The organism is Pseudomonas syringae group sp. J254-4 (assembly GCF_032586855.1).
Classification (GTDB): domain Bacteria; phylum Pseudomonadota; class Gammaproteobacteria; order Pseudomonadales; family Pseudomonadaceae; genus Aquipseudomonas; species Aquipseudomonas amygdali.
In genome coordinates this window covers 337,564-395,234 of the sequence record NZ_JAWHOO010000002.1, presented here as the reverse complement: position 1 = coordinate 395,234, position 57,671 = coordinate 337,564, and the positions used below count along the sequence as shown (strand labels likewise).

General features: G+C 59.8%; 33 protein-coding genes. 15 read left to right on the top strand and 18 right to left on the bottom strand.

The genetic code is table 11. The annotated features are described in order from the left end of the window. Window positions 1–216 precede the first annotated feature (216 nt). Window positions 217–6,315: a membrane-targeted effector domain-containing toxin gene (locus RYB09_RS04870; RefSeq protein ID WP_316887601.1), complete on the top strand. Its 6,099-nt coding sequence runs from the start codon at window positions 217–219 to the stop codon at window positions 6,313–6,315. Window positions 6,316–6,325: 10 nt separating this feature from the next. Here the strand turns inward: RYB09_RS04870 and RYB09_RS04865 are convergent, their stop codons facing one another. The 8 genes from RYB09_RS04865 to glnE form a co-directional block, all read right to left on the bottom strand. After that, window positions 6,326–7,771, bottom strand: coding sequence for a lipopolysaccharide kinase InaA family protein (locus RYB09_RS04865; protein WP_058407712.1), 1,446 nt, complete (start codon window positions 7,769–7,771; stop codon window positions 6,326–6,328). After that, window positions 7,771–8,550 (bottom strand): lipopolysaccharide kinase InaA family protein, encoded by a 780-nt coding sequence (locus tag RYB09_RS04860; protein ID WP_058399878.1) that lies wholly within the window; start codon window positions 8,548–8,550, stop codon window positions 7,771–7,773. The genes RYB09_RS04865 and RYB09_RS04860 overlap by 1 nt, the downstream gene beginning before the upstream one ends. Beyond that, on the bottom strand, window positions 8,547–9,281 hold the full coding sequence (locus tag RYB09_RS04855) for a lipopolysaccharide kinase InaA family protein (RefSeq protein ID WP_058407713.1): 735 nt from the start codon (window positions 9,279–9,281) through the stop codon (window positions 8,547–8,549). Before RYB09_RS04855 ends, RYB09_RS04860 begins: the two co-directional genes overlap by 4 nt. Next, window positions 9,281–10,087: a lipopolysaccharide core heptose(I) kinase RfaP gene (gene rfaP / locus RYB09_RS04850; RefSeq protein WP_058399876.1), complete on the bottom strand. Its 807-nt coding sequence runs from the start codon at window positions 10,085–10,087 to the stop codon at window positions 9,281–9,283. Before rfaP ends, RYB09_RS04855 begins: the two co-directional genes overlap by 1 nt. After that, window positions 10,087–11,208 (bottom strand): glycosyltransferase family 4 protein, encoded by a 1,122-nt coding sequence (locus RYB09_RS04845; RefSeq protein ID WP_058399875.1) that lies wholly within the window; start codon window positions 11,206–11,208, stop codon window positions 10,087–10,089. The genes rfaP and RYB09_RS04845 overlap by 1 nt, the downstream gene beginning before the upstream one ends. After that, the gene (gene waaC / locus RYB09_RS04840; protein WP_122280664.1) at window positions 11,208–12,272 is read right to left on the bottom strand and encodes a lipopolysaccharide heptosyltransferase I; all 1,065 of its coding nucleotides are present in this window, start codon (window positions 12,270–12,272) and stop codon (window positions 11,208–11,210) included. Before waaC ends, RYB09_RS04845 begins: the two co-directional genes overlap by 1 nt. A 2-nt stretch (window positions 12,273–12,274) precedes the next feature. Beyond that, window positions 12,275–13,309 (bottom strand): lipopolysaccharide heptosyltransferase II, encoded by a 1,035-nt coding sequence (gene waaF / locus RYB09_RS04835; protein ID WP_122280663.1) that lies wholly within the window; start codon window positions 13,307–13,309, stop codon window positions 12,275–12,277. A 129-nt stretch (window positions 13,310–13,438) separates the two neighbouring features. Next, entirely contained in the window at window positions 13,439–16,396 is a 2,958-nt protein-coding gene (gene glnE / locus RYB09_RS04830; protein ID WP_316887600.1) for a bifunctional [glutamate--ammonia ligase]-adenylyl-L-tyrosine phosphorylase/[glutamate--ammonia-ligase] adenylyltransferase, read from the bottom strand. Window positions 16,397–16,780: 384 nt separating this feature from the next. Here glnE and aceE point away from each other — a divergent pair, with 384 nt between their 5' ends. The 5 genes from aceE (at window position 16,781) to yccS (ending at window position 26,586) form a co-directional block, all read left to right on the top strand. Further along, on the top strand, window positions 16,781–19,426 hold the full coding sequence (aceE, locus tag RYB09_RS04825; protein ID WP_058399871.1) for a pyruvate dehydrogenase (acetyl-transferring), homodimeric type: 2,646 nt from the start codon (window positions 16,781–16,783) through the stop codon (window positions 19,424–19,426). A gap of 142 nt (window positions 19,427–19,568) precedes the next feature. After that, on the top strand, window positions 19,569–21,215 hold the full coding sequence (aceF, locus tag RYB09_RS04820; RefSeq protein ID WP_058407715.1) for a dihydrolipoyllysine-residue acetyltransferase: 1,647 nt from the start codon (window positions 19,569–19,571) through the stop codon (window positions 21,213–21,215). Between the two features lie 301 nt (window positions 21,216–21,516). After that, a complete protein-coding gene (gene dbpA, locus RYB09_RS04815) occupies window positions 21,517–22,896 on the top strand; it encodes an ATP-dependent RNA helicase DbpA (RefSeq protein ID WP_122259381.1) in 1,380 nt (459 codons plus the stop codon). 176 nt (window positions 22,897–23,072) lie between these two features. Next, a complete protein-coding gene (locus RYB09_RS04810; protein WP_058407716.1) occupies window positions 23,073–24,251 on the top strand; it encodes an NAD(P)/FAD-dependent oxidoreductase in 1,179 nt (392 codons plus the stop codon). Between the two features lie 136 nt (window positions 24,252–24,387). Next, window positions 24,388–26,586 carry a YccS family putative transporter gene (yccS, locus tag RYB09_RS04805; protein ID WP_058407717.1) on the top strand — a complete coding sequence of 733 codons (2,199 nt, stop codon included), beginning with the start codon at window positions 24,388–24,390 and terminating at the stop codon, window positions 26,584–26,586. On the opposite strand, the gene RYB09_RS04800 is transcribed toward yccS, so the two are convergent. Continuing rightward, window positions 26,549–27,304 (bottom strand): substrate-binding periplasmic protein, encoded by a 756-nt coding sequence (locus tag RYB09_RS04800; RefSeq protein ID WP_058399867.1) that lies wholly within the window; start codon window positions 27,302–27,304, stop codon window positions 26,549–26,551. The two genes, yccS and RYB09_RS04800, sit on opposite strands and share 38 nt — an antisense overlap. 227 nt (window positions 27,305–27,531) lie before the next feature. Between RYB09_RS04800 and RYB09_RS04795 the strand changes: the two genes are divergently transcribed. Beyond that, the gene (locus RYB09_RS04795; RefSeq protein WP_002551760.1) at window positions 27,532–27,990 is read left to right on the top strand and encodes a GNAT family N-acetyltransferase; all 459 of its coding nucleotides are present in this window, start codon (window positions 27,532–27,534) and stop codon (window positions 27,988–27,990) included. A 61-nt stretch (window positions 27,991–28,051) separates the two neighbouring features. Next, entirely contained in the window at window positions 28,052–28,348 is a 297-nt protein-coding gene (locus RYB09_RS04790) for a helix-turn-helix domain-containing protein (protein ID WP_002551759.1), read from the top strand. 14 nt (window positions 28,349–28,362) lie between these two features. Here the strand turns inward: RYB09_RS04790 and RYB09_RS04785 are convergent, their stop codons facing one another. Further along, a complete protein-coding gene (locus RYB09_RS04785; RefSeq protein ID WP_058399866.1) occupies window positions 28,363–28,887 on the bottom strand; it encodes a M48 family metallopeptidase in 525 nt (174 codons plus the stop codon). 33 nt (window positions 28,888–28,920) lie between these two features. Further along, window positions 28,921–31,059, bottom strand: coding sequence for an EAL domain-containing protein (locus RYB09_RS04780; protein WP_058399865.1), 2,139 nt, complete (start codon window positions 31,057–31,059; stop codon window positions 28,921–28,923). Between the two features lie 314 nt (window positions 31,060–31,373). On the opposite strand from RYB09_RS04780, the gene RYB09_RS04775 reads away from it, so the two are divergent. Continuing rightward, window positions 31,374–32,045 carry a polysaccharide lyase family 7 protein gene (locus RYB09_RS04775; RefSeq protein ID WP_058407720.1) on the top strand — a complete coding sequence of 224 codons (672 nt, stop codon included), beginning with the start codon at window positions 31,374–31,376 and terminating at the stop codon, window positions 32,043–32,045. Between the two features lie 96 nt (window positions 32,046–32,141). Here the strand turns inward: RYB09_RS04775 and putP are convergent, their stop codons facing one another. Then, a complete protein-coding gene (putP, locus tag RYB09_RS04770; protein ID WP_058399863.1) occupies window positions 32,142–33,629 on the bottom strand; it encodes a sodium/proline symporter PutP in 1,488 nt (495 codons plus the stop codon). 448 nt (window positions 33,630–34,077) lie between these two features. On the opposite strand from putP, the gene putA reads away from it, so the two are divergent. Together putA and RYB09_RS04760 are read left to right on the top strand one after the other, a co-directional pair. Next, window positions 34,078–38,031 carry a trifunctional transcriptional regulator/proline dehydrogenase/L-glutamate gamma-semialdehyde dehydrogenase gene (gene putA, locus RYB09_RS04765; protein ID WP_316887599.1) on the top strand — a complete coding sequence of 1,318 codons (3,954 nt, stop codon included), beginning with the start codon at window positions 34,078–34,080 and terminating at the stop codon, window positions 38,029–38,031. A gap of 226 nt (window positions 38,032–38,257) precedes the next feature. Further along, complete coding sequence (locus RYB09_RS04760) at window positions 38,258–40,060, top strand: acyl-CoA dehydrogenase (RefSeq protein ID WP_316887598.1); 1,803 nt, start codon at window positions 38,258–38,260, stop codon at window positions 40,058–40,060. Between the two features lie 21 nt (window positions 40,061–40,081). On the opposite strand, the gene RYB09_RS04755 is transcribed toward RYB09_RS04760, so the two are convergent. Then, window positions 40,082–42,700 (bottom strand): dermonecrotic toxin domain-containing protein, encoded by a 2,619-nt coding sequence (locus RYB09_RS04755; protein WP_316887597.1) that lies wholly within the window; start codon window positions 42,698–42,700, stop codon window positions 40,082–40,084. 511 nt (window positions 42,701–43,211) lie between these two features. Here RYB09_RS04755 and RYB09_RS04750 point away from each other — a divergent pair. Next, a complete protein-coding gene (locus tag RYB09_RS04750; RefSeq protein WP_230017385.1) occupies window positions 43,212–44,954 on the top strand; it encodes a potassium/proton antiporter in 1,743 nt (580 codons plus the stop codon). 38 nt (window positions 44,955–44,992) lie between these two features. Then, window positions 44,993–48,382, top strand: a complete 3,390-nt coding sequence (gene mscK, locus RYB09_RS04745; RefSeq protein WP_316887618.1) for a mechanosensitive channel MscK — start codon at window positions 44,993–44,995, stop codon at window positions 48,380–48,382. 69 nt (window positions 48,383–48,451) lie between these two features. Here mscK and RYB09_RS04740 read toward each other — a convergent pair whose 3' ends face one another. Genes RYB09_RS04740 through RYB09_RS04720 form a run of 5 tightly spaced genes read right to left on the bottom strand, consistent with a single transcriptional unit; the run spans window position 48,452 to window position 54,608 of the window. Continuing rightward, on the bottom strand, window positions 48,452–50,185 hold the full coding sequence (locus RYB09_RS04740) for an acetyl/propionyl/methylcrotonyl-CoA carboxylase subunit alpha (RefSeq protein WP_316887596.1): 1,734 nt from the start codon (window positions 50,183–50,185) through the stop codon (window positions 48,452–48,454). Beyond that, complete coding sequence (locus RYB09_RS04735) at window positions 50,182–51,786, bottom strand: 5-oxoprolinase/urea amidolyase family protein (RefSeq protein WP_316887595.1); 1,605 nt, start codon at window positions 51,784–51,786, stop codon at window positions 50,182–50,184. Before RYB09_RS04735 ends, RYB09_RS04740 begins: the two co-directional genes overlap by 4 nt. 9 nt (window positions 51,787–51,795) lie before the next feature. Continuing rightward, the gene (locus RYB09_RS04730; protein ID WP_058399855.1) at window positions 51,796–52,593 is read right to left on the bottom strand and encodes a putative hydro-lyase; all 798 of its coding nucleotides are present in this window, start codon (window positions 52,591–52,593) and stop codon (window positions 51,796–51,798) included. A 2-nt stretch (window positions 52,594–52,595) separates the two neighbouring features. Then, window positions 52,596–53,360, bottom strand: a complete 765-nt coding sequence (locus RYB09_RS04725; protein WP_002551748.1) for a LamB/YcsF family protein — start codon at window positions 53,358–53,360, stop codon at window positions 52,596–52,598. 15 nt (window positions 53,361–53,375) lie between these two features. Continuing rightward, window positions 53,376–54,608 (bottom strand): NRAMP family divalent metal transporter, encoded by a 1,233-nt coding sequence (locus RYB09_RS04720; RefSeq protein WP_058399854.1) that lies wholly within the window; start codon window positions 54,606–54,608, stop codon window positions 53,376–53,378. A gap of 253 nt (window positions 54,609–54,861) precedes the next feature. On the opposite strand from RYB09_RS04720, the gene RYB09_RS04715 reads away from it, so the two are divergent. Together RYB09_RS04715 and selO are read left to right on the top strand one after the other, a co-directional pair. Continuing rightward, on the top strand, window positions 54,862–55,527 hold the full coding sequence (locus RYB09_RS04715) for a GntR family transcriptional regulator (protein ID WP_080395112.1): 666 nt from the start codon (window positions 54,862–54,864) through the stop codon (window positions 55,525–55,527). A gap of 138 nt (window positions 55,528–55,665) precedes the next feature. After that, window positions 55,666–57,129: a protein adenylyltransferase SelO gene (gene selO, locus RYB09_RS04710; protein WP_058407728.1), complete on the top strand. Its 1,464-nt coding sequence runs from the start codon at window positions 55,666–55,668 to the stop codon at window positions 57,127–57,129. Window positions 57,130–57,671 lie beyond the last annotated feature (542 nt).

Here is a 57,671-nt window from a genome sequence, read left to right as displayed (position 1 = left end):
GGGCGGGATTATAACGTAATGACCAAGGATTGGCTCGACGCGCTGAAATGTCATCGGGGATGCCCGCCAGACGGCGTAGGAAACATCTCTTTCTCAGCATCAATAACTATCTACGACTTGACGCCTGTTGCTTCTGATTAATTGAGGCCCATCGTCGCCGGCCCGAAGGCCGTCGCTCAAACCTCAGCGCCTGAAGTGCGCAATGGAACGCCTGTCATGACACAAACACTGCCCCCTTTGGCTGTAACGCCTACACCACTGACACCTGTCGATACCTGGCCTGCCGCCTCTGCCGCACTGAAAAGGCTCGATGAACTGCGCACCCTTCTGGCCATCGAGCTTAAGGCCCAGCCTGGCCCGGGCGAAGCGCTGTTGACTGCGCTTGGCGGTTCCGACGAGTCTGAACGGGAGCTGGAAATATTCAGCCTGTTGCAACAGACCGATGACTACTGGACAGACCCTGGGAAAAACGCTGAAAGCCGCCGCGACCGGCTTGTACCGGCCTTGCAGCGAGCCTTGCGTGATGAAGCCAGCGTCAGGATTCACGAGCGTGATCTGGAGAGTGGCTACCTGGCCTGCCTGCCGGACTCGCCCGATCAGCCGCAAAGCCCGGCGCTCACTTACGCCTCGCTGCATGTGCAATTGCACGATGACGAACACGTCGAAATGGCCGGCGTGCTGGCGATATCCCAGGAACAGGGACGCACGCTGCTGATGTTGCCCGGGCTGGGCATCATGGGCTTTGCCACGCAGGCGCTGATGCTCGCAACCCTGGCGCGCTGGCTCAATACAGCGACGTTGCAGGATGCTCTCCTGAACACGATGGAAAAGCGTCATCAAGACCAGCTCTTCAAGATCAGCCAGGACGCCGACCTGTACCTTGAGCCGTTCACGGCTGAAGACCTGCAATTACAGCCGGTCACCACCCCCCCCTTCGGGCATGCCCTGGATCGTCTGCTGAACAAGCAACGCAATGACATTCGCCATGCGTGCGAACGACCTGACAGTGAAGACCGGGTAACACGTCAGGCGCTGATTCAGGCAGCCATCGACATGCGCGGTCTGCTCGGCCCCGCCTGCATGCTCGAACTGCGCGAACTGACCAACAGGCAACGTCAGTATCATCGAAACCTGCCGGACTGGATAAAGATTACCAGCGAGGCCGACCTGCAGACCTACGCCAGGCATCTGCAACACTACGATGAGGCACATGCCGCGATGCTCAGCGTACTGGGCAGCGCGGCCTCTCCAGAACATTTTGCCGAAGCCCGTTTGCGCACCCGGCTGGCCGATGACCTGGGCCATGACCTGGACCCGCGCGCATTGACCATCGACACGCGTCGCACGCTGCCATCCACGAGCGAGACCTACCGCGTGACATGCTCACTGGTCGAGCTGGCACTCTATGGCCTGCACCCGGACGACGAGAGTGCAGGCTCGGACTTTCTCGATCACACCGTTATCACTCTTGATGGCAAACCGCTTGATGCAGCCTGCTCGGCATTGAATCCAGCTTACCTTGCCGGAGTGATCGATGAGCTCGATCTGCGGGCGGAGTTTGGCGAGTTTCAACGCAAGGCTTACCAGCAAGAGCACAACCGGCAAATGCTCTGCGCACTGGCGCGAACCCGACTGACCGCGCAGGGTTGGGCGGCGAAGATGCAGGGGCATATCCAGCCCGGTGATTTCGCCATGGTCGCGGCACTGACCGGCCCGGCAGCGCGCGCATCCGATCCAGCATTGCGTGTACAACAGATCAAACTCAACAACCGCAACGTGATGGCCAGATTGCTGGTGTTTCGCAAGCAGGATGCCGAGGGGCGTACGCAGCGGCTGATCATGGTTGCCACCGATGCACCCGGGCAGCAGCACTTCAAAGCCTTCGACACTGAAACCCAACTGCTGCACGAGGTGGTCGGCTGGACTGCTTCGCCATCAATGATCAACTACCTGCTCGATCAGGTGGAAGTGGATGCCCGTGCGGCACTGGCAGAGCAACTGACGGCACTGGCACTCAAACCCCAGCCTTCGAAAGACTTCATTCAGTTTATTGATCATGCGGACTGCGAGTCGGCCTTGCGCCGCTTTACCGACGAACAGACCCGCATATTGCTTTCCGAACAGGCCAGGCATACGCCGGACTGGTACCTGCGCGCCAGTCGCGCCCAGCGCCGGGAACTGCTGGCCCTTGAACAGGCCATTGGCGGAGCGCTCGACAACTATCAGGCGCAGCCACACACAGGAGTCAAGCCATTCCAGGATTACGTACACCAACGTGCCAGCCAGCAAATCGGCAAGCTGCTGAACGTACCAGCCGGCACGGTAGACCCCGACCTGATCGTAATTACCACCGAGCGCGAAACACTGACCTACACCGACATGCTGCTCAATGGCTATGACGACAGCATTGACCCCTTGCGTGCTTCCGCAGCAACCAGCGCGACGTTCAGCGGCCCGGAAGGCATCGACGTGAGCGCGCTGTCAGCTGCTGCCGTTGCAGGTTCGGTGCGCGGTCAGTGGCTGGCGGACGAGTACATTGCCTTGATCAGAAACACCCTGCTGAACAGCGAAAGCGAAGGCTATGCCTACCGTCGCCAGTTCAGCGTGATGATCACGCAACTGCAGATGCAGGCAGCGGCATTGCGCAGCGTGCTGAAAGGTCATATCGAAGCAGCGCACTATGCGTGGTTGAAACAATCTCTGGATAACGCCCACCTTGACGACACCGCCTCCCGCGAGCGATATCCCCTCTACCCGCTGCAAGTGCATGTGGACAAACCGTTTATCGCCTCGGGGCTGACCGGCGTCGATCAACTGGTCATCCCCAGCACACTGCTCACCCACGTCGAAACCGTGCAGGGCTGCCTGGTGATCCTGCCGACACAGACTCGCCATGCTGCGCTGCTCTACACGCCGCAGGCGCCTGACGGTATCGAGTTTCGTCTGTTCAGCGACTTTGTGCGCTCGCTCGTTAGCGAAGGCATGATCGATTACTACAAGGATCGCTGCCGGATCAAGGCGCGCCGAACCTTGTCGTTCTTGCTCCGCGACATGCAGCAGGGTAAGGCCAACAAATCTCCGGTCATTCCCAAGGCATTCATTTCAGACTTCGCCGACACCTGTTTCAACAGGCCGCTGGAGCGCAGGTTGCGTGATGTGGAAGAGACCACCACCGGCCGCAACGACATGCTCGTCCGGCTGATCTGGGTCAGCGTCGAGATAATTGCTACCGCCTTGACCCTGCCGTTCCCACCGGCAAGCTTTGCGGTTGGCAGCCTGCTTTCATTGCATGACAGCGGGCAGGCAGTTGCCGCCTTGACTGAAGGCGACCAGCAACGCGCTGCAACATACATGCTCTCGGCACTCTTCAACGGCATCGGCGCAGGCAGCGACTTGTTGGTTGGCATTAAAGGCTTCGGCGGCGTATTGCATCAGCTTGAGCATGGTCATCAATCACCACCGGTCCTCCGCTCGTTCCAGCGCCAGTCCTCGCTGCCGCGTTACGAGGACCTGTACCCGGTTGAACTGCAGGAGCAGGTTTTTCTGATCGGCAAGCCCAACGCCCATGGTCACGCCGCAGTTTTCCATGCACCCCACGTCGCCTCGGCGCCCCCGATGGCAACCGGTCAGTTCGCCCTGAGAGAAGCCGCTGGTGCCTGGCAGCCGCTCCTGCCACCGCCCAACGCCGTGGCGCGCGTGCCTTCAGGGTTGCGCACCGAACTGGCAGTCGACGTTTCGCTGGATAACGTGCCACGTATCACCGACGGCCACGCGAAAGGCGTGTACGCACTCAACGGAAAAAATTACATCAGGTTGTCAGATCACACCTTTCAGGTTCAATACGATGCGCATCTGCGCTGCTGGCAGATCATCGATCCGGCCAATCCATTCGCATTCTTCGGCAAACAGCCGGTTCGCCTGAATGAACAGGGCCAGTGGCTGGTCGTCGACCGGCGCTTGCGCGGCGGCGGGCTGGACGGTCCGGGGAGCTATAGGCCACTGCCTGAAGATGCCGCCGCAGGCTCGCTCAACACGTTGATCGACTATGAGATGCCAAGCACCATGAGAGCGCATCTGGACATCGTTATCCGCAAGGAAGTCTTCGACCCGACCGGCGCAGGTCTGGAAGCCTACTTCGAGACCTATTTCACGGAAGTACGTCAGACCTTTACAGCGTTTCGGGAAAAGCTCTACCAGGACGCTCAGGCATTTTTTGCCCGATTCTCTGCGCCGCCCAGGCCAGCACTTCCCGCTTATGGCCTGCCCGGCAAGGTCGAGACACTCATCGAGCACATCTTCACGCACAGCAACGGGCTGGTTTTCAGCGAGGCCCCCAGGTCGGTAGCCAGCAAGCGTCTGCTCCTGCTCAACATGCCATTGCTGGCAGAGCAGCGTGTCGAGGTCCTGTACATCGAACACCTGCTGACCGACAAACACCTGCGCAAACTGGCCAGGTATCGCCAGTTGGGCAAAAAGAGTCGCTCTGGCTCTCATGAGCTCAAGTACTACCTGCACGACGTCAATCGCGGCGCCTTGAACAACTCGAGCAGCGAATACGACTACTACCACCTGATCAAGGAAGCCCACCGTCACGGCATCGAAGTGCGCCCGTTCAGCTCGTCGATAAGCTACCCGTTTTTCGGCCATTCGGTGCTGGCCGCCGCTGATGATCCGGCAGCGGCCAGCAAAATGAGCAACTTCTTCGGGCACAGGCTCATCAGCCAAGACATCGCACCGGGCTCTTCCAAACGCTGGGTCGCGCTGCTCGACCAGAAACTTGCCACGACGCATGATCAGGTGCCCGGCATTGCCGAGATGCAAGGAGTCGTCAGTGTGCATGTTCAGGACATACCGGCAGGACGCCCGACCCGCATAAGTGAAGGTACCGACGGGTCGCATCAAAACACGCCGACTCGCTGTAACTTCACCATCGCGTTTGCCGACCCTGCGCTGCCGGGCGTTCCGCTGCCCCCCGCCACCCCTGTGGATGACATGCTGATCCGAGAGCTGAGGGGCTCCGTTGCCGAGGGCGAGCATTGGGCGGGCCAGTACGGGTTTGTCCACGGCGAAAACACTACCTGGCTACGCGTACCACCCGAAGAGTGGACTGCCGACAGCCCGATGACAGCGATCCAGCAATCCTTGGCCGACGCGACCTATGAGATGCCGCTTGATACCAGAACGACGCTTCATACATTGGCGAACTTCGAAAGGAAAGGGCTCGACATGGAGTATTTCTTTGAAGACACAAAACTCGACACTGTTCGCAACACGTTCGCCCAGCGCCGCAAAAATCTGCAAAAGGACGCCGCCACGATCAGATCAGCCCAACTGCCACCTCGCCCGACATTGCCAGCCATCGAGCCACAGACGAGCACGGCGGGGCTGCTTGAAACCCTGTACCGTCACACGGAAGGCATCGTTATCGGCGAGTCGCATTTTTCTGTTTCGAGCAAAAAACTGATCATCGACAACCTGCCATTGCTGGCGCGGCAAAACGTCAAGACGTTGTACATGGAGCACCTGCTGACCGACCTGCATCAGGCGGACCTGGATCGTTTCTTCGAAACCGGGCAGATGAGCAAAACGTTGCTGCATGACCTGAAAATCCTGGACCGTGGGCATCACACCGATCCGGACAAGGTCTACAACTTCGAACAACTGATCATCAAGGCGCGGCAGTACGGCCTGGAGGTCCGCGCTATCGACTGCGCAAGCAGCTATCACCTCAAAGGCATCGCCAGGGAAGAGTCCATCACCCGCCAGCAGATGATGAATTACTTTGCGTCGCGCACAATCCGCAGGCATCAGGACGTGATGGGTTCCCACAAATGGATCGCGCTGGTGGGCAACAGCCATTCCAATACCTACCAGGGCGTGGTACCCGGTATTGCAGAACTGCAAGGAGGAATCGGTCTGCGGGTTATTGATGTGGCACCAGGCAAATCGACCGGCGTAGTACCGGATCCGGGAGAGCTTGTTACGGGAGGCATAACCAATGAACAGGTCTACATCAAGGGCGATTACCGAGTGGCCATGGAAGTGTCGCGCCCAGAGTCAGCCAGACTCTTGAGCATTGACCAACGCCTCTTCAAGCCGGGAATGTTTCTGGTGCAACAGGGCGAAGGCGATTTGCAGACCATCGTCCATCGCGCTCGTGACACATGGATTCATCGCACACCGGTGCAGCGCAATGCCGAGGGCAAACTGTATCTGGAGCGTGTGCGTTGGCCGCGTATCCATCTCAAACCCTTCGACGACATGGACGCGCTGGTGACGGCCCTCGAGGCGATGAACCTCACCCGCATTGCCTGAGAGGCCAGGCTCAGTCTGGCGTGATCTTCGGCAGGCGCTGCTCCAGTATCTGGTGCAGCGCACTCTGCACCGGCCAGTTGCGCATAAACCGCGCCCGGTCACGCGCGTAGGCTGCTGCAAAGGACGATTGAGAACTGTGCTGCTGCATGGCATCCAGGTCGATCATCGCCCAGCGATCGGTGTGCCAGAACAGGTTATGCCCCTTGAAATCACCATGACTGATACGCGCCTGGATAAGCTGTGCGAACAGCGTGTCCAGCGCCAGCAGTTCGGCCTCTGGTGCATCACCGGTTGCCACATGGGGAGCGAAGCGCTCGATGATGTCCGGTCCCTCGATAAACTCGGTCACCAGCCAGGCTTTGCTGCGCAAGCCGAGAAAACGCTTTTCCTGAACTGCCAGCGGTTTTGGTGTGGCGATGCCGAGAAACATCAGGCGGTTACCTTCGCGCCATGAATGCCAGGCCCGGCTGGGACGCCAGAAGCGCTTGAGCCAGTGACTGAAATTCTTGATGTTGTAACGCTTGATGACCAGCGTACGACCACTGATTTCGACACGGCCTACACTCGCAGCGCCACCGGTCTTGTACAGATGGCCCTTGTCGAGCAGGGCATCAGCCTGATCAAGTACCGGCAGCATCGCGACCTCCTCCTCGCGACGAACAGCACGGAACACCGAAGCGCTGTCCTCGACGCTGAACAGACTGCAATCGCGCACGGTCTTGCTCATGAAGTCCTTGAGCCGCCAGCTGCGAACCTTGTCGATCTGCTTTTGCAGCGCCTCCATCGGCAAACCATGCTCGGCGTTGCTCAGCAGGTAATGCACCAGCAACTCTTCAGTGAAGGGCTCGAAAGACCTGGGCAACTGGGCAAAGAACACACCGAGGTTTTCCAGCACCTTTTGCCGGGACAACGGTGTGCCGGCCTGCTCGGCGCGAATACCGGCACCATCAATCAAGTACAACTGCCCGTTGTGGCGCAGCAGGTTGTCGAGGTGCAAATCTTCCTGCCACAAGCCTTTGGCGTGTTGCCGGGCGATGGCGCTCAGCGCCTCGCCGAGCACGGCTTGCTGCTCATCCGCCAAGGGTGGCAGGTCCTGGACAGTATTCCAGGCATCGCCCAGGCTTGACGCCTGCTCCAGAAACTCGAACAGCAGCCAGCCACCCTCACCATCCTGCAAACCGTCGGCCAGCAGCAGCGGTGTGGTCAGCCCCTGTTCGGCAAGCAGGCGCACCCCGGCCAGTTCACGCTGAAAGTGTCGGGCCGCCTTGTCGCCCACCAGCAGTTTTGCCAGCACCGTTCGGCCTCGCCAGACACCTGCACCGACGTAGCGCTGCCCCGGCAATACACGCAGCAGGGTCAGCAATTGCAGTTCAGCCGAACCGGCAGCATCGGCCAGCGTCAGGCTCATCGGCAACTCGGGGGTACGTCCAGCGGTCTTGAGTTCAGACAAACGCATCAACGGGTCTCTTTATCATCGCGGTGTTGAAGGTCTCGTTTGTGAGCGCCGCGCTTGCCCAGACGCGCATTCCAGGCGTCGACCAGCAGGCTATTCGGCGTGGCTTGCAGATAAGCCGCCAACAGCTCGCGCCGATCGGCCTCATTCCACATCGGCGCGCGGCGCAGCAGCGGTTCGAGGTCGCGGGCAAGGTCACGCTTGCCGAAGATCACCGGACGGGTTTTCTCCAGGTCGATCAATTGCGCCTGGTAGCCCTTTCCCACCGCCTGCAGAAAAATATGCTTGGGATAAAAGCAGCCATGAACCTGTCCGGCACCGTGCAGCGTGCGCGCCAACTGGCCGCAGGCGTGAAGTACCGCCAGACGCTGGACGCTCTCCATCTGGTTCCACTGCTGCAACAGTTCGTCAAGATCGGTCCAGCCGTCCAGCGCACGCGTCATGAGGATCGCCCGGTATTCCCCGTCGACCTTGCGCTCGCCATAAAACACCGCTTGCAGCGCTGGAATGCCCAGTTTGCGGTAGCGACTGATGTTACGAAACTCACGAGAGAAGGACGGCTCGCCAAACGGATGATGCAACGTGTGGGTCAGGTAATTGCTCTGGCGCTTGAGGTAAAACCCCTGACCTTCCAGGTCGAGACGGAACACACTGCTCCAGCCGCCGCGCCCGGTATTGGGCTCGTCGACCGCATCAAGCCTGATGTTCCAAAGCGATTCAAAATCAGCCAGGTTGTGACGCGCCAGTAACGGCTGGTCAGCACTGGCAATAAAAACGCTCATTCACGGCCCTCGAAAAAGCTGACGATATGTCGAATACGTTTCTTGTCGGAGGCGTTCAACCGCGTTCGCTGACGGTACTGCAGGTAGAAGCGCAGACGCTGGGTAGCTGACAAGTGATACTTGGCGACCTTGTCCAGGCACGCCAGATCCTTGGTGATCCGATAGCGCAGCATGAAGCTCCACCAGAATGCGCCGTTGGGGCAATCGATGAAAAACAGCTTGCCTTCGTCATCGACCAACAGGTTGCGCCATTTCAAATCATTATGTGTGAAATGGTTGTCGTGCATGGTCCGGGTACAGGCAGCCAACTGGCGGCTGACAGCGTCGACCCAGTGCCGGTCGGTCAGTCGCGGATCCTTGCGTTGTGCCAGCGCAGACAAGTCTTCGGTATTGGGCAAGCCGCGAGTGATCAGTGCGCCGCGATCATACGCTGCGCCGTTGCGCTCCAGCCCCCAGGCCACCACCTCTGCCGTGGGAATGCCCCATTTGGCAAAGCGCTTGAGGTTCTGCCACTCGGACTTGACCCTGGGCTTGCCGATGTAACGGCGCAGGCCTTTGCCCGCTCCTACGTAGCGTTTGACGTAGTAGTAAACCCCGGCGCGCTCGACGCGAATGACGTCGGACAGCGGGTCGCGGGTCAACTGCTGGCCCTGCAAGGCAAACACGGCATCCAGACTGCCGAAATCCTGCTGCAGAAAAGCGTACTCGGGCTCAAGCTTCCAGCCCGCCATCAGAGCGCATCCCCGTAGCGCACTTTGCGCTGATACAGCTTGTCGGCCTTCTTCTCCAGCCAGCTCAGCAGCGCTGCTTCCTTGCGCAGTATTTCGCGCAGCGGTTTCTGAAAATAACCCTTGAGGAAACGCAGCTTGTCGCGGCGGGTCAGGCCGATGTCCAGCGCTGAAAAATACAGCGCGGCCAGGTCCTTGTTGCGCCAGCGCGGCGTGATCGCACGGCGGGTCTGAGCACGGTGCAGGTCGATGACCGACAATCTGAAATTGTCAGCGGTGACCGGCGTATCGGTGTGCAGCAGAAAATGACAGATGTAACAGTCGCGATGGTTCACGCCGGCGCGGTGCATCATGCCGACCAAGCGGGCAACTTCGGCGATAAACGCTCTTTTCAGACGAGGCTCGGGCGGCTGGGTGCGCCAGTTGAGGCTTACGTCTTCCAGGCTGGTAGTCGGGGCCAGCTCTTCAGTGACAATAAACGAATGCTGCGCGGCAGGGTTGCTGCCACGTTCACCATAAGCCACAGCCGTCATGGTCGGCACGCCGACTTCATGCAGGCGCTCGATGGCGTCCCATTCCTTGCCCGCGCCCAGCACTGGCAACTTGGCAGTTGCCAGATTCTTGGCGATTTCGCCCCAGCCAATGCCACGGTGGATCTTGACGAAGTAGCCACGCCCGTTGACCTCGGTGCGCAGCGTGCGGCGTCCTTCCAGCTCGCGGTAGACCTCGCCGCTCAGGCCCTCGACCTCGACGAACGCATCGCGTCCGGCCCACAGGCTCTTGAACGGTTCAGCCAGGAACAGCTTCATCAATAGTGCTCCGCCAGAATCACATCCGCAGCGTGTTGCGGCATGCTGTAAAGGTCCGCTGTATCAGCAAAGGCCAGGCCATTGCGCCCCCATGCGCTGCGTGCGCCATCATCCTTAAGCATGTCCGACAGGTAGCGATTGAGTTGCGCCTGATCGAACGGCTCGTCCAGCACCCGCCCGCAGTCAGCTTCGGCTATGTAATGGGCGTAGCCGCAGACCGCGCTGACCAGGACCGGCAAACCGGCAACCAGCGCTTCGAGCAGCACGGTCCCGGTGTTTTCGTTGTAGGCCGGATGAATCAGCAGGTCGGCGCCCAGCAGAAAACGCGGAATATCGCTGCGCCCTTTCATGAAGGTCACCTGCTCGCCCAGGCCGAGCGCCGCGCTCTGCAATTGGAATACTTTGGGGTCGTCCTGACCGATTACAAACAGCCGCGTGCGTTTCTTGAGCTCGGCAGGCAAGGCTGCCAGCGCCTTCAGGCTGCGATCGACGCCCTTTGTCTTGAAACCGGAGCCGATCTGCACCAATAACAGGTCATTGTCGGCAAGCCCGAATTCCTTGCGAAAGCCTGCACGAATCTCAGGTGCGTCCGGCGGTGCGCGGCGATCCTGGGAAATGCCCGGTGGCAGCAAGTGAAAGCGCGACGGCGGGGTGTCGTAATGCTTGATGAACAGCGGCTGCTGCACTTCGGAAATCATCAACACCTGAGTTTTCGAGTCTTTAGCAAACACCGCGCGCTCGTAGTCAGCAAAGTGGCGATAACGGCCCCACTTGCGATACAGCGGGCTGCGCAGATTCTGCGCCTTGTCCTCGAAGCAGCCGTCGGCGGCGTAATACACATCCAGACCGGGCATCTTGTTGAAACCGATCAGGCGGTCCACCGGGCGCCTGGCCAGGTCTGCCTCCATCCACGCAGTAAGCTTTTCGTTGCGTCGATGGTTGAAGAACGCCTTGACCGGCGCTACCAGCACTTCAAAACCGGGCGGCACATCGCCTTCCCAGATCAGGGTGTAGACGCGGATCTGGTGGCCGCGCTGTTGGCACTCCAGCGCAATGCGCATGAAGTCGCGTTGCAGGCCGCCAAACGGAAAGTATTTGTAGAGTACAAAAGCCAGTTGCATCAGCCAGGTTCCTTTGCCAGCAACAGCGCGCCCAGTTGGCTCGCTACTCGCTCGGGATTCAAGCGAGTGAAGCACATCGGCCACTCGCGTTTAAGGTCGAACCGGCGCTGATCATCGGCGCTCGGTTGGTACGTGCATTTCTTTTGCAGGCACGGCGTGCAGCCCGGATAGTCGCTGGCCAGATGCACCTGCGACTTGCCGTAGGCCCCGGTCAGGCCCGGATTGGTCGGGCCAAACAGGGAAATGGTCGGCACATCCAGTGCAGCGGCCAGGTGCCCGATGCCGGTGTCTACCGCGACGCACGCCTGTGCGCTGGCCAATACCCGCGCTACACCTGCCAGATTCAGCTTGGGCAGCACGTGTGCGCTGTCCAGACCGTCGGCAATGCGCTCGGCGCGTGCCTTTTCTGCCGGGTTGCCCCATGGCAACTGCACCTGCAGGCCACGAGCGGCCATCAGTTCGGCCAGTTGTCGCCAGTACAGCTCGGGCCAGTGCTTGGTGTCCCAGGTCGTGCCATGCAGGAACAGCACGAACGGGGCCTGCAACGTGTCATCAAGAGTCGCCAAGGGCTTGAGGCCGTAGTCGCCCATGCCGGACGGCTGTGGATAACCCAATGCCTGAGCGAACAACTGACGAAGCCGCTCGACCGCATGCTGCCCGCGTGGCACTGCAAAAGCGTGGTCATAAAAGCGACTGGCGACCGATTCACGTGCCGAGTCGCGGTCCAGTCCTGCCACCGGCGCATCGATATAACGCGTCAGCCAGGCACTTTTGAACAGGCCCTGAGCGTCAATCACCAGATCATAGTGCTGTTCGCGCACCTGCTGCTTGAAGCGCCGCCACTCCCCCGACCTGAACGTCTGCCAGAGGTGCTTGCGCCAGCGGCGGATCGCCACCGGGATCACCTTGTCGACCGCCGGGTGCCAAGCGGGAATTTCGGCGAAACCCTCTTCCACTACCCAGTCGAAGCGGATGCCGGGCAGCGCTCGCTGCGCATCGGTCAGTGCGGGCAAGGCATGGATAACATCGCCCAGCGAAGAAGTCTTGATCAGCAGTACCCGCAAAATCAGGCAACCTCCACCGGCGTACTGCTCAGGCGGCTCAGCGCCTGAATCACGGCGTCCGGCTCAAGCAGACGCATGCAGTTGTAATGGCCGAAACGGCAGGTGCGCTCAAAGCACGGGCTGCACTCGATGCCCAGACGCACCACTTCCACTGCGTCGGCCAGCGGTGGCGTGAAGCCCGGCGAGGTCGAACCGTAGACGGCCACCAGCGGGCGATTCAGCGCTGCGGCCACGTGCATCAGGCCGGAATCGTTGGACACCACCGCGTCGGCACACGAGAGCAGGTCGATGGCCTCAGCCAGCGAGGTTTCACCACTGAGGTTGACGGACTCCTCGCGCAGGCCGGGAATCAACTCCTGGCGAATACTCTCGCCGACCGGGTGATCCTTTTTCGAACCGAACAGCCAGACCTGCCAGCCTTCACGAATGCTGGCGTCAGCGACTTGTGCGTAATGCTCGGCAGGCCAGCGCTTGGATTCGCCGAACTCGGCACCAGGGCATAGCGCCAGCACCGGACGGTCGAGGGTCAGGCCGAACTTGCTCAACGCCGCATCGCGAGTCGCGGTGTCGATGCGCAGGCTGGGCTTGGGATAAGGACGCGGCAACTCGGTGCTCTTGTCGAATGCCAGGGCCATGAAACGCTCGATCATCAGCGGATAGCGCTGTTTGTCGAGGGTGCGCACGTCATTGAGCAGGCCGTAGCGGAATTCGCCACGCCAGCCGGTACGTTTCGGTATACCAGCGAAAAACGGCACCAGCGCGGATTTCAGCGAATTGGGCAGCAGGATAGCCTGATCGTATTGGCCAGCCAGGGACTTGCCGATCCGGCGACGGGTCGCCAGCTCCAGGGCACCGTGCCCCAGCGGAAAACTGAGCGCAGCGCGAACCTCCGGCATGCGCTCCAGTATCGGACGGCTCCATTCAGGGGCCAGCACGTCGATTTCGCACTCGGGATGACGCTGTTTCAGACACTGGAACAGCGTTTGTGCCATCACCATGTCACCGACCCAGCTAGGCCCAACGATCAGAATTTTCATGTTCTATCCAGAAACGACCAGAAACGATCAGGGAGGCCGATCAGACTGCGTGACATTCCCACACAACCTGTCGCCTCCCTGTCATAGCTTTATATAGTGTTGCAGCGGAATATGGCGTTGCCGCGCGGCTCAGCTCAACCCCATCTGCGTCCAGATCCGCATCACCTCACGCCGCTGGGCATGAAACTGATCGCCGCTGACCACACCCGCCTGCTTCTGCAAAGCCTGACGGTGCGCAGCCGAGCGATACGCCTTGTAGGCTTCGCGTAACAGGCTGGCGTCCGTGTCAGGCAACAGTCCGGCGTCCTCAAGCCCTTCGAGAATCCGGATGTTGTCGGTGTATTGCAGCAGCGCGGGATGCTCTCTGGACCACGCCAAGGCGGCGTATTGCACCATAAATTCGATATCGACGATACCTCCGGCGTCCTGCTTGAGGTCGAACGGCACCGACGCCTCGAAGGCATTGGCCGCCCTTCCGGCTGCTGTCACGCGGGTGCCGAGGTTGTCACGCATCTTGCCGCGCATCTCGCTGACCTCTGCGCGCAGCTTGCCCAGATCACGCTCGCGCCCCAGCACATCGGCACGGACTTTTTCGAACTGCTCGCCAACATCACGACTGCCGGTCATCACTCGCGCACGTACCAGCGCCTGATGTTCCCAGGTCCAGGCTTCATTGGCCTGATAACGGGCGAAGGCCCCCAGCGAACTGACCAGCAACCCGGACGCACCCGACGGCCGCAGGCGCATGTCGACGTCATACAGCTGACCGGAGTTGGTTTGCGTGGTCAGCAAATGGATGACCCGCTGCCCCAGCCGGGTGAAAAACTGCGCACTGTCGATCGGTTTGGCGCCGTCGGTCTCGGCTTGCAGATCGCCATCATGAATGAACACCAGATCCAGATCGGAGCCGTGGCCCAATTCGATACCGCCAACCTTGCCATAACCGACAATCACGAAACCTGGGTCGCACAACGTGCCGTCCGGGCGCGAGGGCGTGCCGTGGCGAGCCACGCTGTAGCGCCACGCCAGCGCCAGCACCTGGTCCAGAATGGCCTCGGCCAGCCAGGTCAGGTAATCACTGACTTTCATCAATGGCAGACTGCCAGATATCTCGGACGCCGCAACCCGCAGGCTGTGGGCCAGCTTGAAATGCCGCAGGGCTTCCATCTGCTGCTCGAGGTCGTCCTCCGGGATACGAATCAGCCGCTCACGCAGCTCGGCCGCCAGCTCTGGTGCCAACGGCGGATTGAACAGACGACCTTCATTGAGCAGCTCATCGAGCAGCAGCGGGAAGCGTGCGATCTGTTCGGCAATCCATGGGCTGGCAGCGCACAGGGTCAGCAGTTGTCGCAACGCATCAGGGTTTTCGGTCAGCAACACCAGATACGCCGAGCGCCGGGCGACCGCTTCTACCAGCGGAAGAACACGTTCCAGCACCAGGTCGGGCTTCTCATGCTCTACCGCCTGAGCCAGCAATCGAGGGATGAACGCATCCAGCCGCTCACGACTCAGACGCTGCATCGAACGCAGGTTGGGACTGCTGCGCAGGCTGGCCAGATTTTTCAGTGCCTTTTCCGCATCCACGAAACCGGCCTGCAACAGCTGGCGACCTGCGGCTTCTTCGTCTTGGGACTCTTCCCACAGGGGCAGCCACTCGCCACCCACTGCAACCTCACTGTCGTCCTGCTGCTCATCGTCAGGATCAGAATCGGGGTCGGCGATGACCTGACGGAAATGCCAGGACACCCGACTGCGCCAGTACATAAGGCGCTCGTGAAAACTGACCCAGTCGGCAAAGCCCATGATCAGGGCAATGCGTGCCTGATCCTGATCGTTGTCCGGCAACATTTGCGTCTGACGGTCGGCAATCGCCTGAATGGCGTGCTCGGTGTAACGCAAAAATTCGTAACCCTCGCGCAGCTCTTCAGTCACCGCCGAAGGCAGATAACCCTGCCCTTCAAGGGTTTTCAGCACTTTGAACAGCGGACGCTGTTGCAGGCTCAGGTCGCGGCCACCGTGGATCAGCTGGAACGCCTGGGCGATGAACTCGACTTCGCGAATACCCCCGGCACCGAGCTTGATGTTTTCCGCCATGCCCTTGCGCTTCACTTCCTGCTGAATCAGCTGCTTCATGGTGCGCAGCGCTTCAATGGCCGAGAAGTCCAGGTAACGGCGATACACAAACGGGCGCAACATATCCAGCAGCTCGGCACCTGCGGTCTGATCGCCGCCGACCACTCGCGCCTTGATCATCGCGTAACGTTCCCAGTCCCGGCCCTGATCCTGATAATACTGCTCCAGCGCGTTGAAGCTGAGCACCAGCGCCCCGGAAGAACCGTAGGGCCGCAGGCGCATGTCGACCCGGAACACGAAACCATCGACAGTCACCGGGTCCAGCGCCTTGATCAGCCGTTGCCCCAGGCGAATGAAAAACTCCTGATTGTCCAGCGCTCGCTTGGTGCCCTGCGTCTCGCCGCCTTCCGGGTAGGCAAAGATCAGGTCAATGTCCGACGAAAGGTTCAGTTCGACCGCGCCGAGTTTGCCCATGCCCAGAATAACCATGTGCTGCGGCTGCCCAGAGTGACGACCGGTCGGTGTGCCGAACTGCTCGCAGTGCCGTGGATACAGCCATTGGTAGGCCAGGTCGATCGAAGCATCGGCCATTTCCGACAGATCACGGCAGGTTTCGATCAGATCCGCCTGACGGGTCAGATCGCGCCAGATGATTCGCACTTGCTGGCGTGCGCGCTGCCGACGTAGATTACGCCCCAACTCGTCATCACTGGCGGCGCTCGACAGGGCATCGGCAATCTGACCGCGCAATTGGCCAGCAGAGAAGCTACGCTCCAGCTCGCCCGAATCGGCCAGTTGCAGGAGCATCTGCGGGTCACGGCAAACTTGCTCGGTGACAAAATCACTGGCTGCGCAAACCCGGTCGAACGCCTTGCGGCGCGCCTCGGGCCAGGCCTCGAAAGACGTCAGCGCGTCCTCTGACAAAGCAGTGAGCGCGGCCTGGAACGTCTGGCGGGCACGGGTAATCAATGGCAGCAGAATGGCCGGAAATTCAGCCAGTAAAGGTAGGCTCATGGTCTATCCTTGATCGGCGTGCAAACGCCCGTCTTTCATGACGGCAAGACGCGTCTGCCAGCACCGCTTGTCGAACAAAGGTTATAAATTGCTGGAAAAATCAAATTAGAAGCATAAAAATCCGCTTTTTCCCTGCAAGATATTCAATAGCAATCAACAGTAACGTTTTAAGTTACAAGACAACAGGAGCGATTGAGTCGCTTCTCTGTAGTTTTACTACTGGGTCCGATACTCGGAGGGCTGAAATCGTCGTCGATTTGTAGTAAAACTACACGCCGCCGGATCCCACCCTCCGGTAATCCAAGAATTTATGTCGTCTGCCCACAAGGCCAGTCGCAAACTCAGGCAACCGATTCTGGAAGCCTTTCCGCCCTGGAGCAAGCCATGCAAGACCTCGATCCCGTCGAAACCCAGGAATGGCTGGACGCCCTGGAATCGGTTCTCGACAAAGAAGGCGAAGACCGCGCTCACTACCTGATGACCCGTTTGGGCGAGCTGGCCACCCGTAGTGGTTCGCAGCTGCCGTACGCCATCACTACGCCATACCGCAACACGATTCCTGTCACCCACGAAGCACGCATGCCTGGCGACCTGTTCATGGAACGCCGCATTCGCTCGCTGGTGCGCTGGAACGCATTGGCAATGGTCGTCAAAACCAACCTGAACGACCCGGATCTGGGCGGCCACATCTCCAGCTTCGCCTCCAGCGCAACGCTGTACGACATCGGCTTCAACTACTTCTTCCAGGCCCCGACCGACGAGCACGGCGGCGACCTGATCTACTTCCAGGGTCACGCATCGCCAGGCGTTTATGCCCGTGCGTTCCTCGAAGGCCGCATCACCGAAGACCAGATGAACAACTTCCGTCAGGAAGTCGACGGCAATGGCCTGTCGTCTTACCCACACCCGTGGCTGATGAAGGATTTCTGGCAGTTCCCGACTGTATCGATGGGCCTTGGCCCGATCCAGGCGATCTACCAGGCGCGCTTCATGAAGTACCTGGAGCACCGTGGTTACATCCCGGAAGGCAAGCAGAAAGTCTGGTGCTTCCTGGGTGACGGCGAGACCGACGAGCCGGAATCCCTGGGCGCCATCGCTCTGGCCGGTCGCGAGAAGCTCGACAACCTGATCTTCGTCGTCAACTGCAACCTGCAGCGCCTCGACGGCCCGGTTCGCGGCAACGCCAAGATCATTCAGGAACTGGAAGGCGTGTTCCGTGGTGCTCAGTGGAACGTCACCAAAGTCATCTGGGGCCGTTTCTGGGACCCACTGCTGGCCAAGGACGTCGACGGTATCCTGCAGCGTCGCATGGACGAAGTCATCGACGGCGAATACCAGAACTACAAGGCCAAGGACGGCGCGTTCGTCCGCGAGCACTTCTTCAACTCGCCTGAACTCAAGGCAATGGTTGCCGATCTGTCCGACGACGAGATCTGGAAACTCAACCGTGGCGGCCACGACCCGTACAAGGTTTATGCGGCCTACCACGAAGCCGTCAACCACAAGGGTCAACCGACCGTGGTTCTGGCCAAAACCATCAAAGGTTATGGCACCGGCGCCGGCGAAGCGAAAAACACTGCACACAACACCAAGAAGGTCGATGTCGACAGCCTGCGTCACTTCCGTGACCGTTTCGACATCCCGGTCAAGGACTCCGAACTCGAAGCCCTGCCGTTCTACAAGCCGGAAGAAGGCAGCGCCGAAGCCCGTTACCTGAGCGAGCGTCGTGCTGCGCTGGGTGGCTTCGTACCTCAGCGTCGCGCGCAGAGCTTCAGCCTGCCGACGCCGCCACTCGATACCCTCAAGGCCATCCTTGACGGTTCGGGCGACCGTGAAATCTCCACCACCATGGCTTTCGTGCGCATCCTGGCGCAGCTGGTCAAGGACAAGGAAGTCGGTCAGCGCATCGTGCCGATAATCCCGGACGAAGCCCGTACTTTCGGTATGGAAGGCATGTTCCGCCAGTTGGGCATCTACTCTTCGGTCGGCCAGCTCTACGAGCCAGTCGATAAAGAACAAGTGATGTTCTATCGCGAAGACAAGAAAGGCCAGATTCTCGAGGAAGGCATCAACGAAGCGGGCGCCATGTCCTCCTTCATCGCTGCCGGTACTTCGTATTCCAGCCACAACCAGCCGATGATTCCGTTCTACATCTTCTACTCGATGTTCGGTTTCCAGCGTATCGGCGACCTGGCATGGGCTGCTGGCGACAGCCGCACCCGTGGTTTCCTGATCGGCGGCACCGCCGGCCGTACCACGCTGAACGGCGAAGGCCTGCAGCACGAAGACGGTCACAGCCACATTCTGGCGTCGACCATCCCGAACTGCCGCACCTTCGACCCGACTTACGGTTACGAGCTGGCAGTGATCATCCAGGACGGCATGCGCCGGATGTTCGAAGAGCAGCAGGACGTTTTCTACTACCTGACCGTGATGAACGAGTCCTACGCCCAGCCAGCCATGCCGGCCGGTGCGGAAGAAGGCATCGTCAAGGGTATGTACCTGCTCGAAGAAGACACCCGGGAAGCGGCGCACCACGTCCAGTTGCTGGGCTCGGGCACCATCCTGCGTGAAGTTCGCGAAGCGGCGAAGATTCTCCGTGACGAGTTCAACATCGGCGCTGACGTCTGGAGCGTTACCAGCTTCAACGAACTGCGTCGCGACGGTCTGGCTGTAGAGCGCAACAACCGCCTGCACCCTGGCCAGAAGCCGGAACTGAGCTATGTTGAGCAGTGCCTCAACGGTCGCAAAGGTCCGGTCATTGCATCGACGGATTACATGAAGCTGTTCGCTGACCAGATTCGTCAGTGGGTTCCAACCAAGGAATACAAAGTCCTGGGCACCGACGGTTTCGGCCGTAGCGACAGCCGCAAGAAGCTGCGTCACTTCTTTGAAGTCGATCGTCACTTCGTTGTGCTGGCAGCTCTGGAAGCTTTGGCGGATCGTGGCGATATCGAACCTAAAGTGGTGGCGGAAGCCATCGCCAAGTTCGGCATCGATCCTGAAAAACGCAATCCACTGGACTGCTAAGAGTCTGCTTCAAGAGCGCTGATCAGAGCGTAAACAGCCGAGGATGCGGAATTTACCTACCGTAAATGAGCATCCAACGCTGTTTCGTTGTAACTGAACCAGCGTATTGGTGAGTGAACAGGTTCTCCTAAGGAGAGACATAGTGAGTGAGTTAATTCGCGTACCCGACATCGGCAACGGTGAAGGCGAAGTCATTGAATTGATGGTCAAGGTCGGTGATCGCATCGAAGCCGACCAGAGCATTCTGACGCTGGAATCGGACAAGGCGAGCATGGAAATCCCTGCTCCCAAGGCTGGCGTCATCAAGGCCATGAAGGTCAAGCTGGGCGACCGTCTGAAAGAAGGCGACGAGCTGTTCGAGCTGGAAGTGGAAGGCGAAGCGGCTGCCGCTCCTGCCCCCGCAGCCGAACCTGCCGCGGCCCCTGCTGCTGCCGAAAAACCGGCTGAAGCTGCACCGGCACCTGCCGCTGCTGCGCCTGCTCCGGCAGCCAGCGCCAGCGTTCAGGACATCCACGTGCCGGACATCGGCTCGTCGGGCAAGGCCAAAATCATCGAGCTGATGGTCAAGGTCGGTGACTCCATTCAGGCTGATCAGTCGTTGATCACCCTGGAATCCGACAAGGCCAGCATGGAGATCCCGTCTCCTGCAGCAGGCGTTGTCGAGAGCATCGAAGTCAAGCTGGACCAGGAAGTCGGCACCGGCGACCTGATCCTCAAACTGAAAGTCGAAGGCGCAGCGCCCGCCGCTGCTCCGGCACCTGCTGCCAGCGCACCGGCTGCCGCTCCTGCCAAGGCTGAAGCGGCTGCACCGGCCGCTGCTCCAGCGCCGAAAGCCGAAGCAGCACCTGCTCCGGCTGCACCGGCCAAAGACGGCGCCAAGGTTCACGCAGGCCCGGCTGTTCGTCAGCTGGCACGCGAGTTCGGCGTCGAGCTGAGCGCAGTCAGCGCCACCGGCCCACACGGTCGCGTGTTGAAAGAAGACGTTCAGGTCTACGTCAAGACCATGATGCAGAAGGCCAAGGAAGCTCCAGCTGGCGGCGCAAGCGGCGGCTCGGGCATCCCGCCGATCCCGGAAGTCGATTTCAGCCGTTTCGGCGAGATCGAAGAAGTACCGATGACGCGCCTGATGCAACTTGGCGCTTCGGGTCTGCACCGCAGCTGGCTGAACATTCCGCACGTCACGCAATTCGACCAGGCCGACATTACCGACCTGGAAGCTTTCCGTGTGGCGCAGAAAGGCGCTGCCGAGAAAGCTGGCGTCAAGCTGACCGTTCTGCCACTGCTGCTCAAATCCTGCGCACACCTGCTCAAGGAGCTGCCGGACTTCAACGCTTCGCTGGCACCTAGCGGCAAGGCGGTGATCCGCAAGAAGTACGTGCACATCGGCTTTGCCGTGGACACCCCGGATGGCCTGCTGGTGCCGGTTATCCGCGACGTCGACCAGAAGAGCCTGTTGCAGCTGGCCGCCGAAGCCGCAGCACTGGCTGAAAAGGCGCGCAACAAAAAGCTGACTGCAAACGACATGCAGGGCGCGTGCTTCACCATCTCCAGCCTCGGCCACATTGGCGGCACCGGCTTCACGCCGATCGTCAACGCGCCGGAAGTGGCTATCCTCGGTGTTTCCAAGGCCACCATTCAGCCAGTCTGGGACGGCAAAGCCTTCCAGCCGAAACTGATGCTGCCGCTGTCGCTGTCCTACGATCACCGCGTGATCAACGGTGCAGCCGCCGCCCGCTTCACCAAGCGCTTGAGCGAATTGCTGGCGGATATCCGCACAATCCTGCTGTAAGCCAGCCAGGCCCGTCACCACGACGGGCCTTGCCGTACACCTTTGCGAGCTGCCACGCTCGAACCTCAACCCCGCCCTCCAGCGGGGATTTTTTTGCCTGGCTATTGCGCCCATGCTCCGCGCTCATTGTTGGATCCTGTGGGAGTGACCGGGGCGGCGATCCGCATTGCTCACGAACCATCTTCTGGTGCTGTACGGGCCCCTTCGCGAGCAAGCTCGCTCCCACAGCCTCTATCGCGGTGTGAGGTCTGGCTGGCGGGTGATACACTACGCGACATTTTTGTTTTGCAGGTCCACCGTCGTGACTAACACCGCTTTCAATTCTCTGCCTCTGTCCGCTGCCATGCTGGCTAACCTGGAGTCGCTTGGTTATGCCGAAATGACACCGATTCAGGCGCAGAGCCTGCCGGTGATCCTCAAGGGCATGGACCTGATCGCGCAAGCCAAGACCGGCAGCGGCAAGACCGCTGCCTTCGGTATCGGCCTGCTCAACCCGATCAACCCGCGCTTCTTCGGCTGCCAGGCACTGGTCATGTGCCCGACCCGCGAACTGGCGGATCAGGTGGCCAAGGAAATCCGCCGTCTGGCGCGCTCGGAAGACAACATCAAGGTCCTGACCCTGTGTGGCGGCGTTTCATTCGGCCCGCAGATCGGCTCGCTGGAGCATGGCGCACACATCATCGTCGGTACTCCGGGTCGCATACAGCAGCACTTGCGCAAGGGCTCGCTGGTGCTGGACGGCCTGAACACGCTGATTCTCGATGAAGCCGACCGCATGCTGGACATGGGTTTCTACGACGCCATCGCCGACATCATCGAGCAGACCCCGCAGCGCCGCCAGACGCTGCTGTTCTCGGCGACCTACCCGGTCGGTATCAAGCAGTTGTCCTCGAAATTCATGCGTGATCCACAGACCGTGAAAGTCGAAGCACTGCACGCCGACAGCCAGATCGAGCAGATTTTCTATGAAATCTCTCCGGAGCAGCGTCTGGAAGCGGTGGTCAAGGTACTCGGTCATTTCCGTCCGGCGTCCTGTGTGGCGTTCTGCTTCACCAAGCAGCAGGTTCAGGAAGTGGTCGACCACCTGACCGCCAAAGGCATGTCTGCCGTCGGTCTGCATGGCGATCTGGAACAGCGTGACCGCGATCAGGTGCTGGCGATGTTCGCCAACCGTAGTACCTCGGTACTGGTCGCCACTGATGTGGCCGCGCGCGGTCTGGACATCGACGCGCTGGACATGGTGATCAACGTCGAGCTGGCGCGTGATTCGGAAATCCACATTCACCGCGTAGGCCGTACCGGTCGCGCAGGCGAAAAAGGCATCGCGGTCAGCCTTGTGGCTCCGTCGGAAAGCCAGCGCGCCCGCGCTATCGAAGAATTGCAGAAAGCCCCGTTGAACTGGCAGCAGTACGAGCAGCTAAGTATCAAGGAAGGCGGCAAGCTGCTGCCGACCATGACGACGCTGTGCATCGGTTCGGGTCGCAAGGACAAACTGCGCCCGGGCGACATTCTTGGCGCGCTGACCGGCGAAGCGGGTATTGCGGGCACTCAGGTGGGCAAGATCGCGATCTTCGATTTCCAGGCGTACGTAGCCGTCGAACGCAGCATGGCCAAACAGGCGCTGGAGCGTCTGAACAACGGCAAGATCAAAGGCAAGTCACTGCGCGTGCGAATCCTCTGAAATAGTCGTTAGCTGGGTTATCGTCCCCACGCTCTGCGTGGGGACGCAGTTCTGGACGCTCTGCGTCCGATTTTGAATAGGTGGTGCGGCGCAGGTATGTGACGCAGAGCGTCACGAGAGGCATTCCCACGCGGAGCATGGGAACGATCGTGACCTACAGATCGAGGAAACACGCTGTGCCCGTTACCGACGTTGTAATCATTGGCGCTGGCGCCGCTGGTCTGATGTGTGCGTTCACCGCTGCCGCTCGCGGGCGCAGGGTGATGTTGATCGATCACGCCAACAAACCCGGCAAGAAGATCCTCATGTCCGGTGGCGGGCGCTGCAACTTCACCAACATGTACACCGAGCCGGCCAACTTCCTGTCGCAGAACCCGCACTTCTGCAAATCGGCCCTGGCGCGCTACACCCAGTGGGATTTCATCGCGATGGTCGCCAAACATGGCGTGCCTTATCACGAGAAGAAGCTCGGTCAGCTTTTCTGTGACAACAAGTCCAGCGACATTCTGGAAATGCTTCTGGAGGAATGCCGACAGGCCGGTGTCAGCCTGCACATGGATACCTCCGTGCAGCAGATCGAAAAGACCGAATCTGGCTACAGCCTGCAAACCACGCTGGGCACGTTGAGCTGCAAGGCACTGGTCATCGCCACGGGCGGGCTGTCGATTCCGACGCTGGGCGCAACCGGTTTCGGCTATCAGGTCGGCAAGCAGTTCGGCCACACGCTGCTGCCCACCCGCGCAGGCCTGGTGCCGTTCACCATCACCGATCAGCTCAAGGAGCTGTGCACAGAGCTTTCAGGCACATCGGTGGATTGCCTGGTCAGTTGCAATGACACCAGCTTCCGCGAAAACATCCTGTTCACGCATCGCGGCCTCAGTGGTCCGGCGATCCTGCAGATATCTTCGTTCTGGCAGCCCGGTGACACCGTGGAAATCAACCTGCTGCCCGATCACGATGTGCCCACCTGGCTCAGTCAGCAACAGGCCGAGCGTCCCAACAGTGAGTTGAAAACCCTGCTGGGCGAGATTTTCACCAAGAAGATGGCCAATCTGATCGCCGAACACTGGTTCGTGTCCAAACCCATGAAGCAGTACACCCATGCCGAACTGGCCGACATCGCCGAAAAGCTGGCGAGCTGGCAGGTGGTCCCGGCAGGCACCGAGGGTTATCGCACCGCTGAAGTGACGCTGGGCGGCATCGATACCCGTGAAGTGTCGTCCAAGACCATGGAGTCACTGAAATCCCCCGGCCTCTATTTCGTCGGCGAAGTGCTCGATGTGAGCGGTCATCTGGGCGGCTTCAACTTTCAGTGGGCGTGGGCCTCGGCGTACGCAGCGGCGCAGTACGTGTGACGTAGTGCGCGTGGCGTAACATCACGACACTGCAAACCGGTATAAATTTTGCCAGGCGGATGTACAGCCAGTCATTTGGTCTGTACATATCCTCCTGCAGAATTGATCAATTGCGAACAGGGCCGTCAGCTTACCCATGGCATCGAAATCTCTCCGTCATACATTCCGTCGATTGTGGGCGCTGGATAAATTCAGCTATAGCGTTCGAGTCTTTATCGCACTGACCGGCAGCATGGCGCTGTGCTGGTACCAAAACGAGATGGCCTTGCTGATCCCGCTGTTTCTGGGGATTATTGCCTGCGCACTGGCAGAGACCGACGACAGCTGGCAAGGCCGGCTCAATGCTCTGGCCGTGACGCTGGTGTGCTTCAGTGTCGCCGCACTCGCCGTAGAACTGCTGTTCCCCTACCCCTGGCTGTTTGTCTGCTCACTGGCGCTGGCCAGCTTCTGCCTGACCATGCTCGGCGCGCTGGGCGAACGCTATGGTGCGATTGCCTATGGCACGCTGATTCTCTCGGTCTACACCATGATCGGCGTCGATCAGCGCGGCGGCGAGGTGCTGGACTTCTGGCATGAGCCGATGCTGCTGGTGGCGGGTGCGGCCTGGTACGGCCTGCTGTCGGTGCTGTGGCAGATGCTGTTTTCCAACCAGCCGGTGCAACAGGCGCTGGCCCGACTGTTCCGTGAGCTGGGGCAGTACCTGAAACTCAAGTCGACGCTGTTTGAGCCGATCCGCACGCTCAATGTGGAGGCCCGCCGCCTGGAACTGGCGCAGCAGAACGGCAAAGTGGTCGCCGCACTGAACTCCACCAAGGAAATCATCCTGCACCGTGTCGGCAGCGGCCGCCCCGGTTCGAAAGTCAGCCGCTACCTGAAGCTGTACTTCATCGCCCAGGACATCCACGAGCGCGCCAGCTCGTCGCACTACCCCTACAACTCGCTGGCCGACGCCTTTTTCCACAGCGATGTGCTGTTCCGCTGCCAGCGCCTGCTGCGTCAACAGGGCGTTGCCTGTCAGGCCCTGTCGGAATCCATCCAGTTGCGTCAGCCGTTCGTATACGACCCAAGCTTTGCAGAAGCCATGGAAGACCTGCACGCCTCCTTGGAACACCTGCGCATCCAGAGCAATCCTGCATGGCGCGGCCTGTTACGTTCGCTGCGCGCGCTGGCTGCCAACCTCGGCACGCTGGATCGCCTGATCAGCGACGCCAGCAACCCGGATGCCGTGGCCGATGCCACCGACAGCAGCCTGCTGGACCGCTCACCGCGCAACCTCAAGGATGTCTGGACCCGCCTGCGCCTGCAGATGACCCCGACCTCGCTGCTGTTCCGCCACGCCCTGCGCCTGCCGCTGGCGCTGACCATCGGTTATGCGATGGTGCACCTGATTCACCCGTCACAGGGCTACTGGATCATCCTGACCACGGTATTTGTCTGCCAGCCGAGCTATGGCGCCACCCGGCGTAAACTCGGCCAGCGGATCATTGGCACGGCAATAGGTCTGACGGTCGGCTGGGTACTGTTCGATCTGGTTACCAGTCCGATTCTGCAATCGATGTGCGCGGTGTTGGCCGGTGTGGTGTTCTTCGTCAATCGCACCACGCGCTACACCCTGTCGACCGCCGCCATCACGGTCATGGTGCTGTTCTGTTTCAATCAGGTCGGCGACGGTTACGGGCTGTTCCTGCCCCGGCTGTTCGATACGCTGCTGGGTAGCCTGATCGCCGGGCTCGCGGTGTTCCTGTTCCTGCCGGACTGGCAAGGGCGACGCCTGAACAAGGTGCTGGCCAACACCCTGACCTGCAACAGCATTTACCTGCGCCAGATCATGCAGCAGTACGCCAAGGGCAAGAGTGACGACCTTACCTATCGACTGGCACGGCGCAACGCCCACAATGCCGACGCCGCGCTGTCGACCACACTGGCAAACATGCTTATGGAGCCCGGTCACTTCCGCAAGGAGGCCGATGTCGGCTTCCGCTTTCTGGTGCTGTCACATACGCTGCTGAGCTACCTTTCCGGCCTCGGCGCGCACCGTGATACCCAATTGCCCGGCGATGTCCGCGAACACCTGATCGATAACGTCGGCGCCACGCTGGCCGCCAGCATCGACGAAATCGCCGCAGGGCTGGCCGAGAAGAAACCGGTCGCTGTACAGAGTGACGCAGAGGAAGCACTGGCTGCGCAACTGGAACAGCTGCCGGAAGAGATGGACGAAAGCCAGCGTCTGGTACAGGCACAGCTAGCCTTGATCTGCCGCCAGCTGGCACCGCTGCGCACCCTTGCCGCACACCTGATCAAAGCTCCGGAGGCTGCTGCAGTCCATGCAGTCTGAACAGCTCGTCGTAGGTGCCGTCGGCCTTCATGGCGGCAATTTCACGATCGAAATCGGCGACGATTTTTGCGTGGTGAGGATTTTTCAGGCTGACCAGAATGTGCAGACTGTTCTCGCTCAACGAGCCGGGTAGAAACTCGACACGGTCGCGAACCTCGTCGGGCTCCATCGCCAGGTTATAGCGGGCGACGTATTCGTCCTCCAGTGTCAAGTCCACACGTTCGGCAGCCAGCATGCGAACGGCTGTGGAAAAGTTTTGTACAGGGACCTTCTTGAGCAGGCTGTCGCTGTCAAACGCTGGGGAATAGGCATAACCGCGTACAACCGCAATCATGTAATTGTGCAGTTGTTCATGGCTCCGAACCTCGATAGCCGATTCCTTGCGTTTGATGAAGCGCACCCGATTGAGCAGGTATTCGGCTGAAAACTGGCCAATTTTTGTGCGATCGTCGCTGAACCATGCGTTGATCAGCACATCGTGCCGCCCCTCACCCAACCCCAGCATTGCCCGCGCCCAAGGCACTTGCTCATACAGGGTGGTGTATCCGGCGCGGCGCAACGCCGTATTGACGATATCGGTCGCAAGTCCGCCGTTGAGCAGCAGCGCATCGGTAAAAGGTGGCCAGGGGTCAGCGACAAGGCGCAGTTTCTCGGCTGCACTGGCGTGCGCCATCAGCAAAAAGACCAGCAACCCAACCGCTCGAAGCCACTGCGACATACTCAGGTTCCTGAAAAGGGCGGCATTCCCGATTTAATCCTATCGGCAGCAAAACCATCACTCATGAGAGTGCCTGCAGCTTTTAATTGAAGACCTCAAGCAGTCAGTAGACAAGCCGGGAGGGGAACATGCTCAGTAAAGCTGCACGCACATCGTTGACAGCGTTTATTGGGAATGTCGGCGGATACGTTTAGACTTCGCTTCTGGTTTCCCTGCGAGTCTGCGACATGTCTATCAAATGGATCTGCAAACATCACACCGAGCTGAGCATCCAGCAGCTGTATGCCGTGCTGCAACTGCGCGCCGAGGTGTTTGTGGTCGAGCAGCAATGCGTGTATCTGGACGTGGACGGGCAGGACCTGACGGGCGATACCTGCCACCTGATGGCCTGGCAGGAAGACAAGCTGGTCGCCTATCTGCGCTTGCTGGACCCTATCCAGCAGGGCGGCGACGTCACTATCGGGCGAGTCGTGACAGCCCCTTCGATTCGCAGCCGGGGCATTGGCCATGAGCTGATGGAGCAGGCCCTGGAAAATGCCGAACGCAAATGGCCTGACCAGCCCATCTATCTGTCGGCGCAGGCCCACCTGCAAGGCTATTACAGCCGCTACGGCTTCAACCCGGTGGGCGAGGTCTATCTGGAAGACGACATCCCCCACATCGGCATGCGCCGCGATCTGGACTAAGGGCAGTTGCACGCCTTGAGCTGCAAGCTGCACGTTGAAAGCATTGAAAAGGGATTCGTCGATGGAGGTCAGCAAGACCAAAAGCAGTTTCTATCGCCGCCTGTATGTGGCGTACCTGATTGATTCGAAGCTCGCCAGCAGCGTACCCGAACTGACAGCCGTGACCGGCATGCCACGCCGCACCGCTCAGGACACCATCAGCGCGCTTTCCGATCTGGACATTGTATGTGAGTTCGAACAGCAGGAAGGTGCCCGCAATCACGCAGGCAATTACCGTATTCGTAATTGGGGCGCCATCGACAAAACATGGATCGCCCGCAACCTGAACAGCATCAAGGCCGTGCTCGGGTATCCCTAGCAGCAGTTGCGAGCTTAAAGCTTGCCGTTCGAAGCTTGCAGCTCGTTATAGGTCAGGTAGACGCGCAAGTCGAATTCCAGCTGGTGATACCCGGGCAGCATGTGCTCGCATAACTGGTAGAACGCCTTGTTATGGTCTGACTCGCGAAAATGTGCGAGCTCGTGAACCACGATCATCTTCAGGAATTGAGCAGGGGCTTCCTTGAACAAGGCGGCCACGCGAATCTCATTGCTTGCCTTGAGCTTGCCGCCTTGCACTCTGGATATTTTGGTGTGCAACCCAAGCGCGCGATGGGTCAGGTCCAGGCGATTATCGAACAGCACCTTCCTGATGGCCGGCGCATTGCGCAGGTGATCCTGCTTGAGCGCCAGCGCGTAGGCGTAAAGAGCCTTGTCGCTTTGTATCTGATGACGCTCCGGGTAGCGCTGCTCCAGATAGTCCGCCAGACGGTTCTGGGCAATCAACTGATGCACTTGATCCTGCAGGGCTTGCGGATAGGCCTGCAGGTATTTGAGTGGAGCATGGCTGGCGGCAGTCATGGGGCCTTTTGCATGATGACGAAAGACGCCATTCTACAACAATCCACCCGACCTCAAGCCTGCCACCTCAAAGTGCCCTGGAAAGTGCAGCGCGTCTTCGGACACCATCGGATGCGCGATCAGAAAGCCCTGCATGACCTGACAGCCATTGTCCGCCAGCCACTGGTATTGCTCGCAGGTCTCGACCCCTTCGGCAATGACCAGCATATCGAGGTTGCGACTCAGGTCGATGATGCTGCTGGCCATCGCCGCCTCGCGCCTGGACTCGACGATATTGGCGACAAAACGCCTGTCCAGCTTCAAGGTGTCGAGCTGAAGATTGCGCAAGTGCGACAGCGAGCATTCGCCAGTGCCGAAGTCGTCCAGCGCAATACGCACGCCGACGTCATGCAGTGACTTCAGCTGTTTATGGCTATGCGTAAGGTTATGCACCAGAGCGCTTTCAGTGATTTCCACCTCGATCTGTCCTGGCTTGAGCTCGAAGCGATCCATGGCACGCTTCAGCTCCGAAGCCAGGTTGGGCATGCAGAATTGCGTGGGGCTGACACAGACACTCAGCACCACATCGGCAGCAAATACCCGGCTCCACGCCTGACGCTGTTCGGCGCCCTGATCGAAAATCCAGCTGCCGAGCCGGTTGATCAGTCGGGTCTCTTCAAGCAAGGGAATGAACAGCGCAGGAGGTACCTCGCCGACCGCCGGATGCTGCCAGCGCAGCAACGCTTCGAAACCACGCAGGCGACCATCCGCGACATGGATCTGGGGCTGGTACACCACCGAGAAATCCTTGCCGTCGATGGCCGTGCGCACACTTTCCTCAAGCATCAGCCGTGAGCGGGCGCGTCCGTTCATATTCTGGTCGTAGAACCGGTATTGCTGACGCCCTGCACGCTTGGCCTCATACATGGCGATATCTGCCGCACGCAGCAAACCGTCCAGATTCGAGCCGCAGTCCGGAAAGGTCGCGATACCGACACTGGCACCCAGGGTGATTTCGACACCGTCGACCTGGCGCCTTCCCGACACCCGTTCAATGAGTTTTTCAGCGATTTTGGCCGCCTGTTCGGGGTAATCAAGCCCGTCGATCACAACCGTGAATTCGTCGCCGCCAATGCGCGCCAGAACATCATAGGGACGCATGCTGTCCTTGAACTGCTCGGCGACCCAGAGCAATACCTGATCACCGGCGTCATGACCCAGCGCATCATTGATCTGCTTGAAGCCGTCCAGGTCCATGAACAGCACAACCAGGTATTTGTCTGTCTGCTCCTTGCGCAGGAGCATGCCTTCAACGGCCTGATAAAGCCCGCGGCGATTGAGCAGGCCTGTCAACGCGTCGGTAACAGCCTGTTTTTCAAGTTGCTGATAGAGATCACGGACTACCGACATATCCAGAACCGTCAGCACCATCGCCTTCTGCTCCGCAGGCAGCGCCGCGCAAGACAAGGCAACCGGCAACTGCGTGCCTTGTGCGGTACGCAGAATGGCATCGTGCACCCGGTAGGTGTCGGCCTTGCGATAGTGTTTGTAGAAGCCTGACTCCAGCCAGTCGCCCACTTGCGGTTCGATGATGTAATCCAGCACTTGCGTACCGCGCAGTTGATCGACCGAAGCGTTCAACAACTGGCAGATGGCGGGATTGGCAAAACTGATGGTGCCCGCCTCATCAACGACCAGAATGCCTTCGGCGACGTTGGCCAGCACTGACGCATTGAACGCACGAGCCGATTCAAGCTCCAGCGAAAGCTGTTGCAGCGCACGACGGTTACGCTGTTGCTCAAGCAGGGTCTGCACCTTAGGCTTGAGAACGTTCGGGTCGAAGGGTTTGAACAGGTAATCCGTCGCGCCGTTTGCATACCCTTTCTGCACGGCATCCTGAGTCTGCTCATTGGCCGTGAGAAAGATAATCGGCGTCAGGCGGGTACGCTGACTGCCTCGCATCAACCGGGCAACTTCGAAGCCGTCCATGCCCGGCATCTGCACATCCAGCAGAACCAGGTCGACTTCCTGCTCAAGAAGCACCGTCAATGCTTCGATTCCTGAACTCGCAGTCACAATATGCCAATCCGTTCTTTGCAGAACAGCGCACATCGTCACCAGATTTTCCGGATAATCGTCTACAACCAGTAAAACCGAAGAGCCATCATGTGGCTGTGTTGGCACGCGTTCCATGCTGCTTCTCTGTGTGGGCATGACGCCTGAGTTTCAGGACGACCGTCATACTTTGGAATAACTCTAGCCCCGTCTCGCAAAAAGCAGAAGCAAGGCACCCCTTCCCTACCATCAAAGTTCGATCTACCCGACTAACGGTCATTCTCTGCACGCGTTGCAGGCTCTGCCCTGCAGGAAAAGTGACAGCACTTTGACGTCATTGGTTCGACAATTTTTCATTAACAAATCGCCCTACAATCCGTATAAAACGTGATCAAACCCTCTTGCTAGAGGTGCCCCCTTGGTAGCAAAAGACATGCGCGGAAGGATTAAAAATGATCGATCTTGGATCGTACCAACTCAGCATTCCAGTGGACTCACCTCCCAGGACCATTACGACCGCTCAGCTTGTGAAAGGTTATGACGGCAAATACTTCAAATCGAAATCGGACTCCATTGTGTTCTGGTCTCCGGTAACCGGGACCAAAACCGAAAACGCCAAATATTCACGCAGCGAGTTACGGGAAACATGGTCAGATGGATCACTGCACAATTGGGTATATCCCGATGCGGACAACTATCTGAACGCTAAACTGGAAGTCGATCAGGTGCCTTCTTCCGGCAAGATCGTGATCGGCCAGATACATGCCTATGAAAGCACCGAGCCTCTTCTTAAAGTCGAGTATCAATACAAGGAAGACACCAAGAGTGGAGAAATCGTTGCGAAAGTTCGCAATCGTTTCGATGACGACGAAAGCAAGGTCTATAAGATAGTCGACGGTGTGAAGCTCAATCAGACATTCAATTACGTCATTCACCTGAGCAAGGGCGGGAAATTGACTGTCAGTGTCAATGACACCGACTGGAGCAAGCGCATCAGCGAGACCTGGCGCGACAAGCCTTTGTATTTCAAGGCCGGTGTTTATACCCAGGACAATACCGGGTATACCTCCGAAGGTGGCAGGGCCACTTTTTATAATCTCGATATTGATCACAACAAGAGCTGAGCCGCGCGCAGGCCTTGAATCAAGCGCTAAAAAAGCGGCCCGCACTTGCAGAAAGTGCGGGCCGCTTTTATTTCATCAGGTCATTAAGCAGCGCTATCAGCGGTTGGCTTTGAACTCCTGCTCAGCCGCCAGGAAACGTGTCTGCATGGACGCCGACGCAGGCTTGCCGATCAGGCTGAATACCACGATGGCGATGCTGGCAAGGATGAAACCCGGGATGATTTCATACAGGCCAAGGGTACTGAACTGTTTCCAGAGTACGACAGTCGCCGCACCGACTATTACCCCGGCCAGCGCACCATTGCGTGTCATGCCTTTCCACAGCACAGATATCAGCACCACAGGGCCGAATGCTGCGCCGAACCCTGCCCAGGCATAGCTCACCAGCCCCAGCACGCGGTTCTCGGGGTTGGCGGCCAGCAGAATGGCAATGATCGCGATCAGCAACACCATCGCACGCCCGACCCACACCAACTCAACCTGCGAAGCGCCCTTGCGCAGGTAAGCCTTGTAGAAGTCTTCGGTCAGCGCGCTGGAGCACACCAGCAACTGACAGCTCAGCGTACTCATCACCGCAGCCAGAATGGCCGACAGCAGCACACCGGCAACCCATGGATTGAACAGCAGCTTGGCCAGTTCGATGAACACCCGCTCGGGGTTCTCGGTCACCGGCCCTGCCACATCCGGGTGCGCGGAGAAGTAAGCGATACCGAAGAAGCCTACCGCCACAGTACCGCCCAGACACAGGATCATCCAGGCCATGGAGATTCGTCGGGCGCTGGCAATCGACTTGACCGAATCAGCCGCCATGAAGCGCGCGAGAATATGCGGCTGGCCGAAATAACCCAGACCCCAGCCAAGCAGGGAAATGATGCCGATGAAAGTCGTGTTCTTGAACATGTCGAAGCTGGTCGGATCTTTCGCTTCAATGGCCAGGAAGGTGGTATCTACCCCGCCTGTCGCCAGCAGGACGATGATCGGCGTCAGGATGAGGGCGAAGATCATCAGCGTGGCTTGTACGGTGTCGGTCCAGCTCACGGCCAGAAAACCACCGACGAAGGTGTAGGCAATGGTCGCCGCAGCGCCAGCCCACAGGGCGGTTTCGTAGGACATGCCGAAGGTGCTTTCAAACAGACGCGCGCCAGCAACGATGCCCGAGGCGCAATAGATGGTGAAGAACACCAGAATCACGATGGCCGAGATGATGCGCAGCAGGCCGCTGTTGTCTTCGAAGCGGCTGCTGAAGTAATCCGGCAGGGTCAGGGCGTCACCGTTGTGCTCGGTCTGCACGCGCAGACGACCAGCCACGAACAGCCAGTTCAGGTAGGCGCCGATGATCAGACCAATGGCGATCCAGCTTTCCGACAGGCCGGACATATAGATAGCCCCCGGCAACCCCATCAACAGCCAGCCGCTCATGTCCGAGGCTCCTGCTGAAAGCGCTGTTACCACGCTGCCCAGGCTGCGCCCACCGAGGATGTAATCCGAAAGGTTGTTGGTAGAGCGATAGGCCATCAGGCCGATCAAGACCATTGCCGCTATATAGATCACAAACGTGATCAAGGTAGGGTTGCTGACACTCATGAGTTCTGCCTTGGCATTGTTTTTATGTTGGCACCCGGTGCCAAAGGGAATAGCGACCGATATTCGGCGCATCCGTACTTTTGCACCCGACACCGCGTTGACTGATCGCTCCGCAAGGATCGGCAATCAATTGCTGGCGGTTGCACCGCGGGAATGAATCCTATTAAACAAACCAAACAAGGTGCAACCCATTTCAACGTGCAAGTTGCACCTGTTACAAAAAAACCAATAAAGGCGTTTTTCTGCGCCATTTTAGGGCGTTTTCGGCCCTACCTACAAACAATCACGCACCAGCTCTGGGCAAAGCAACGCTATTGCGGCCTGCTTGCCGGGAATGTCACAAAATATTGTCGAAACAGGGTTGCACTCGGTTGCACCTGACCCCGTCACGGCGCTAATCTTTGCCAAAGCCGATGCCACCGCCGCGTGGCTATAATGAGGACAACACATGGCCACCACTACTCTAGGCGTCAAACTTGACGACCCGACCCGCGAGCGATTGAAAGCCGCCGCCCATTCGATCGACCGCACACCGCACTGGTTGATCAAGCAGGCGATTTTCAATTACCTGGAAAAACTGGAGAGTGGTGCAACCTTGCTGGAGCTCAATGGCGCGACTGGCAAAGACAGCGAAGACCGTGGCGAAGTGGCGGAAGACACTGGCCTGCAATGCTTTCTTGATTTTGCCGAGAGCATTCAACCGCAGTCGGTACTGAGGGCCGCCATCACCTCCGCCTACCGCCGCCCCGAGCAGGAAGTGGTGCCGATGCTGCTGGAGCAGGCGCGCCTGACCGCACCTGTTGCCGAAGCCACCAACAAGATGGCCGCGTCGATTGCCGAAAAGCTGCGTAACCAGAAAAGCGCTGGCGGCCGCGCTGGCATTGTTCAAGGCCTGTTGCAGGAATTTTCGCTGTCCTCGCAGGAAGGCGTTGCACTCATGTGCCTGGCCGAAGCGTTGCTGCGCATTCCGGACAAAGGCACGCGCGATGCCTTGATTCGCGACAAGATCAGCAACGGCAACTGGCAGCCGCATCTGGGCAACAGCCCGTCGCTGTTCGTCAACGCTGCCACCTGGGGCCTGCTGCTGACCGGCAAGCTGGTCGCCACTCACAACGAGGCAGGTCTCACATCTTCGCTGAGCCGCATCATCGGCAAGAGCGGCGAACCGATGATCCGCAAGGGCGTCGACATGGCCATGCGCCTGATGGGCGAGCAGTTCGTCACCGGCGAAACCATCGGCGAAGCCCTGGCCAATGCCAGTCGTTTTGAAGCCAAGGGCTTCCGCTACTCCTACGACATGCTGGGTGAAGCGGCACTTACCGAGCATGATGCACAGAAGTATCTGGCGTCCTACGAGCAGGCCATACACTCCATCGGCAAGGCCTCCCACGGCCGCGGCATCTACGAAGGCCCGGGCATTTCCATCAAGCTGTCGGCACTGCACCCGCGCTACAGCCGCGCCCAGTACGAGCGCGTGATGGAAGAACTGTACCCGCGCCTGCTGTCGCTGACCCTGCTGGCCAAGCAGTACGACATCGGCCTGAACATCGATGCCGAAGAAGCTGATCGCCTGGAGCTGTCGCTGGATCTGCTCGAACGCCTGTGCTTCGAACCGCAGTTGACTGGCTGGAACGGTATTGGCTTCGTGATTCAGGCTTACCAGAAGCGCTGCCCTTATGTGATCGATTACGTGATCGATCTGGCTCGGCGCAGTCGCCACCGCCTGATGATCCGTCTGGTCAAGGGCGCGTATTGGGACAGCGAAATCAAGCGCGCCCAGGTCGAAGGCCTGGAAGGCTATCCGGTGTACACGCGCAAGGTGTACACCGACGTCTCGTACATCGCCTGTGCCCGCAAGCTGCTGGCGGCACCGGAAGTCATTTATCCACAATTCGCCACACACAATGCGCACACCCTGGCGGCTATTTACCAGATCGCCGGGCAGAATTATTACCCCGGCCAGTATGAGTTCCAGTGCCTGCATGGCATGGGTGAGCCGCTGTACGAGCAAGTTGTAGGCAAGGTCGCCGACGGCAAGCTGAATCGTCCATGCCGCGTGTACGCTCCGGTCGGAACGCATGAAACGCTGTTGGCCTATCTGGTGCGTCGTCTGCTGGAAAACGGTGCCAACACGTCGTTCGTCAACCGGATTGCCGACCATTCGATCTCCATTCAGGAACTGGTGGCCGACCCGGTCAGCCAGATCGAACGCATGGCAACACAGGAAGGCGGTTTCGGCCTGCCGCACCCGCGTATTCCGCTGCCGCGCGACCTGTATGGCACCGAGCGCGCCAACTCCAGCGGCATCGACATGGCCAACGAGCATCGTCTCGCTTCGCTGTCCTCGGCCCTGCTCGCCACGGCGCACAATGACTGGAAAGCCGCCCCCATGCTCGGCTGCCCAGCCAGCGCAGGCACACTGACTGCCGCGTTGAACCCATCGGACCTGCGTGATGTGGTCGGTCATGTTCAGGAAGCCTCGCTGCAGGATGTCGATAACGCTATCCAGTGCGCCTTGAGCGCTGGTCCGATCTGGCAGGCAACGCCAACTGCCGAACGCGCCGCAATTCTGGAACGTGCTGCCGATTTGATGGAAAGCGACATCCAGCCCTTGATGGGCCTGCTGGTCCGTGAGGCGGGCAAGACCTTCGCCAACGCCATCGCCGAAGTGCGCGAAGCCGTCGATTTCCTGCGTTACTACGCCGTACAGGCGCGCAATGATTTCACCAACGACGCCCATCGTCCGTTGGGGCCGGTGGTCTGTATCAGCCCGTGGAACTTCCCGCTGGCAATTTTCAGCGGTCAGGTCGCTGCTGCACTGGCTGCGGGCAACCCGGTGCTGGCCAAACCGGCCGAGCAAACACCGTTGATTGCCGCTCAGGCCGTGCGCCTGCTGCTTGAAGCCGGCATCCCGGAAGGCGTCGTGCAATTGTTACCGGGGCGCGGTGAAACCGTAGGTGCCGGACTGGTCGGTGACGAACGCGTCAAAGGCGTGATGTTCACCGGTTCCACTGAAGTCGCCCGCCTGCTGCAACGTAACGTGGCGGGGCGCCTGGACTCGCAGGGTCGCCCCATCCCCCTGATCGCCGAAACCGGCGGTCAGAACGCGATGATCGTCGACTCTTCGGCGCTGACCGAACAGGTTGTCATTGACGTGGTTTCTTCGGCGTTCGACAGCGCCGGGCAACGCTGCTCGGCACTGCGCGTGCTGTGCCTGCAGGAAGACTCTGCCGACCGCGTCATCGAAATGCTCAAGGGGGCGATGGCCGAGAGCCGCCTCGGCAACCCGGAGCGCCTGTCCGTGGACATCGGCCCGGTGATCGATGCCGAGGCCAAGGCGGGTATCGAAAAACACATCCAGGCCATGCGCGACAAAGGCCGTACGGTTTATCAGGTGGCCATTGCCGACAGCACGGAGCTTAAGCGTGGCACTTACGTGATGCCGACCCTGATCGAGCTGGAAAGCTTCGATGAGCTGCAACGCGAAATCTTCGGCCCGGTGCTGCACGTGGTGCGCTACAAGCGCAAGGAACTGGGTCTGCTGATCGACCAGATCAATGCATCCGGCTACGGCCTGACCCTTGGTGTTCATACCCGCATCGACGAGACCATCGCCAAGGTCATCGACAACGTCAACGCAGGCAACGTCTATGTAAACCGTAACATCGTCGGTGCTGTGGTGGGCGTCCAGCCATTTGGCGGCGAAGGCTTGTCCGGTACCGGCCCTAAAGCCGGTGGCCCGCTGTACCTGTACCGCCTGCTGTCGACGCGTCCGCAGGATGCCATCGAGAAATCGTTCGTGCGCAGTGATGCACTGTCTGCTCCGGACACCCGCCTGCGTGACATCCTCAACAAACCGTTGCAAGCCTTGAAGACCTGGGCAGCCAGTAACCAGCAAGCCGAACTGGATGCCCTGTGCAGCCAATACGCCGAGCAATCGCAAAGCGGCATCACTCGCCAGCTGGCGGGCCCGACCGGCGAGCGCAACAGCTATGCGATTCTGCCGCGTGAACACGTGCTTTGCCTGGCGGATGACGAGAACGACCTGCTGATTCAACTGGCGGCTGTGCTGGCTGTCGGCAGTTCTGCCGTGTGGCCGGAAACAGACATCAGCAAGCCGTTGCGCGCTCGTCTGCCAAAGGATGTGCAGGCACGCATCAAGCTGATCCCTGACTGGACCAAGGACGAAATCATCTTCGACGCCGTCCTGCACCACGGCGACTCCGATCAGCTACGTGCCATCTGCCAGCAGATCGCCCAGCGCAGCGGTGCAATCGTCGGCGTCAATGGCCTGTCCCACGGAGAAACCAACGTGCCGCTGGAACGCCTGGTGATAGAGCGGGCATTGAGCGTCAACACCGCGGCGGCGGGTGGCAATGCGAGCCTGATGACGATCGGCTGATGCCGCTCGGTAACAGATGACGCAGAGCGTCAAGAAAGGCATTCCCATGCTGGAGCGTGCGGAACGAGAGGTGTCCGAAAGACACCGACCGTTCCCATGCTCTGGACGCTCCGCGTCCGCTCTCGATACCCCCCGCACACGCTCGACCATCACCCGAATCAATCTTGCTACCCTCCCTCCTCAACCCGACCTAGACTTGAGCCATTCCAAGAATAGGTACGCCATCATGTCCGAGTCGCTGCTCAGTTCCCGAAACCTGGCTTTCGAGCTGTATGAAGTGCTGGACGCCGAAGGGCTGACGCGGCGTGAGCGGTTTGCCGAGCATTCGCGGGAAACCTTTGATGCAGCGCTGGGGACGGCGCGTACTATCGCGGAAAAGTATTTTGCGCCGCACAACCGCAAGGCTGACGAAAACGAGCCGCGCTATGAAAATGGCGAAGCGATTCTGATCCCCGAGGTCAAGCCTGCGGTGGATGCGTTTCTCGCCGCTGGTTTTCTCAATGCATCGCGTGATTTTGAAGCGGGCGGCATGCAGTTGCCGACCTTGCTTTCACAGGCCTGCTTTGCCCACTTTCAGGCAGCCAATGTCGGAACCACGGCCTACCCGTTCCTGACCATGGGCGCGGCGAACCTGATTGAGAGTTTTGGCAACGACGAACAAAAACAGCGCTTTCTGCAACCGATGATCGAGGGGCGCTTTTTCGGCACCATGGCGCTGACTGAGCCACACGCAGGCTCGTCGCTGTCAGACATCCGCACCCGCGCCGAACCGGCAGAAGACGGCACCTATCGGCTGCGCGGCAACAAGATTTTCATCTCGGGAGGTGATCACGCACTTTCGGAAAATATCGTGCACATGGTATTGGCAAAGCTGCCGGATGCGCCTGGCGGGGTCAAAGGTATCTCGCTGTTCATCGTGCCCAAGTTTCTGGTCAACGACGACGGCAGCCTCGGCAAGCGTAACGATGTGCTGCTGGCTGGCCTGTTTCACAAGATGGGCTGGAAAGGCACTACCTCTACCGCGCTGAATTTCGGCGATAACGGTGAGTGTGTCGGCTATCTGGTCGGCAAGCCTCATCACGGTTTGAGTTACATGTTCCAGATGATGAACGAAGCACGCATCGGCGTCGGCCTGGGCGCGGTCATGCTCGGCTATTCGGGGTATCTGTACTCTCTGGATTATGCCCGCGACCGACCTCAAGGTCGGCTGCCCGACAGCAAGAGCCCTGAGAGCACGCCTGTTCCGATCATTCAGCACGCCGACGTGCGGCGCATGCTGCTGACCCAGAAAGCGTATGTAGAAGGCGCGTTCGACCTGTGCCTGTATGCCTCGCGACTGTTCGACGACACACAGACCGGAGAAACCGAAGACGCCCGCAAGCATGCCCATGAACTGTTGGACCTGCTGACTCCGGTGGTCAAGTCATGGCCCTCGGAGTTCTGCCTGAAGGCTAACGAGCTGGCGATTCAGGTTCTAGGCGGTCATGGCTATACCCGCGAATACCCTGTTGAGCAGTACTACCGCGACAACCGGCTTAATCCGATTCATGAAGGTACTCACGGCATTCAGTCGCTGGACCTGCTTGGCCGCAAGCTGGCGCAGAACGGCGGCACCGGCCTCAAGCAACTGCTGCGCCTGATATCCGATACCTGCGCGCGGGCGCAGGGCTACGATTCACTTCATGAGCTGCGCCAACCTCTGGAGCAATTGGTCGCTCATGTGCAGGCTGTCACCCTCGGCCTGCTGACCGATCTGGCGCAAGGCAGAATCACCAGTACGCTGGCCAATTCGGCGCTGTACCTCAAGGTATTCGGCCACACCATCATCGGCTGGCGCTGGCTGGAACAGGCGATTCGCGCCGAGGAAGGTCTGGGCAAAGGTCATTCGGCCGACAGCGACTTCTACAAGGGCAAGCTTCAAGCAGCCCGGTACTTCCTGACCTGGGAAGTACCGGGCTGCCATCACGAACTGAGCATTCTGGAAAACCGCGATGACACTTGCCTTGCCATGCGCGATGGCTGGTTTTAAATAAAACCGGGCGGCGCTTGATCAGTGAGGGCTGAACAGGTCAGTCATCGGGTTCTGTGGAAAGAACCGGTCGACCAATGCCTTGGCATCTGCCCCCAACTTGAGCGCGTATTGCTCTCGACTGAATGGCTCGCCCGTGCGCATATCGTAAAGCGCTCTTCCCTGAACCGGGCGATCGACCTCCTGCATCTGGACTTTCATGATGCGGTAAAACTCGCCGACCACTTCTTCGATACTCTCGATTTGAAAATAACAACCAGGCAAAAAGATCGATTCGGCCTCATCGGGCGAGGCTGAAAATGGCGCGATCGGCGTGGCCCTCAAATACCGTCCTTTGGGCAACACAAAGACCACCGAAGTATCATCGAACGTTATCGGCCCAATCACCGCATTAGTAGGAGCACCGGCTCGACTGCTGGCGAACGCGCTGACCACATAGGGGTTTTCACTGAACGAAGTGATATCGGTATTGACCAGCACATCGCCAACCTTGATCTGCCCGCTGCGGAACACGGCACCCGAGGTGCCCCGATCACCGCTGCCACCCCGATACAACTCGACATCATTGCTATAGCCCACCACCTGGATGTCGTCGGCAAGACGCTCGATGAACCTTACCTGGTTGGAGCCCCTACGTTCGCCTGTACGCAGGAATCGATTGAACACCGTATCCTCCTGGGTATAGAGCATGATGTTAGCGCCGTAATAGTCGTCCTCGCCCAGCTTGAATACCCTGTGTTTACCGTGCCACGGGTCCCGGTACACTTCATCGCCTTCGGGTGAAGAGTCAGACTCCAGAACATCGTCCGTGGTTGGCTCCCAGATATCCATGACCTCTTTCTGACGAGTCAGGGCTCTTTCTGCATAATATTGCTCATTGAATATGTCCGTTTGCAGGTACCTGTCCCAGAACGTTGAATGCACTGTTGCATAAGGTTTTCCTGGCGGGACTGATGAGCTGGTAGACGGCACCTGCGGATCCATAGGCGAGCCACCCTGCAAGCCAGGTGGTTGGATCAGCGTCCATTCCCCGTCGAGCCCCAAGCGAACCGGCTTACTGCCAACGAACGCAAAAGGATTGTCAGGGTCGACGATGAACCAGCACTGCTGTTGCTCACTGAACATCACGCGGTACGGCAACCGCGCAAGCTTGATCCAGGTTTCGCCATTGCCCAATGAGTAAACGCCACGAAACCTGCCTTCTTCGGCTGAAGGCGTGAGGCTCTCCAGCAGCAGGTTGCCTTCCATGTTTTCCAGCGGATCGACAATCACGCCACTTTCCACAACTTCACCGGGGAGCGACACGACATCCGCCCGCACTAATGGCACAGGCTCAGGCATGGTACGAATGGACATCAGTAGCGGCAGATTAAAAAGCAGGTAAAGGGTGTTGATAATGGCACCCAATACACCAGCGCGACGTTGCGCCGGGGTCTTGCCATTGATCGCCTGATCAATGTTCAACCCGGTATTGGCGAGGCCTGCGCCAACCAGCGTCAGAGCAATGGGCCACCCCAACGCGGCTAGCCCGCCAAAAGCCTGCATGAAGGCACTTAGATAACCGATCCACATCTGCTTGCGCAGATCGGCATTGGAGGTCAGCAACTGATGCGCGTCGGCGGTCATGACCTGACGCGCGATATCACGCATATGAATAAATGGATCACCCACGATGGGTGCCCGGGATTGATTGATAATTCGAACATCGGCACGCCAGTCATGTGCGAGCAATTCACTGACCCCGCGCGCAAACCTGACGCCGTCTTGTGTTCGTGCCGCTTCGCCGCGCAGGAAATTGCCTGTCAGTGCCTTACCCGCCTGCTCGCTCGCGAACTGCACCTTGAGCCAGTTGTACAGCGCGCGTTCGTTTTCGAACACCTGAAAAGGCTGCTCGGCATCAGGCCGGTAAATCACTTCCCGGCCATCAGCAATAACGATACGCAGCATGTCGTAAGTCTTGACGCCGTTGATATCCAGCGTATGCACCGAAAGGCCAGGCGTTACCAAAGGCGAGTCCCGCAAGTCCTTCAGCGTCGCAGGCTGGGAGGGATCAGTGACGACGAATCGAGTGACGTGCTTGAATTCGTCTGGCGAAAGCTGGCCTTTTCGCAGGCAATTACCGGCTGCAACCAAATAGTGTGCTTTGGCCAGAATGCAAAAATTCTCACTGTGCGCACTCCAGAAACGCTCCATGCGGCGGGTGTACAGCGAGCTGAAATCCAGCGTCCACATTTCTGCCAGCAAAGTCTGCGGCAGCATGGACACCTCATTGCGCTCGTCGAACACCTCATGATCCGGACCGTCGGTATAAAAACCGCCGTAAAGGGAAAGCTCATCACTGGCCTCTTGGTCGTGGGCGTTGAAGTTCTGCATGAGCAGTTCGATCAACGTCATCGATTGCAGCGGTTTGCCGGAATGCCGCCAGCCGGTAAATGTACGCGGGCTGCTGCTTGCGCTGCCGAAACGATGCCAATAGACCTTGTCGGGGTTGAACACCTTTTGCGTGTGCTGAAGCATGATCTTGCTGATTACGCTATAGGCCAGATCGTGCAGGTCGGGGTAGTCGAAAACAAACTGCCGCGCGCGTTCACGCAGCAGCTGTTGATCGGTTTCAGGTATTTGCAGAGATGGGGTCGTCATGACTTCTTCCTGTATGAGAGAAGTCCTGCACGTAATCAGTCATTACGGCATACGTGGCACTAACTATTTATACCGCGAGCCTGCGCAGGCAGGCGCGTGAACTGATTCAGTCAGAGGCCCGACAGCAAAGGCAGCGGGTGACTGCAGATTGATCGGGTTCAGCCGGAAGTACTGACTCGCCCGCGCCCAGAACTCTGCATGCGGATTCAGGTAATCGCTAAATGAATTTCCGCCCTTCTGACTTGCTGCACTTTCATCGTCCATGATGAAAACCTTCTATAGCTGGAGCTCGACAACAGGCCGCAAGAAGGCTTGGCTTGCGGCATATACGTCTGTGTCGACCGCCAGATTGCAACGAGTCACGTGCTCTGGAGCGCTGAAGCTGCGTGATCCGCCGGAAATTGATCTTTGACAGCCAAGCAATTCAACAGGTTAAATCGCTTGGCATGCGGACTGCATGGTCAGTTTTCGCCCCTCTCGCTTCAATTCAGTTTTCTACGGAGTACCGCCCTTGGACGCCACCACCATCAACAGCCTGTTCCTGGTCGGCGCGTTGCTGGTAGCCGCAAGCATCCTGGTCAGTTCTCTTTCATCACGCCTGGGCATTCCGATCCTGGTCATCATCCTGGCCGTAGGCATGGTGGCGGGCGTGGATGGCGGCGGGATCATCTTCGATAACTACGCTACCGCCTACCTGGTCGGCAACCTTGCGCTGGCCGTCATTCTGCTCGACGGCGGGCTGCGCACACGGGTGGCCAGTTTCCGGGTTGCGCTGTGGCCTGCCTTGTCGCTGGCAACGGTGGGCGTGCTGATCACCACCGTACTGACCGGCATGGTGGCTGCCTGGCTGTTCAATCTCAGCGCTATCCAGGGGCTGCTGATCGGTGCAATCGTCGGTTCGACAGACGCTGCTGCGGTATTCTCCCTGCTGGGCGGCAAAGGCCTGAACGAGCGGGTCACCGCCAGCCTCGAGATAGAATCGGGCAGCAACGACCCTATGGCTGTGTTCCTGACCGTCACCCTGATCGGCATGCTGGCCAGTGGGCAGACCGGTTTGCACTGGGGGCTGCTGGGGCATTTGATTCAGGAGTTCGGCATCGGCAGTTTCATCGGCCTGGGCGGCGGCTGGATCCTGCTGCAGCTGGTCAACCGCATCAATCTGGCGGCCGGCCTGTACCCGATTCTGGTGATTGCCGGGGGCCTGGCGATCTTTGCCCTGACCAACGCCATTCACGGTAGTGGTTTTCTCGCGGTCTACCTGTGCGGGCTGGTGCTGGGTAACCGACCGATTCGCAGCCGCCACGGCATCCTGCACATGCTCGACGGCATGGCCTGGCTGGCACAGATCGGCATGTTTCTGGTGCTGGGCCTGCTGGTCACACCCCACGATCTGCTGCCGATTGCAATACCGGCACTGGGCCTGGCGCTGTGGATGATTCTGGTCGCACGCCCGCTGTCGGTGATGGTCGGCCTGCTGCCGTTCAAGGCCTTTCATGGCCGAGAGAAAGCGTTTATCGCCTGGGTCGGCCTGCGTGGCGCGGTACCGATCATCCTCGCGGTGTTCCCGCTGATGGCCGGCCTGCCCAATGCGCAGCTGTATTTCAACCTGGCGTTCTTTATCGTACTGGTCTCGTTGTTGCTGCAAGGCACCAGCCTGCCGTGGATGGCCAAACTGTTGAAAGTGACGGTTCCGCCTGACCCCGCGCCTATTTCCCGGGCCGCGCTGGAGGTGCACGTCACCAGTGAATGGGAGCTGTTCGTCTACCGTCTGGGCGCTGAAAAATGGTGCATTGGTGCGGCGCTGCGTGAGCTGAAAATGCCTGAGGGCACGCGTATTGCCGCGCTGTTCCGGGGCCAGCAGTTGCTCCATCCGTCCGGCAGTACGACGCTGGAAGTGGGTGACCTACTGTGTGTGATCGGTCACGAACACGATCTTCCAGCGTTGGGCAAACTGTTCAGCCAGGCACCGCAACGTGGCCTGGACCTGCGCTTCTTCGGCGACTTCGTTCTTGAAGGCGATGCACGGCTGGGTGAAGTCGCGGCCCTGTATGGCCTGAAACTCGATGGCATTGACCCCGGAATGCCACTCAGCCAGTTCATCGTGCAGAAGAACCGCGGCGAGCCAGTGGTGGGCGACCAGATTGAATGGAATGGAACTATTTGGACAGTTGCCGTCATGGACGGGAACAAGATCCAGAAAGTGGGCGTCAAATTCCCCGAAGGAACCCGCCCGGGCCCCGGACTGTTCCTTTAAACTGCCAATCCACACGTATCATCATGCGACCGGTGTCTATGTTTTCCCTGCGTTCCATTTGTGCTGCCGCACTGTTTGCGCTTTGCCTGTCCACCTTCCCGGCGCTCGCCGCCGACCCGCCCAGCAGCGATGCCGTGCAGCAAAGCCTCGACAAGATTGCTGATCGCAAGCTGCCTGATACCGAGCAGAAAGCGCTGCAACAGGTACTCGAGCAAACGTTGGCTTTTCTCGCCAGCAAGAAGGACAGCGAGCAGAAACTCGAAGCGCTCAAGCAACAACTGGCCCAGGCGCCAAAACAGACCTCGGAAAACCAGCGCGAGCTGGCCCGCCTGAAAGAAAGCAAAGTGGTACCCGTCGCCCAGCGCTACGGCGGCCTTGATGTGCCACAACTGGAGCAGCTTCTCAGCCAGCGCAGTACCCAGCAAAGCGACCTGCAAAGCGAACTCAACGACGCCAACAGCCTGGCCATCACCGCGCAGACCCGGCCTGAGCGGGCGCAGACTGAAATCAGCGCCAATCAGACGCGTATCCAGCAGATCAACGCCATCCTCAAGAGCGGCAAGGACAACGGCAAGACCCTGAGCGCCGACCAGCGCAATCTGCTCAATGCAGAACTGGCCTCGATCAACGCCCTCAACCTGCTGCGCCGTCAGGAACTGGCCGGTAACAGCCAGTTGCAGGACCTGGGCAATAGCCAGCATGACTTGCTGACCGAAAAGGTCGCGCGCCAGGAACAGGAAATTCAGGACCTGCAGACCCTGATCAACGACAAGCGTCGCGCCCAATCGCAGAAAACGGTCGCCGACCTGTCCCTGGAAGCGCAAAAGTCCGGTGGCAGCAGCCTGCTGGCGACCGAAAGCGCCGCTAACCTCAAACTGTCTGACTACCTGCTGCGCGGCACCGATCGCCTCAACGAGCTGACCCAGCAGAACCTCAAGACCAAGCAGCAACTGGACAACCTGACCCAGACCGATCAAGCCCTCAGCGAGCAGATCAACGTGCTGAGCGGTAGCCTGCTGCTGTCCAAGATTCTCTACAAGCAGAAGCAGGCGTTGCCGCACCTGGAGCTGGACAAGGGCCTGGCCGACGAAATCGCCAACATCCGCCTGTATCAGTTCGACATCAACCAGCAACGCGAGCAGATGAGCACGCCGACCGCCTATGTCGAAAAGCTGCTCGCCACTCAACCGCCTGAAAACATTACCCCGCAACTGCGCCGCACGCTGCTGGACCTGGCAATCACCCGCAGCGACTTGCTGGAGCGCCTCAATCGCGAGCTGAGCGCGTTGCTCAACGAGTCCATCACGCTGCAACTGAACCAGAAGCAGCTGACCAGCACCGCTCAGGGACTGCGCGCCACACTCGACGAGCAGATGTTCTGGATCCCCAGCAACAAGCCGCTGGACCTGGAATGGTTTCAGAATATCTGGCCGCGCCTGCAAAAGCAGATCGCCACCCTGCCCTGGACATCCAGCCTGAGCGAGCTGTCAGACGGCCTGACTCAGCGACCGCTGCTGTTCCTGCCACTGCTGCTGTTGATCGGCGTACTGACCTGGCGGCGCAAGGCGCTGTATCAGAAGCTGAATCGCCTGCATGCCGACATCGGCCACTTCAAACGTGACAGCCAATGGAAAACGCCACTGGCGCTGCTGATCAACGTGCTGCTGGCCATGCCCGTGGCGCTGGGACTGGCGCTGTGCGGCTATGCCCTGCAAATCGATGCACGCGGGCAAAACGCCAACCTGGGCGAGGCCTTGTTGCAGATCGCCCTCGCCTGGCTAGTGTTCTACACCGCCTACCGCGTACTCGCCCCGTCTGGTGTTGCCCAACTGCATTTCCGCTGGGAAACGGCGCAGGTCGAGTTCCTGCGTGGCTGGGTGCGTCGCCTCGGGCTGGTCGTTCTGGCCCTGGTGGCCGTGGTGGCCGTCGCCGAGCACCAACCTGCGGCGCTGGCCGACGATGTACTGGGGATCGGCGTGGTCCTGGCCTGTTACGCGCTGATGACCTGGCTGCTCGCACGCCTGCTGATCTCAAGCCCCACGCACCATAACGCCTCGCTGTTCCGCAAGACTGTCGGCGTGGTGTTCACGGCATTGCCGGTCGCGCTCTTCCTGGCGGTTTGCTTTGGCTACTACTACACGGCACTCAAGCTCAGCGACCGTCTGATCGACACCCTGTACCTGATGATGATCTGGCTGATGGTCGAGGCGACCTTCGTTCGCGGCCTGAGCGTCGCCGCCCGGCGTCTGGCCTATCAGCGCGCTCTGGCCAAGCGTCAGGCAGCCCGGGAAAACGGCGACAGCGACATTCCGGTCGAAGAGCCGAAGCTGGACATCGAACAGGTCAACCAGCAGTCGCTGCGCCTGATTCGTCTGGCCCTGCTGGCCGGTTTCGTCGGTGCGCTGTACCTGGTCTGGGCCGAGCTGATCACGGTATTCGCCTACCTGGACAACATCATTCTCTACGAATACACCAGCGGCACCGGTGCCAACATGAGCATGGTGCCGATCAGCCTGAGCGACTTCCTCGGTGCCGGGGTGATCATCGTCATCACCTTCGTGCTCGCCGGCAACCTGCCCGGCCTGCTGGAAGTGCTGGTGCTGTCACGCATGAACCTCGCGCAAGGCAGCGCCTACGCGACGACCACGCTGCTGTCGTACACCATCGCCGGTGTCGGCTTCGTGACAACGCTGTCAACGCTGGGCGTGAGCTGGGACAAATTGCAGTGGCTGGTCGCGGCGCTGTCGGTAGGGCTCGGGTTCGGTATGCAGGAGATCTTCGCCAACTTCATCTCCGGTATCATGATCCTCTTCGAACGTCCGGTGCGGATCGGTGACACCATCACCATCGGCGCACTCTCGGGAACGGTCAGCAAGATCCGCATCCGCGCCACGACCATCACCGACTTCGACCGCAAGGACATCATCGTCCCGAACAAGACCTTCATCACCGGTCAGCTCATCAACTGGTCGCTGACCGACACCGTCACCCGCGTAACGCTCAAGCTGGGCGTCGATTACGGCTCGGACCTGGACCTGGTGCGCTCCTTGCTGCTGCAAGCCGCTCGGGAAAACCCTCGAGTGCTGAAGGAACCAGAGCCGATCGTTTACTTCCTGAACTTCGGCGAAAGCACCCTCGACCACGAACTGCGCATGCACGTCCGCGACCTGGGCGACCGCAACCCGGTGCTGGACGAGATCAACCGCTTCATCAATCGCGAGTTCAAGAAGCAGCACATCAACATCTCGTTCCGCCAGATGGAGATCTACCTCAAGAACACCCAAGGCCTGGAATACAAACTGGTGCCCGCCGAGCCGAGCGACAAAACCGGAGCCCCGACCGGGCAAACAACGCTGCAACCGGTAAACACCAAAGTGGCCCCGGCGACCAAGGATGCACCGGAGCCGCCTGAGTTGCGGCTGGACTAAGGCGATTACTTTCTGCAATAGCACGCGTCAATCGGGTAACAGCCCGGTTGACGCGTGATTGCAATCAAATCAGGCCTCAACCCGCCCAATCACCACCTTCGCCTCCAGATACCCGCCAGGCTCCTTGCTGATCTGCACGGTTCCGGCACACGGCGCCAGTATCGATGTTTCCATCTTCATCGCCTCCATGATGGCGATCACCTGGCCCTTTTCTACTGTCGCTCCGTCCTCAACTGCCCACGCATGCAGATTACCCGCGACCGGCGTCAGTACTGCGTGCGGGTCAGGGGCGTCGGCAGCTGGCTGGCTGGCGTCAGCCGGTGCGGCAGCGTTCAGGCTCATGCCAGCCAGCAGCGCAGCAGGCAGGCCCAGTTCGTGGCGTTTGCCGTCGATTTCGACGAAGGTGCGCAGCACGCCTGCATCGACTGGCGCAGCGTTGCGCGGTGCGATGGTGACGTGCTCGGCGAAGTCGGTTTCGATCCAGCGGGTGTGGACGGCGAAGGTATTGGCGGCGGTGAAGTCGTCGTGGGCCATGACGGCTCGATGGAACGGCAGCACGGTGGCGACGCCTTCCACTTTGAACTCGGCCAGGGCGCGGCGGGCGCGGCTGATGGCTTGCTCGCGGGTTGCGCCGGTGACGATCAGTTTGGCGATCATCGAATCGAAGTTCGGTGAGACCCGTGAGCCTTCCGTCACGCCGGTGTCCAGCCGCACGCCCGGTCCGGACGGTGGCTGAAACACGTCGATGCTGCCCGGTGTCGGCAGGAAGCCGTTGCCTGCATCTTCGGCGTTGATGCGGAATTCGAAGCTGTGCCCGCGCGGTACCGGCGTACCGTCGAACGACAGGGGCAGGCCGTCGGCCACGCGCAGTTGCTCGATGACCAGATCCACACCGCTGGTTTCTTCAGTCACCGGGTGTTCGACCTGCAAGCGCGTATTGACCTCCAGAAATGACAGGGTGCCGTCGCCACTGAGCAGGAATTCCACCGTACCGGCACCGACATAACCTGCCTCGGCACAAACCGCACGGGCAGAATCGTGGATGCGCTGGCGCAGTTCATCATTCAGGTAAGGCGCTGGGGCTTCTTCGATCAGCTTCTGGTTGCGGCGTTGCAGCGAGCAGTCGCGGGTGCCGACGACGATTACGCGGCCGTGGCGGTCGGCGATGATCTGCGCTTCGATATGACGAGGACGGTCCAGAAAGCGTTCGACAAAGCATTCGCCACGGCCAAACGCGGTTACTGCCTCGCGTACGGCAGACTCGTACAGTTCGCTGACTTCATCCAGCTTCCAGGCCACCTTCAAGCCTCGACCACCGCCGCCAAAGGCGGCCTTGATGGCAATCGGCAGGCCGTGCTGCTCGGCGAACGCAAGCACCTCAGAGGCATCTTTCACCGGGTTTTCAGTGCCAGCTACCAGCGGCGCACCGACTTTCAAAGCGATGCGCCGGGCTTGCACCTTGTCGCCCAGCGCGTCGATGGTTGCAGGGTCCGGGCCGATCCAGGTCAGGCCGGCGTCGATTACGGCGCGGGCAAAGTCGGCGCGTTCCGAGAGGAAGCCATAACCTGGGTGAACCGCGTCGGCACCGGCACGAGCAGCGACTGTCAGCAGTTTTTCGATGTTCAGATAGGTGTCGGTCGGGCGCTCACCTTGCAGCCCATAGGCTTCATCGGCCTGACGCACATGCAGCGCGTCGATATCGGCATCGGCATACACGGCCACCGAGGCAACCCCATAGTCACGGCAGGCGCGGGCAATGCGCACGGCAATTTCGCCACGGTTGGCAATCAGAACCTTTTTCATCTGTTATTGGTCTCGTCTGAAGTGGCGGGGCGCACTGGCTCGAAGGCGCTCAGCGGGTTGAAACGAATGCGGGCATTGACCGGAATCTGCCCGGCCTTGTCCAGGTGATAGGTAGCGACTACGCCGATGACCGGGTAACCGCCGGTCAACGGGTGGTCCGCCAGAAACAGTACCGGCTGGCCACTGGGCGGTACCTGAATGGCACCGACCGTGGTGCCCTCGCTGGGCAGTTCGCCACTGACGGCGCGCGCAAGCGACTGCTCGCCCGCCAGGCGGATACCGATACGGTTGGATTGCGGCGTAACCAGCCAGGTTTGCTGCGCAAGCAACGCCTGCGCCTCGGCGGTGAACCAGTCGCTGCGCGGCCCCATGACCACATCCAGGGTAATGACCTGATCATTGCGCGGCATGTCGAAGGCCGGTTGTTCGCCAGTCGACACCGCAGCGCCGCCGGTTCTGCACTTGAAGCCCAGCCGGTCGCCAGCCGCCAGCACTGCGGGTCCGACCTGGGCCAGCGTGTCAGTGGACAGACTGCCCAGCACCGGCTCGTGGACAAAACCACCGCGAACGGCCAGATAACTGCGCAAGCCTGCGGTGGGCGAACCGATGCTCACCTGATCGCCGCTCTGCAACGAAAACGGCGCGTAAAGCGGCGGCTGCATGCGTTGGCCATCAGCCGTCAGCACCTCGACAGGCGCCTGAGCACCGGTAACCGCTACCACCGCCTGGCCCTGACAGGTAAACGTCAGGCCACCCATGAGAATTTCCAGACAAGCAGTGCCTGGCTCGTTGCCTACTGCGCGATTGGCGGCACGCAATGCGCCGCGATCCAGCGCACCCGATGCGGAAACACCCTGCCCTGCCCGACCGGGACGCCCCAGGTCCTGAAACAGGGTCTGCAGACCCGGCGTAACGACTTGCAGATAGTCTTCGGTGATTGTCGACGCTTGCTGACGAACGGGCGCAGCCACCGAAACGCTGGTCACGGGCAGCGGACCCGCGTCTTGAAAGCGCACGCGATAGCCAGGCTGAAGCAAGGCTGGCTCGTCGCGGCCCAGGTCCCACATTTTTGAGTGAGTCACACCGATGATCTGCCAGCCTCCGGGGCTGGCCTGTGGATAAACACCGCTGAAGCCACCGGCCAACGCCACTGCGCCAGCCGGAATGCGCGTGCGCGGCGTGCTGCGCCGCGGCACCACAAAGCCGGCACCGCCACTGAGGTAGGCAAAACCGGGCGCAAAGCCGCAGAAGGCAACGTTGTAGTCGCTGCCGGTGTGGCGCTTGATCACTTCGTCAACGCTGATGTCCAGCTCGCGGGCCACATCAGCCAGGTCTTCACCGTTGTAATGCACGGGTATTTCAATCAGCTTGCCGGGCTCGCGAGCGCTGCCGCGAATGTCACGCGAGGCAATCTGCGCCGCAAGCGCCTCGAAACCGATGGCAGACGGACGAAAATGCACCAGCAACGTCCGGGCCGCCGGAACGATTTCCTCCACGCCTGCGATGGGCCTCTGCTGTAACGATTCGAACAGGGCCAGAGTCTCGTCCAGGTTCGACAGTTCAACCAGGAGCGCGTCCAGGTTGGCCGGGTAGAAACGCATGAGCCTCTCCTATACGTGGTAGTAGCTGTCCGGAATATCGGTAATGAACATGTGCCCCGGCGCGTGGGAAATCGCAAACGGCACACGGGACGCCATGACCACCGCCTGCGGGGTCACGCCGCAGGCCCAGAACACCGGAATCTCCCCCGGTTTGATGCTCACGGCATCGCCGAAGTCCGGGTGCGCAAGGTCCTTGATGCCGAGCAGTTCGGGCTCGCCGACATGCACCGGCGCGCCATGCACGCCGGGGTAGCGCCCGGTGATCCGCGCTGCCTCGGCAACCCGGTCGGCAGCGATGGGTCGCATCGACACCACCATGTTTCCCTGCAAGCGCCCGGCAGGTCGACAGACACGATTGCTGCGGTACATCGGTACGTTGCAGCCTTCGCTGATGTGGCGCACATCGATCCCGGCGTTCATCAGGTCGGTTTCGAAGGTGAAGCTGCAACCGATCAGAAAACTGACCAGATCGCCGTGCTGCGCCCAGATTTCGCTGGCGTCGCTGACTTCTTCAGCCAGTTGCCCATCACGCCAGACCCGATACAACGGCAGGTCGGTGCGCAGGTCGGCCTGTTCGGCCAGTAGCGTGGTGTAGCTGCCAGGCTCGGTCACATCCAGCACCGGGCAGGCTTGCGGATTGCGCTGGGCGAACAGCAGAAAGTCATAGGCCCAGTCGCGCGGCAGCGTGATCATGTTGCACTGGGTCAGACCGGGGGCCTGACCCGCGGTCGGCGAAACAAACCCTTGTCGATAGCGGGTACGTGCCTCGATAGCCGCCTGACGGGCGTGTTGCAAGGTGTTGTTCATGGTCAGCCCCGGTTGAATGCGCGGACGGTAACGCCTGCGTCGTGCAAACGGTCTTTCAGAATGCGGGCGATGTTCACCGCGCCCGGACTGTCGCCGTGTACGCAGATAGAATCGGCTTGCAGACTGATTTCGCGGCCGTCTTCAGCCTCGATAACCCCGTCGCGCACCAGACGCAGCATGCGTTCGGCGATCAGTTCGGCATCGTGCAGCACGGCACCGGGCCGCGAACGGGAGACCAGCGTGCCTTCAGCGGTGTAGGCCCGGTCGGCGAACGCTTCGGCAACGCATGCCAGTCCAGCTTCCCGCGCCCAGCCGAGCAGTGGCGAATTGGCCAGACACACCAGCTTCAGCGCAGGGTCGATGCGCAGCAGCGCCTGAATGACCGCCGCTGCCTGGCGCTGATCGCCAGCGATGGTGTTGTACAGCGCGCCGTGAGGTTTGACGTATGTCACGCTGGTACCGGCGCTGCGCGCCAGGCCCTGAAGCGCGCCGATCTGATAAATGACGTCGGCCGTCAGCTGGTCGCTCGGGATGTCCATGTTGCGACGGCCGAACCCGACGAGATCCGGGTAGGCCACATGCGCACCAATGGCAACGCCGCGGGCCGCAGCGGCCTCGAGGGTACGGAGGATGCCGGCCGGATCGCCAGCATGAAAACCGCAGGCCACGTTGGCACTGCTGACCACATCGAGAATCGCCTCGTCGTCGCCCATGCTCCAGGCGCCGAAGCTTTCACCGAGATCACTGTTGAGGTCTATTGCAGGCATTTTTATTCTCCGAAATCAGGCTGCATTGATGAAGGCAAAGATGGCTCCCGCCGATTTGAACGCCATGTACCACGACAGCAGACAGGTCAGCACGCCCAGCACCAATAGCCAGCGCGGGTAGTGGTAGCCGTCCATCATGTCGGACCGGCGCCAGCCCACGTACATGAAAATGCTCAGGCCCAGTGGCAGGATCAAACCGTTGAAGCCCCCGGCAAAGACCAGCAGCGCGGCCGGTGGTTTGCCCCACATGACGTATACGACCACGGTGATCAGGATAAAGCCGACAGTTGCCAGGTTGCGCACGCGCTCGGTGATGCGTTTGGAAAATACCGTGATGAACGACATCGAAGTATAGGACGCGCCGATCACGCTGCTGATGCCGGCCGCCCAGAGCACCAGGCCGAACATGATCAGGCCGAAGTTGCCAGCGGCAGCGGTGAACGCCTGGGCCGCAGGGTTTGCGCCCTGGCCGGATACATCGATGACAACGCCGCTGGCGACCACGCCGAGGATTGCCAGAAACAGTATGTAACGGACAACCCCGGTGACCAGAATACCGGTCAGCGCCGCCTTGGACACTACATCGATGTTCTCGACCCCGACGGTGCCGCGATCCAGCAAGCGGTGAGCACCGGCATAAGTGATATAGCCGCCGACCGTGCCGCCGACGATGGTGGTGATGGCGGCGAAATCGACCATGTCCGGCAATACCGTCTGACGCAGCGCCTCGCCCAGCGGCGGGTGCGAGGCGAAGGCAGCGAACAGGATCAGGCAGACTTTCAAGGTACCCAGCACCATCATGATGCGATCCATCGCAATACCCGCACGGTGCGACGAGAAGATCGCAATGGCGATCAGCGCGCTCAAGGCGCCACCCCATTTGGGATCAAGGCCGATCAAGGCATTCAACCCCAGCCCTGCACCGGCAATGTTGCCCAGACTGAATACCAGCCCGCCGAAAATGACCAGCACCGCCAGCAGGTAACCACTGCCGGGGATCGCCGCGTTGGCCAGATCCGATGCGCGCATTCTGGTCAGCGTGACAATGCGCCAGACATTCAACTGCACCACGAAGTCGATCAGGATCGACGCCAGAATGCCGAAGGCAAACGCCGCCCCCAGGGTCGCGGTGAAGGTGGCTGTCTGGGTCAGAAAGCCTGGGCCGATGGCAGAGGTCGCCATCATGAAGATCGCGGCGATCAATGAGGCGCGACGCGCCTTGGTGAACTCATTGGCAGTCTGTGTCACGGCGGCATTCCTGAGATGAGAGGTAACCTGCCAGAGCAATGAGCATGCCAAAGGGCATTAAACAGCGCCAAGTTGTAGATACATAAAGATAATATTGTTGAACAATCCATATCTTATGGATCAACAATACGCACCATATTGTTACGCTTGAACTCAAGTGTGCTACCTGATGAAGCATCGGATGGCCTTCGTCCTTGCCAGCCAATGAGCTGTCGTGGAATATCGACTCGGCTTTTCCTTATCCGGACCGTTTATGAACGACGCTGCTTCTCTCCTCCCTCGTACGCTTGGAGAATCAATCACCACAGAGCTTCGCAGAATGCTGGTCGAGGGTGAGCTGGTTCCCGGTCAACGCCTTTCGGAAGCGGCGCTGGCCGAAAGCCTGCAGATTTCCCGCAATACCTTGAGAGAAGCCTTCAGAATTCTGACCCGCGAGGGTTTGCTCACTCATGAACCCAACCGCGGAGTGACCGTGGCCAAGCCTGATATGGCCTCGATCATCGATATTTATCGCATCCGGCGCTTCATCGAATGCAGGGCGATTGCCCAGGCATATCCGCAGCATCCTGGCGTGCAGAACATGCGCAATGCGGTCGAGGCAGGCGTGCGCGCCCGTGAAGCCAATGACTGGATGGCCGTGGGCACCGCCAACATGAAGTTTCACAAGGCCATCGTCGAACTGTCCGACAGCCCGCGACTGGTAGCGTTTTATGCGCAGATCTCGGCAGAATTGCGCTTGGCTTTCGGGCTGCTCAACAATCCGGAATTGCTCCACTCGCCCTACCTGGACATGAATGCTGCCGTGCTCGGCCGCCTCGACGCTGGCAAGACCGATGAAGCGACCCATATGCTCGAAGAATATCTGGTGCAATCGGAGCGCACGATTCTAGCCGCCTACGAGCGAACCCGGGCCCGGTAGTCCGGGCGTCTACCTGATCGCCAGAACTACCACCCCGGGGCCCGGTCTACGGGTTCTGACCGTTGCAACACGCCCGACGAGCCAGGCAGGCCGCCGCTTCGTTGAAAGCCTGAAATCCCCCTCTGGAGGCGCTACGTTTTGAAAGCACTCGACGAACTCATTTTCGACAACCGCTTTGCCCGTCTGGGCGATGCGTTCTCCACCTCCGTGCTGCCTGAGCCCATCGAAACGCCGCGGCTTGTGGTTGCAAGCCAGTCAGCACTGGCACTGCTGGACCTGGCCCCTGAACAAGCCGATCTGCCACTGTTCGCGGAGATATTCAGCGGCCACAAGCTGTGGTCCGAAGCCGAGCCGCGAGCGATGGTTTATTCCGGCCATCAGTTTGGCTCCTACAACCCGCGCCTGGGCGACGGTCGCGGGCTGTTGCTGGGCGAGGTGTACAACGACGCAGGCGAACACTGGGACCTGCACCTCAAGGGCGCGGGCCGCACGCCGTACTCGCGGATGGGCGATGGACGCGCTGTGCTGCGTTCGTCGATCCGTGAGTTTCTGGCTTCCGAAGCATTGCACGCGCTGGGTATCCCCAGCAGCCGTGCAGGGTGCGTAGTCAGCTCCAGCACGCCGGTATGGCGCGAAACCCAGGAGCACGCCGCGATGGTGCTGCGTCTGGCGCAGAGCCATGTGCGCTTCGGCAGTCTGGAGTACTTCTTCTACACCAAACAGCCAGAGCAGCTGAAGACGCTGGCCGAACATGTGCTGACCATGCATTACCCGCATTGTCAGGAACAGCCCGAGCCGTATCTGGCGATGTTCCGCGAAATCGTCGAGCGCAACGCAGAGCTGATTGCCAAGTGGCAGGCCTACGGCTTCTGTCATGGCGTGATGAACACCGACAACATGTCGATTCTGGGCATTACCTTCGATTTCGGGCCGTTTGCGTTTCTGGATGATTTCGACGAGCACTTCATCTGCAACCACTCCGATCACGAGGGCCGCTACTCCTTCAGCAATCAGGTGCCTATCGCACAATGGAACCTGAGCGCACTGGCGCAGGCGCTGACACCGTTCATCAGCGTGGAAGCGTTACGCGAGACTATTGGCTTGTTCCTGCCGCTGTATCAGGCGCACTACCTGGACCTGATGCGTCGTCGCCTGGGCCTGACCATTGCCCAAGAGCAGGACGAACAACTGGTCAGCCAATTGTTGAAGCTGATGCAGAACAGTGGCGTGGACTACACCCTGTTTTTCCGCCGCCTGGGCGATCAGCCCGCCGCAGAAGCGCTGCGCACATTGCGCGACGACTTTGTCGACATCAAGGGTTTCGATGGCTGGGCGGAAGCGTATCTGGCGCGTATTGCCCTCGAGGACAACGGCACCGAGCAGGAGCGTCAAACCCGCATGCACGCGGTCAATCCGCTGTACATACTGCGCAACTACCTGGCCCAGAACGCTATCGCCGCAGCGGAAAAAGGTGACTATGCAGAAGTCCGCCGTCTGCATCAGGTGCTCTGCACGCCCTTCACCGAACAACCCGGAATGGAAGGCTACGCCCAGCGACCACCGGACTGGGGCAAGCATCTGGAAATCAGCTGTTCGTCGTGAGTCTTTTGGTCCCCTATCGTGCCCATGCTCACCGTGCTCTGCGTCCTGCCTTGAGTGTGCGGCGCGGCATAGATCTGTGACGCGGAGCGTCACGCACGGCATTCCCACGCTGGAGCGTGAGGAACGATAATCCTGTAACTATCGTGCGGCGCTCCGCGTCGCATGCCGTTCTGGACGCTCTGCGTCCGATCCTGACTGTGCGGTGCGGCGCAGATTTGTGACGCGGAGCATCACACACGGCATTCCCACGCTGGAGCGTGAGGAACGATAATCCTGTAACTATCGTGCGGCACTCCGCGTCGCATGCCGTTCTGGACGCTCCGCGTCCTATCCGGAATATGCGGTGCGGCGCAGATTTGTGACGCGGAGCATCACACCCGGCATTCCCACGCTGGAGCGTGAGGAACGATAATCCTGTAACTATCGTGCGGCGCTCCGCGTCGCATGCCGTTCTGGACGCTCCGCGTCCTATCCGGAATGTGCGGCGCGGCACAGATCTGTGACGCGGAGCGTCACGCACGGCATTCCCACGCTGGAGCGTG

Coding starts and splice junctions, on each gene's coding strand:
- RYB09_RS04740 (WP_316887596.1), bottom strand. CDS start 50,185: ATGAAAAAGGTTCTGATTGCCAACCGTGGCGAAATTGCCGTGCGCATT.
- waaF (WP_122280663.1), bottom strand. CDS start 13,309: ATGAAAATTCTGATCGTTGGGCCTAGCTGGGTCGGTGACATGGTGATG.
- yccS (WP_058407717.1), top strand. CDS start 24,388: ATGGCATCGAAATCTCTCCGTCATACATTCCGTCGATTGTGGGCGCTG.
- RYB09_RS04735 (WP_316887595.1), bottom strand. CDS start 51,786: ATGCGTTTCTACCCGGCCAACCTGGACGCGCTCCTGGTTGAACTGTCG.
- rfaP (WP_058399876.1), bottom strand. CDS start 10,087: ATGAAGCTGTTCCTGGCTGAACCGTTCAAGAGCCTGTGGGCCGGACGC.
- RYB09_RS04865 (WP_058407712.1), bottom strand. CDS start 7,771: ATGCGTTTGTCTGAACTCAAGACCGCTGGACGTACCCCCGAGTTGCCG.
- RYB09_RS04860 (WP_058399878.1), bottom strand. CDS start 8,550: ATGAGCGTTTTTATTGCCAGTGCTGACCAGCCGTTACTGGCGCGTCAC.
- RYB09_RS04870 (WP_316887601.1), top strand. CDS start 217: ATGACACAAACACTGCCCCCTTTGGCTGTAACGCCTACACCACTGACA.
- RYB09_RS04780 (WP_058399865.1), bottom strand. CDS start 31,059: ATGGAACGCGTGCCAACACAGCCACATGATGGCTCTTCGGTTTTACTG.
- RYB09_RS04725 (WP_002551748.1), bottom strand. CDS start 53,360: ATGCCTGCAATAGACCTCAACAGTGATCTCGGTGAAAGCTTCGGCGCC.
- RYB09_RS04795 (WP_002551760.1), top strand. CDS start 27,532: ATGTCTATCAAATGGATCTGCAAACATCACACCGAGCTGAGCATCCAG.
- RYB09_RS04785 (WP_058399866.1), bottom strand. CDS start 28,887: ATGACTGCCGCCAGCCATGCTCCACTCAAATACCTGCAGGCCTATCCG.
- RYB09_RS04800 (WP_058399867.1), bottom strand. CDS start 27,304: ATGTCGCAGTGGCTTCGAGCGGTTGGGTTGCTGGTCTTTTTGCTGATG.
- RYB09_RS04775 (WP_058407720.1), top strand. CDS start 31,374: ATGATCGATCTTGGATCGTACCAACTCAGCATTCCAGTGGACTCACCT.
- RYB09_RS04855 (WP_058407713.1), bottom strand. CDS start 9,281: ATGGCGGGCTGGAAGCTTGAGCCCGAGTACGCTTTTCTGCAGCAGGAT.
- RYB09_RS04845 (WP_058399875.1), bottom strand. CDS start 11,208: ATGCAACTGGCTTTTGTACTCTACAAATACTTTCCGTTTGGCGGCCTG.
- RYB09_RS04715 (WP_080395112.1), top strand. CDS start 54,862: ATGAACGACGCTGCTTCTCTCCTCCCTCGTACGCTTGGAGAATCAATC.
- RYB09_RS04790 (WP_002551759.1), top strand. CDS start 28,052: ATGGAGGTCAGCAAGACCAAAAGCAGTTTCTATCGCCGCCTGTATGTG.
- RYB09_RS04755 (WP_316887597.1), bottom strand. CDS start 42,700: ATGACGACCCCATCTCTGCAAATACCTGAAACCGATCAACAGCTGCTG.
- mscK (WP_316887618.1), top strand. CDS start 44,993: ATGTTTTCCCTGCGTTCCATTTGTGCTGCCGCACTGTTTGCGCTTTGC.
- putP (WP_058399863.1), bottom strand. CDS start 33,629: ATGAGTGTCAGCAACCCTACCTTGATCACGTTTGTGATCTATATAGCG.
- RYB09_RS04730 (WP_058399855.1), bottom strand. CDS start 52,593: ATGAACAACACCTTGCAACACGCCCGTCAGGCGGCTATCGAGGCACGT.
- putA (WP_316887599.1), top strand. CDS start 34,078: ATGGCCACCACTACTCTAGGCGTCAAACTTGACGACCCGACCCGCGAG.
- RYB09_RS04760 (WP_316887598.1), top strand. CDS start 38,258: ATGTCCGAGTCGCTGCTCAGTTCCCGAAACCTGGCTTTCGAGCTGTAT.
- aceE (WP_058399871.1), top strand. CDS start 16,781: ATGCAAGACCTCGATCCCGTCGAAACCCAGGAATGGCTGGACGCCCTG.
- glnE (WP_316887600.1), bottom strand. CDS start 16,396: ATGAGCCTACCTTTACTGGCTGAATTTCCGGCCATTCTGCTGCCATTG.